This is a genomic window from Paraburkholderia sp. J67 (assembly GCF_905220265.1).
Lineage (GTDB): Bacteria > Pseudomonadota > Gammaproteobacteria > Burkholderiales > Burkholderiaceae > Paraburkholderia.
In genome coordinates this window covers 230,035-274,084 of the sequence record NZ_CAJMZK010000010.1, presented here as the reverse complement: position 1 = coordinate 274,084, position 44,050 = coordinate 230,035, and the positions used below count along the sequence as shown (strand labels likewise).

The window sequence follows — 44,050 nt, the reverse complement described above, 5'->3', positions numbered from 1 at the left end:
TAACCTGATCGCCGACGTGCTGGAGAGCCCGGAAGACGCAGCCACGATCGAGCGCGTCAAGGCGCAGGTTTCGGAGCTGACCAAGCGCTTCCCCGTGTATAGCTGAACGCCGGGTGCAGCAACGTGACGCGGGCGCGCTCGACAGCGCCCGCGTCACGTCGCATTGCGTCAATCACGCGTCATTCGTTAAAGGGGATGCTGTGCAAACGTATATCGGACCATGCGATGCCGTGGGCGGCCGCACGCTCGCCGTGTTCAAGGTCGGCACGCGCCAGGGGGATGTGTACATGAGCGTGGGCCGAACCGAATTCGGCAACGAAGAGCGCGCCGTGGTGGAAGTGCGGCGCGACGCGCTGGTCGGATTGTGGCGCAATGAAATGCCCGGTTCGATACGCGCGCCGCTCAGACGCAGCACACACGCCGACGCCATGAGACAGAAACTCGAACTCGCCGACGAAGGTTTCCAGTTCGGCGCGCACGACCCCGTGCCGCTCGTGGAGGTGCGCTGCCGCCTCAGACCTCACCTCGCGCCGCGCGTCGTCAACGGTACGGCCGCGATCAATTCGACGTCGCGGCCCTATGTCTCGATCGTCGACGGCGCGGCGCGCACCTTGTGGCTCGCGTCCCAGGGCGCAGCCTGCTTTCCTGTGGAGTGCTCCGTGGCCGAAGCGCCCCTGCTCGCGCGCCTGGCCGGCATGCCACAGAGTCCCTGGTTGCGCGTGTCGGAAATGCTGCCGCAATAGCTGGCGTTCTATCTCCCTGCCACGCTTCCTGCAATTGCCCTCCAACACCTCGACCGGTATGCACCGGTCGAGCGTCTCGCGCTAACGCATCGTCATCTGCATGGCGATTGCATCATTCCAGCCCCGCTCGGCCCGTCGCAATCGTACTGGTTTACCCGCTCCGGTTGGCAGAGAAAAAATGCCACCCAATCTCCGTTTTATACATGGACCCATTGGCGTGCGCGCAATTAACCTTGTCGCATGATCTTCAAGACGATTTCGACCGCAATGGATATCGACCAGACAAACGCGCTCAATCAAGTGAGCCTTGATTGAGCCGCGAAACATCTAGATCCGTTCTCTTGCCCGGCCGTTGCCGGGCTTCTGTCTGACGAGCGACCCACTCGCGGGCCGCGCAGACGTTCTTCCTCTTCGTCCTCAACGCCGTCGTCTGAACGGACGTATCGACACGTTCAATCGTTTTGCGAATTGCACGATCGTGCATTTAAGTTAGCTGTACCAAATACTCAATACCTATAAAGGCACCGGCACGCCGCTGCGTACAAGCATGGAGATACTGCATGAAAAAATTGATCACTCTCGCATCCGGCGCAGTCCTGTACAGCGCGTGCACGCCCTCCGCGTTCGCGCAGTCGACGGTCACGCTTTATGGCGTGCTCGACAATGGCTTTGTCTATCAGAGTTCGAGCGGCAGCAATTCAGCGGTCCGTGCCGTGCCCGGCGGACTCTTCGCAACACGCTACGGCTTCAAGGGCAGCGAGGATATCGGCGACGGCCTGCATGTCAATTTCCAGCTTGAGCAAGCGTTTTCCGGCCAGACGGGCGCGGCGACCAACGCGGCCGAAGCCTTCAATCGCCTGGCCTATGTCGGCCTGTCCGGCGGTTTCGGCGAAGTCCGCTTCGGCCTGCAAAACTCGCCGCAATACGACGTGCTCCAGGCGGCCATGGACCCGACCTGGGTCAAAAGCATCGCGTCGCCGATGAACAACTTCAACGGGCTGATCATCCGCGCGAACAATGCCATCTCCTGGTACACGCCCACATACGGCGGGCTGAACGCCAAATTCATGATCGCCTTGCGCGATTCGTCGAGCGGCGGGTCGGGCAACGGCATCGGCTTCTACAACGTGGTCGTCCAGTACATCAACGGGCCGTTGAACGTGGCGGCAGGCTATGAGCGCGGCGACGAGCCGGGCGAGGGAGCGGGCGGAAGCTATACGCTCGCGGGCGGCGCCGCGGCGGGACCGGGCGCGGTATTCAGCGTGTTCAATGCGGGGGCATCGTATGTGATCGGGTCCAACCGCATCTGGCTGGCTTATCACACGGAGAACCTGACCAACACGCCCAAGTACATGCAGCACGACGTCTACCAGATCTCGGACTCGTATCAGATCTCGCCGTTTTCGCTGCTTTCCGTGATGTACGGCTATCTGCACGACCGTACGGGCAAGGGCAACAATGCGCAGCAAGTGGGCCTGCTATTCGAGTACTACCTGTCCAAGGCGACCGAACTCTATACCGCAGCCGGCTTTATCCAGAACCGGAACCAGGCGCAATACACGCTCTCCGGTACGGCGTATTCGGGTCTGACGATCACCCCCGGCTCGGACACGCGCGGTATCGGCGTGGGCCTGGTGCACAAGTTCTGAGACAGGGGCCGCACGCGCTCATTTCGCGGCCGAGCGTCCCTTCGCCTTACCCGCGCCACCACGCACCGGTTCGACTTCCGCAACCGTCGCCCGTTGCTTGAAATACTGCGAACTCAGCGTGGCCGCGCCCATGTCCGACGCCGCCTCCAGCAAATGCGGCGCCAGTTCCTTCAGGCGCTCCTCCGGCAAGCGGCTGGTCGGCCCCGCGAGGCTGACGATGCCCACCACCTCGTCGGTCACGGGATTGCGCACGGCCGCCGCGATCGACGTCATACCGGGTTCGTACGTCTCGATCGCGACGCCATAGCCGCGTTGCCGCGCGCCGCTCAGATCCTTCAGGAACTGCTGGATCGTCTTCGGCGCGCGCGGCGCGTTGTGCGCTTTCGATCCGAGCCCGCCCTGCTTAGAGACCAGTTCGATCGCCCGCTCGTCCGGCAACGTGGCAAGCCACGCCTGACCGCTCGCGGTGCAATGCAGCGGCGGGTTGCTGCCCATGTCCGGGTCGTAGCGCAGCCCCGACTTCGCGCCCTGCGCCTTGCCGACAAAGGTGATGTGCTCGCCTTCCACCACCCCCAGCCGCGCCAGTTCGCCCGAAGCCTCGGCCAGCCGGTCGAGCACCGGCTGCGAGATGTCGAACACGCCGCTCGTCGATAGATAGATCAGCGCGAGCGACACCAGCTTCATGGCCAGCACGTATTCGCCATGCTCCTCGTCCTGGCGCACGAAGCCTTCGTCGATCAGCATCTGCAGCAGGCGGTGCGTGCCGCTGCGCGGGATATCCAGCGTGTCGGCGATGGTGGCCAGCGGCATGCGGCCACCGTTGCGGGCCAACAGTTCCAGCACGCCGAGCGCGCGCTCAAGATTCCCTGCCATAGCGTTTTCTCATCCGTTTCGTGATGATCAAATGAGAACACAATTCCACAGTGGAATTCAAGCAGATTCGCTGAGCGCGCCGACGATCAATGCCCCGGGTTCACGCCCACGGCCGTGAAGCTGCCGCGATGGCGCGCGCCTTTGAGCAGCACCGCCAGGCCGCCCACCGCAGCGGGCACGGCCAGCGCCGTGAAGACCGCGCCAAAGCTCCAGTTGGCGTGCAACATGGCCGCGCCCACCATTGCGCCGGTGATGCCGCCAAAGCGGCCCACGCCGAGCATCCAGCTCGTGCCGGTCGCACGCATTTCGGTGGGATAGGAGCCGGCGGCAAGCGCGCAGAAACCCGTGTTCGAACCATTCATGCAGTAGCCCATGCCGAAAGCGAGCACGCAGATGATGCTGAAGGGGTGCGCCGACGCGCCCATGTACCAGGCAAGCACGCCGCCCGCAAGCACGGTCACGCCCAGCGCGCGATGCGGGTTGAAACGGTCCATCTGCCAGCCGATCAACACCGATCCCATCGTGCCGCCCGCCTGGAACAGCGCGCCCACCACCGCCGCTTCGGCGAGCGTGAAGCCCAGACCGCGAATCAGCGTGGGCAGCCAGTTGCCGAGCAGATAGACCGTGAGCAGGCCCGCGAAATAGCAGATCCACAGCATCACCGTGCCGAACGCGTGTTCGCGCGAGAGGATCGCGCGCACGGGGCTGCCCGGCGCCTGCGCGGGTTCGTGCGAGACGAAGCGCGTGGCCTCATTGGCGGTGCCGGGCTTGAGGCGGTTGAGCACGCTCACGAGACGCGCGCGCCGGCGCTTTGCGAGCGCGAGATAGCGCGCCGATTCCGGCAGCCACTTGACGAGCACCGGCACGAACAGCACCGGCAGCACACCGCCGAGCAGCAGCACCGACTGCCAGCCCCACTTCGAAATCAGCCACGCGCTCACGAAGCCGCCGCCCGCCGCGCCGAACGTAAAGCCGCAGAACACCGCCGTCACCATCAACGCGCGGCGGCGCGGCGGCGCGTATTCGGCCATCAGCGTGGCCGCGTTCGGCATCGAAGCGCCCAAACCGATGCCTGTGAGAAAGCGCAGCACCGTAAGCGACGTCACGTCCACAGCGAATGCGGACGCCACGCTCCACACTCCGAAGAACAGCACGGCGACCGTCATGACCGTCTTGCGGCCCAGACGATCCGACAACGGCCCGGCGGTCAGCGCCCCGAACGCGAGACCCAGCAGGCCACCGCTCATCACCGGCCCGAGCGCGTCGCGCGGAATCCCCCACGCGCTGGAGAGCGACGGCGCGATGAAGCCGATCATGACGGTGTCGAGACCATCGAGCATCACGATCATCATGCACAGCAGCAGCACGAGCATCTGAAAGCGCCCGACCGGCTGGCTATCGAGAAACTGCTGGACGTCCAGCGCGTGTGCGCCCTTGTCCGTGGATTGACGTTGCTGCGAGAAAGCCATGTTTGTCTCCATGTCATTTTCTTCTTGTTCTGCTATGTCGATTCAGAACGCAGACCCGGACGGCGCTTCGACTGGCCACCTGTCCGGGCTGCTCGATACATCAATGCATCACCATCTCTCAGGTCGTTGCACGCGCCCGCTCGAGCACGGCGAGCGTCGCCTCGCGCAAGCGGCGCGCGCGCGCCACGGCAGGCGTGGTCTTGGCCCATTGTTCGGTCGGCACTTCGACGCTTACGGGCAAGTGGTCCGGCAACGCGCCCAGAATGCCCACGAGATCGAGCCCGCCCTCGCCCGGAATCATGCGTTCGCAGCGCGCCTGAAACAGCAGCGTGTCGAGGTCGGCAGGCCGCTCGGCGGGTGCGTCGCAGAACTGCACATAGCCGAAGTATTCGCGCGGCAGGGCGCGCAAATCGTCGAGCGACGAGCGCGCACGATCGAAGTGAATCGGGTCGATGATGAGGCCGGTGTTACGCCGCCCGCTCGCCTTCACGATGCGCGCGCCCGCCGTGATGTCCTTCACGTCGGTCCACGGCATGGGTTCGAGCGAAGGCGTGAGGCCAAGCGGCGCGGCGATATCGCAAAGCTGGCCCAGCCGTTCAACCGTGCGCGCCTCGTCGGGGTCGTTGCCCGCCACGAGCACGTAACGCGCGCCCAGCTCCGCGGCCGTTTCGAGCATGGGCCGATACGCGTTCACATCGGTATCCGGCTTCAGGCGCAGGATCTCGACGTCGAGCACGCGCATGCCGTTATCCTTCAGGACAGCCAGGGTTTCGCGCTTGAGCGGCGTATTGCCGACGATCTCGTGACGCACTTCGTGGTCCGTTGCGGGCAGCAGGCGCAAGCCCACGTAGTCGTAGCCCGCATCGACGGCGCATTGCACCATCTGCGGCGGGCTCAGTTCGAGCACGGTCAAGGCCGAAAGCGACAGCGCACGCGGTTGAGGCTGGGTCATGGCATTCCCCGGTTAGCGCAGCGGCGAGAACGGCGCGGGCACGCAGATGGTCGATTCCATCGTCGTGAGATGCGCGGGTCCGCCCTTCGGCGGCCAGATGCCGTCCTTCACCGCTTCGGCGCGAATGCGCGAGCGCTCGTCCACGCTCGCATACGGCCAGATGTTGAGAAAACGCGGCACGTCGCCGTCGAGCGAGTACATTGCGCCCACCAGCGGCGAGCGCTGCGTGCGCTCGGGCACCGCCTGTTCCCACACGTCGATCGTGTGTTGCAGGCTGCCGAGCTTCGTGCCATACACGCGCATCTCGTAGATGCCGCCGTGCACGGCCGGCTCGATCGGCGGCAGGAACGGGAAAAGCGCATAGCTTTCCGTCTTGACGTCGGTGATGAACTCGCCCACGCCGAACGGATTGCCTTCGAGCAGCAAGCGCTTGCGCTCGCCCACGAGCGCCGCCTCCGACTCGTAACCACGCAGCACCAGCACCTTGCCGAGCGAGCCGATATCGGAATACCAGCAACCGAGCAGCTTGCCGTCATGCGGATCGCCGCTCGCCTTGATGCCTTCGAAGACCTGCGCATTCGCGCCGATCTTCACCGTGAGCGTCACTACGTCATACAGTGTCATTGCATTGTCCTTGAGGATGAATGGAAATTTGTTTGGAGTCCGACACAGCTCCGTTAGCGGCGCGTGCACCGGCCAACGAGAGTCCGGCGAGATAACCAAAAGTCATCGCCGGGCCCAGCGTGATGCCGCCGCTCGGATAGCAGCCGCCCATCATGCTGGCGCTGTCGTTGCCGACGGCGTAGAGGCCTTCAATCGCGCGGCCGTCGCGATCGAGCGCGCGCGCCTGTGCGTCGGTCGCGAGCCCGGAGAACGTGCCGAGGCTGCCCGGCAGCAGTTTCACCGCGTAATACGGGCCGTTTTCAATCGCTTCGAGGCACGGGTTCGGCTGATGTTCGGCATCGCCCTGGATGCGGTTGTACGGCGTCGTGCCCTTGTGAAACTGCGGATCGAAGCCCTGTTTCGCATACTGGTTGTAAGTCGCGACCGTCTCGCCGAGCGCATTGGCGTCGATGCCGCATTGCGCCGCCAGTTCCGCGAGCGTCGCGCCGCGCTTCAGATAACCGGAGCGCCGATACGGCCCGGTCGGAAAGGGCAACGGCTTCGAAAAGCCCAGTCCATAGCGGCGCTGGAAGCGGTGATCGCAAACGAGCCAGGCGCACAGTTCCTCGCCGCGCGGCGTCGTGTCGATCAGCGCGCCAATGAAGTCGTGATACGACGAGGCCTCGTTCACGAAACGCTTACCGGCGCGCGTCACCGCGATGACGCCAGGCTTGGCGCGCTCGATCAAATGCGGAAAAACCACGTCCTTGACGCCGTCGTGCTCGGGCACGATCGAGACCGGCGCCCACGCGGCGGGCGTTTCCAGCGCGTTGTCGAAATGCGCGCCGATGGCTTCGCCAAGGCGTATGCCGTCGCCGGTATTGCTGCGCGGCGCCGCCGACCAGTGCTCGCGGCCCGAAGGCGTATAGGCGAAAGTTTGCGCGCGGCGGGCGAGATCGTGCGGGAAGCCGCCGCACGCGAGCACGACACCGCGCGCGGCCCGCACCTCGTGCACTACGCCGTCGATCTCGACGCGTGCGCCCGTCACACGCGTCCCCTCGCGCAAGAGTTCGATCGCCTTGGCGCGCGTGCGCAGATCGACCCCGCGATCGGCCGCCGATTTCAGCAGCCGCGCGGCGAGCGCATTGCCGTTCACGAGATGCATCGAGCGCCCGTAGCGCAGCGCGTGCCAGCCGAAGGCCGCGAGACGGCGGCTCGCATAGAGCGCCGAGCGCAGCGAACGCGTGGCGCGATAAAAGTGCGCCAGATCCTGACCCGAACCCAGCGCCATGCCCTTGATCGTCGCAACCGAAAGCGGTTTGCGCAGCTTCTCGATCAGCGGGCCGAGTTCGCGACCGTCGAACGGCATCGCGCATACCGAGCGCCCGCCTGTGCCCGCACCCGGCGTGGTGTGAAAGTCGGGAATGCGGTTGCCGTCGATAAAACGCACCGCCGTGTGGCGCTCGAAAAAATCGACCATTTCCGGCCCGCGTTCGAGCAGTGCATCGACCTTGGCGGCGTCGTACTGGCCGCCCAATTCGCTCTTCAGATACGTGCGCGGCGCTTCGATATCCTCACGAATGCCCGCGCGTGTCGCAAGCGGATTGCGCGGAATCCATAGCCATCCGCCGGACCAGGCGGTCGTGCCGCCCAACACGTCCTCTTTTTCCGCGACGATCACGCGCAAGCCCTGCGCCGCCGCCGTCACCGCCGCCGAGAGCCCGCCCGCGCCGGAGCCCAGCACCAGTACGTCGCATTCGAGTTTCGGTTCTCGCTTCATGTTCGGTATCGCCTTTCCTGTGTCTCCAGAGACCGCGTTGCGTAGTCTTTGTAGAATTACTTTTCGTTCTGGAATACTATTCCACAAAAGCAGGTTTGGCAAAGACTTTGTGACCGGACGAAAAACATGGAGGCAGGACAATGCAGGTACTGATTACAGGCGGCAGCGGCTTTTTGGGGGCATGGATCATGAAGCGGCTGCTCGCGCGCGGCATGGACTGCGTGGCGTTCGACCTGCGCGCGAATGCGCGGCTGATCGAGGCGCTCGCGCCCGAACGCGCGGCGTCGGTGCAATGGCGCACGGGCGACATCGCCAGCGCGGCCGATGTGGCGCGGGCGTTCGACGGCTGCGACGCCGTGATTCATCTCGCGGGCATCCTCACGCCCGACTGTGCGGCGAACCCGGTGCGCGGCGCGCAGATCAACCTGATCGGCACGCTGAACGTATTCGACGCCGCGCGCAACGCGGGCATCCGCCGCGTGCTCTACGCGAGCAGCGCGGGCGTGTTCGGCCCCGACGACGGCGCAACACCGCTGCCGCAAACGCACTACGGCGCGTTCAAGCTCGCCTGCGAAGGCTCCGCGCGCGCCTTCTGGCACGACCACGGTATCGCGAGCATCGGCTTCCGGCCGCTTGTGGTGTACGGTGCGGGGCGCGAATCAGGTTCGAGCGCGGGACCCAGCCTCGCCTGCCGGGCCGCGGCATGCGGCGAGCGCTATACGATCCCGTTCAGCGGATCGACGGGCCTCGTGTTCGCCGACGACGTCGCGGCAGCCTATGAAGCGGCCCTGCTGCGCGAATTCGAGGGCGCACATGCCTTCACGCTAGCCGGCGAAATGACGCCCGTCGGCACGCTGATCGACAAGATCGCGGCCATCGTGCCGGGCGCGCGGATCGATGCGAACGGGCCGCCGCTCCCCATCGCTACCGCGTTTCCCCACGACCCCGCGCTTGAGCGCCTGCTGCCAGGCTTGCCACACACCTCGCTCGAAGACGGCCTGCGCGAGACCGTGGCGTTCTATCGCCACAGTCTTCAGGCATCCTGATCGTTTTTTCTACGCTGCTTCAAAGGAAGCGGCCAGTTCAGGTGCGACTGGCGCCCGCGAGCTGGCCGCCCGATGCACCGCGAGCGTTGCCGCCAACGTGCGCGCGCCGTCATCGGCGGCGCACACCGGCGCTTCTTCACGCGCGATCACGGCCGAGAAGTGGCGCAACTGCTCGTGATACGGATCGGCCAGATGCGGCGTGCTGCGCTCCACGGTCAGCGGCTCATGCCAGCCCTTGGCGCTGCGGTACTCCCACACATCGAGTTGCGGCAGCGTGAGCGACGCATCCGTGCCAATCAGAAAGTGCGTGTTCTCCTGCTGGCGCGGGTAGTGCGCAGCCTCGCCCGCCGCGAGGTCCCAGTTCCACGGCGCAGCCGCCGTGTCGGACACCACGATCGTGCCGAGCGCGCCGCTTGCGAAACGCAGCAGCACGGCGGCCGTGTCTTCCACCGCGAAACCGCGCACTGCGTTCGACGTCTGCGCCTGCACCTCGACGATTTCGCCCAACAGAAAACGCATGATGTCGATGTCGTGAATCAGGTTGATGAGCACCGGACCACCACCCGCCTCGCGACGCCAGGGCACGTCGAAATACGCGTCGGGCTTGTAGAAGGTGGCGAGCGCATTGGCCGCCACCGGCTGGCCAAGCCGCCCCGACTGCACGATCTCGCGCGCGCGGCGCAGGATCGGATTGTGGCGTCGATGATGGCCCACCAGCAGCGGCACGCCCGCATCACGCGCGGCGCGATCGAGTTGCAGCGCGTCCTCCACGAGATCGGCCACCGGCTTCTCGATCAGCGCTGGCACGCCGCGCGCCACGCAGGCCAGCCCCACTTCAACATGCGTTGCGTTTGGTGTCGCGACGATCGCGCCTTCGGGACGCACCTCGTCGAGCATCGCCGCGTAGTCGGCGAACCAGCGCAGCCCTTCCTCTCGCGCGAACTGCTCGGCGGCGGGCGACGGGTCCGCGATCGCCACCACTTGCGCGTGCGGATGCAAACGCGCGCGCTCCACATGCATCCTGCCGATCGCGCCCGCACCGATCACCGCCAGACGTCTCCTTGCCATTGCGTATCTCCTCCTTGCTTCGGTTGAACAGCTTGGCGTCAGGGTGTCGCCTGGGTTTGGCTACGGGTGACGACCCTGATTCCCTGAAATTTTCTTTAATTGTTGAATGCTATTCCACTTTAGACTAAAGTTCATCAAAAATATCGGCGAGCGCACACCTCAGCAGGCAGCGCTCACGCAAACCCGACTGACCGGCCGCACGCACGACGAGGCCGGCTTCACCCAGGAGATGAAAACAGCATGGCTTCCCCCTCTTCCACGACCGTTGCGTCCGCACCTTTTTCACCCACCCCGCCTGTCTCGCTCGACGAGGGCCTGAGCGGCGCCACGCGCGTCTACTTCATCGTCGGCGATCCGATCGCTCAGGTGCGCTCGCCCAAGGGCGTGACGGCGGCACTGCGCGAAGCGGGACGCGACGCCCTCGTCGTGCCCGCGCACGTCGCCCCGGCCGATCTTGCCGCGTTCTTCGCGGGCATCGCGCCCATGCGCAATGTCGACGGCGTCATCATCACCGTGCCGCACAAGTTCAGCGCGGCGGGGTTCTGCGCGAGTCTGTCCGAAGAGGCGGCCTTTCTTGGCGCGGCCAATACCTTGCGCCGCCAGGCGGGCGGCGGCTGGCACGGCGGCATGTTCGACGGCACCGGCTTCGTCGCCGCGCTCGCCGACGAAGGCTGCGAACTGCGCGGCAAGCGTGCGCTGCTGGTCGGCGCGGGCGGTGCGGGATCGGCCATCGCCCAGGCGCTCGTCAATGCCGGCGTCGCCTCGCTCGACGTGCGCGATAACGATGCCGCGCGCGTCGGCTCGCTGGTCGAGCGGCTCGCCGCGCTCGGGCGCGGCGCGGTGCGCGTCGCGGCGCACGACGTCGCCGCCGAATCGTTCGACGTGGTCGTGAACGCCTCGCCGATGGGCATGCGCCCCGAAGACCCGTTGCCCATCGACGTCTCGCGCCTGGCTTCGACCACCTTCGTGGGTGACGTCGTGACGAAGCCGCCGCTGACGCCCTTCATCGAAGCGGCGCGCGCACGCGGCTGCAAAACCGTGACGGGCACGCAGATGTTCGCGCGCGTGTGCGACCGCATGGTCGACTTCCTTCTGGACTCCCAGGCATGAACGCGACCAGACAACCGGGTTGGGACGAGGAAGTCGATCTGCTGATCTTCGGCGCGGGTGCAGCGGGCATGACGGCAGCGCTCGTCGCCGATCACGAGCAGCTGAAGGTGCTGCTGTGCGAGAAGACCGGCATGGTGGGCGGCATCACGTCCACCTCGGGCGGCACCACCTGGGTGCCGGGCACAGCGCTGAGCGTGGAAGCGGGCGTGCCCGATAGCGTCGACGATGCGCGGCGCTTCCTGCGCTCGGTCGTCGGCGCACGCGGCGGCGACGAAGCGCGCGAAGCGTTCCTGCAAAGCGGCCCGCAAGCCATCGACGAACTGGCCCGTATCAGCGAGGTCAAGTTCGTCGCCGCCACGGCGCACCCCGACTATGTGAGCGGCCCAGGCGCCGCGTTTGGCGGCCGCGCGCTCGTGCCCGCGCCATTCGACGCACGCGTGCTCGGCCGCGCCTTCGCGCGCGTGCGCCCGCCGCGCAAGGAGTTCATGGGGCTCGGCGGCATGATGGTCGCGCGCAACGACCTGAACGCGCTGCTCGCGCCCTTCGCGACGTTTGCCAACTTCCGCCGCACGATCGCCGTGGTGGGCCGCTATGCGATGGACCGACTGCGCTACCCACGCGGCACGCAACTGGTGATGGGCAACGCGCTGGCCGCACGGCTCTATTACAGCCTGTGCAAGCGCAACGTCGAAGTCCGCTTCGACACGCCGCTCGTCGAACTCGTGCGCGAAGACGGCCGCGTGACCGGCGCCATCGTCGCCACGCCTGAAGGTGGACGACGCCGCATCGGCGCGCGTCGTGGCGTGGTGCTCGCCACGGGCGGCATCACGCGCCACCCGGCGCTGCGCAATCAGCTCTTTCCGGCGGGCGCGCGCGGCCTGTCGCTGGCCCCGCAAACACACACAGGCGATGGCGTGGACCGCGCCCAGCAAGTGGGGGCGAACGTCGAGAACGGCGGCGACAGTCCCGGCCTCTGGATGCCTTGCTCGATCCAGCGCGCGCGCAACGGCAACCCGGAACACGACAGCGTGTGGCCGCACATCATCCTCGACCGCGCTAAGCCTGGGCTCATTGCGGTGAATAGCCGGGGCGAGCGCTTCGTCAACGAATCGGCCTCGTATCACGACTTCGTAATGGGCATGCTGAGCGACGCGCAGAAGCACGGCGTCAACGGCCCGCGCGTGAGCGCGCATCTGATCGTGGACGCCGCGTTCATCCACGAATACGGCCTCGGCTTGCTGATGCCCGCGCGCAGCGCGGCGCGTATCGCCGCCTTCGAGCGCTCGGGTTATCTGGTGAAAGGCGACACGCTCGCCGAACTCGCCACGAAGCTCCAGGTGAACGCAGCAGGCCTCGCACGCACGGTGGACACCTACAACCGCGACGCCGCCGAGGGCCGCGACCCCGCGTTCGAGCGCGGCAGCACGCCGATGAATCGCTTCAACGGCGACGCGCGCCAGCAACCCAATCCGTGCGTGCGGCCCATCGGCGCGGGGCCGTACTACGCCGTCACGGTCTGGCCCGCCGATCTCGCCTGTAGCGCGGGCCTGAGCGGCAATGCCAACGGCGAAGTGCTCGACCACGCAGGCCACGTGATCGAAGGCCTTTTCGCGTGCGGCAACGACCTCGCGTCGATCTTTCGCGGCACCTACCCCGGTCCCGGGACGACGCTCGGGCCCGCCCTCGTGTTCGGCTGGCGCATCGCGAAGTACGTCGCGCAAGGCGGCGAGGAAAACCAGCGGCTCGTGAATCCGGAGTTTGCGCCGCAGTGGGATGCGGCGTGAGGCGAGGTGCCCGCCTCCCGCGTGTTCCGATGGACAGGCTGCCTGGCAGCCGGCAATGCTTGTGCTGCCAGGCCACCGCCTGTTAGAAATTATGCAGGATGCCCACCCGCGCATTGCCCTGCCAGCTCACCTGCGATGGCGCGAAGTCGTAAGCCGTAACCGGGTCCACGCCCGACGACGCCTTCAGAAAATCAACCGATGCGTAGAGCTGCGTGCGCTTCGACAGGCTGTAGTAGGCCCCCAGGCTTACCTGGTGCCACTTGTGTCCCTCGAACCGCGTGTGCTGATACGCAAGCGCCGTCAGCAACGAAGGCGTGGCCTGCCACGTCACGCCGCCCTCGTAGACCTGCATCACCGTCGCGTCGCCCTGATACTTGAGGCGCGTATTGGTCATGTTGGCGATCAGCGTCACGTTGCCGATGGCGTAGCTTGCGCCGACGCCCAGCGTGCCCAGCGAATCAAGCTCAAACGATTCCTGCACCGGCGTGACGTTGTCGCCGTCGCGCGTGACGACGGTGCGACCCATGAAGGTACGTAAGCCCATCGCCGCATAAGGGTCGAAAGTCGTACCCGCCAGATAGGTGTACGAAACACCTGCCGTGAAAGGACCGTGATCGTAGAACACCCCGCTGCTCCACGCGCTGCCCTTGTGGAATTCGCCGGCCGTATTGCTGAACGAATACATCGCGATCGCCGACAGACCGTAGAAATCCGGTGAACGATATTTCACCGAGTTGTCGAGCCGATCCCCCAGCGTGCGGTCGAGGTCGCCCTGGTGAAAGCCATAGCCCGATGCGATCGCGGCTACGTTATAGTCCCACGCAAAGTCCGTGGTCGCGTCGTACTGGCGCCCGAACGTAAGCGTGCCATAAGGCGAACTCAGGCCCACATAAGCTTGTCGCCCGAACATCAGACCGCCTTGCCCCAGCGAGCCGTTATCGAGGCTGAAGCCGTTCTCGAGCTTGAATACCGCCTTCGTGCCGCCGCCCAGATCCTCCGAGCCGTCCAGCCCCCAACGGCTGCCGCGATAGACCCCACTTTCCATGCGCACGTTGTGCGCCCCGCCCTCGTTATTGACGACGGTGATGCCCTCGTCGAGGATGCCGTACAACGTCACCGAGCCCTGCGCATGGACGAGCCCGGCCATCGACGCCGCTGCTGCGGCGACCGCGATCTTGCCTTTCATTGCCAACCCCTTGCTGTTGTGGAAAAAGTATCGTGTGCGCCTCAGGCCAGGCCACCGAGAAACGCGAGCAACGCGTCCCCGATCGCGCCAAGGTGATAGCCGCCTTCCTGGACGATCACGACGGGCAGCGCCTGCGCGCGCACGAGCCGCGCGATGCGCGCATAGGCGGCGCTCGTCACCTCGAAGCGTGAAAGCGGATCGTCGCCATGCGCATCCCAACCGGCCGCGATCACGAGTGCCTCGGCACCGAACGCGCGCGCACGCTCCAGAAGCGCGGCAACGGCGGCGGTGAACGCTTCGTCGTCCGCGCCCGCAGGCAGAGGAATGTTGAGATTCGCGCCAAGACCTTCACCTTCGCCGTATTCGTGCGCGGCGCCGCTGAAGAACGGAAACGTGTCGCGTGGATCGGCGTGCGTCGAAGCCGTGAGCACGTCGCCACACGTGTAGAAAATCGCCTGCGTGCCGTCGCCGTGATGCAAGTCGAAATCCACGATGGCTACACGCGCGTAACGCTCGCGCAAGCGCACCGCCGCAATCGCCGCGTTGTTGAAGAAGCAGTAGCCCGACGCGCGATCGCGCAGCGCGTGGTGGCCAGGCGGGCGGCATAACGCAAACGCCAGCGTCTCGCCCGCGAGCACGGCATTCGCCGCCGCAACTGCCGTTTGCGCCGACCAGTACGCGCCGTCGAACGTGCCCTCGCCAATCGGGCAACTCAGATCGCCCATATAGACACCGGCCTGGGCGAGCAGCGGCAACGTGGTGCGCTCGCGCACGCGCTCACGTGACGACGGGAACACGTTGGGGATGACCTCTGCGTTCGTGCTGTCGCCGCGCCAGTGCGACCACGCGTTGCGCACGAATTCGACGTAGTCCTTGTCGTGCACGGCGAGTATCGGTGCAAGACCCGCGTCCTCAGGCTCGCTTGAAACATATCCCCCACGCTCCAGCGCGCGCAGCAGGCACGCTATGCGCTCGGGACTTTCATGCGCTGGTGCGAAGCGACCTTGATAGAACGATCGGCTCGGCATATGGCGCGTTTGCTTCGACGAATAGAATATTTTCATTAGATTTGGATAACTAAATACTTCGTCGAAAAAATTTACGGCAGCGAGTCGAACTGCGTAATGAAACGTGTGGCGAGATAACCGTCGAACGTTTCGCTGCCGCCCTCACTGCCGTAACCGCTATCGTGCAGACCGCCGAACGGGGTCTCCGGCAAAGCGAGACCAAAGTGATTGACGCTGACCATCCCCGCCTTGAGCCGCCGCGCGGCATGATGCGCCTGCGCCGAGGAACGCGTGAACACATAGGAAGCCAGCCCGAACGGCAGCGCGTTCGCGGCTTCGATCACGCCATCGAAGGTATCGAACGGCACGATGGCGGCAAGCGGACCAAACGGCTCCTCGAACATCACCCGCGCCGCGCTCAGGTCGCCGCACAACACGGTTGGCGCGAAAAAATGGCCGCGTTCGTGCAGCCGCGTGCCACCCGTTGCGAGCGTGGCGCCGTGCGCGATGGCGTCGTCGACGAGCGTCTGCATCGCCTGAACGCGGCGCGCGTGACACAACGGCCCCATTTGCACGCCGGGCTCATCGCCCGCTCCCACGTGCGTGATGCGCATTGCCTCGGTGAAGCGCTCGACAAAGGAATCGTAGGCGGGCCGCTCGACATAGAAGCGCGTGGGCGCAATGCAAACCTGCCCCGCATTGCGTAACTTCTGCGTGGCGAGTGCCCGCGCGCAGGCGTCGATATCGGCGTCGGCGAATACCAGCACGGGCGCATGGCCGCCCAGTTCCATCGTCGTGCGTTTCATATGGCGCCCCGCCAGCGCGGCGAGTTGCTTGCCCACCTCGACCGAGCCGGTGAACGAGACCTTGCGCACGATATCGTCCGCGATCAGGCGCGCGGATAACACCGAAGGCTTACCCCACAGTAGATTCAGGCAGCCGTTGGGCAAGCCTGCCTCCTGAAGCGCGCGACCTAGCGCGACCACTGCGGACGGTGCTTCTTCCGGTCCCTTGAGCACAAGCGTGCAGCCCGCGCCCAGCGCCGCACACACTTTGCGCACCGCCTGGCTGAACGGAAAATTCCACGGCGTGAAGGCCACGCATACGCCTACGGGCTCGCGCACCACGCGTTGATGCACACGCACGTCGCGCGAGGGAATCTCGCGCCCGTAGATACGACGGCATTCTTCCGCGTGCCAGAAGATGTGATCGGCGGCAAAGCGCACTTCGGCAAGCGCCTCTTCGAGTGGCTTGCCCTGATCGCGCACGATGTTCGACGCGATCCCCTCTGCCGTTTCGAGCACCCGCTCGCCGAAGCGGCGCAGCACACGGGCACGCTCGAATGCCGACGTCTCGCGCCAGGACTCGAAGGCACGCTGCGCCGCGGCGAGCGCTGCGCTCACATCGGCATCGTCGGCATGCGGGAGCCAGCCTATCGCGCGTTCGGTCGCGGGATCGAAGACGGTTTCGCCTTCGCGGGCGTCCGTCTTCCAGCGCCCGTCGATCAACAGCGCGAGCGTTTCGTAGGAGGCGCGCTCAGCAGTCGACATGGCCGCGCTCGCGTGCATAGACCAACGCGTCGTCGAGCGCGCGTTCGATACGGTCGATCAGATCGTCGATCTGCGCTTCGTCGATGATCATCGCGGGGCACAGGCTCAACGTGTCGCCCAGCGCCCGCGTAATGACGCCGTGCGCACGCGCACGCTGGCCAGCGAACGCCGCCACGCCCGCCTCGGGCGCGAAGTTCTCGCGCGTGTCCTTGTTACGCACGAATTCGAGTCCCGCGACGAGCCCGCTCACACGCGCCTCGCCGATCAACGGATGCGCGCCGAGCCGCGCGATACCCTGTGCGAAGCGCGGCGCAACGCGCCGCACGTGGCCCACGATATCGCGCTCTTCGTAAATCCTGAGCGCCTCCAGCGCCACTGCGGCGGCGACAGGATGACCGCCATAGGTGAAACCATGCGAGAACGAGCCCAGCTTCGCGCTCTGCGCCACGAGCACGCGCTCGATTTTCTCGTTGATGAGCAGCGCCGAGATCGGCATATAGGCCGCGGAAAGCTGCTTGGCAACGCTGATCATGTCGGGCTGGATGCCGAAGGTCTGCGAGCCGAACCAGTCGCCGGTGCGGCCAAAGCCACAGATCACTTCGTCGGCGACGAACAGGATGTCGTACTTGCGCAGCACGGCCTGCACTTTCTCGAAGTAGGTCTTCGGCGGCACGATCACGCCGCCCGACACCATCACCGGCTCGGCAAAGAAGGCCGCGACGGTGTCCGGGCCTTCGCGCAGGATCAGCGCTTCGAGTTCATCCGCACAGCGGCTCGCGAAGGCCTCCTCGCTTTCGCCTGGCAGGCCGTTGCGGTAGTAGTGCGGGCACATCGTGTGCAGAATGCCCTGGATCGGCAGATCGAAGTCACGATGATTGAGCGGCAGACCCGTGAGACTCGCCGATGCCACTGTCACGCCGTGATACGCACGCAGCCGCGAGATGATCTTTTTCTTTTGCGGCCGCCCCAGCGCGTTGTTGTAATACCAGATCAGCTTCACGGCCGTGTCGTTGGCCTCGGACCCGGAGTTCGCGAAAAAGGCCTTCGCCATCGGTACGGGCGCGAGTGCGAGCAGCTTCTCGGCAAGCTCGATGGCGGGCGCCGTCGACTTGTGCGCGAACGAATGATAGAACGGCATCGCGCGCATCTGGCGCACGGCGGCGTCGACCAGGCGTTCCTCGCTGAAACCGAGTCCCGCGCAAAAGAGCCCGGCAAGCCCTTCGATATAACGATTGCCCTGTTCGTCGATAACGTGGATGCCGTCGCCGCCGGTGATGACGTGCGCGCCCACCGATTCGTGCAGGCTCAGGTTCGTGTACGGATGCAGCAGATGCGCCGCGTCGCTGCGTTGCAGCGCGCTCGGCGCGATGGCTTCATGAGGAGCATTCATGCGTCAATTCCTTTTTTTTCTTCGCTAATACAGGGGGTGTCGATCGGTATCACACCACTACGTGCAAATCCGACGACTTCCAGCCAACCGCGCAGCGCGCGCCGGGCGCCAATTCGCGTGCCTCCGGGCCGCGCACGCGCACGCGCAGGGACGTGTCGTCGCAACGGCCGCTCAGCAGTACGCTGTCGCCGTAATTGACCATCGCCTCGATCAGCAACTGGCGCTGCACGTCGCATTGATTGCGCGTCACGGCGTCGCCGCAATGAATCATTTCAGGGCGCAACAGGATGTCGACTTTCGCGCCGGGGGCAGCCTCGAAACGCTTGCGGCCCATGAAGTCGCCGCCCGCCAGCGTGAACCGCCCATCGCCAAGCGCGCGGCCTTCAAACAGATTGCTGTCGCCGACGAACGACGCGACAAAGCGCGTGGCCGGCTCGAAATACACCTCGTCGGGCGTGCCGATCTGCTCGATGCGCCCCGCGTTGAACACCGCAATGCGGTCGGACATCGTCATCGCCTCGGTCTGATCATGCGTCACGTAGATCATCGTCACGCCCAGGTCGCGGTGGATGCGCTTGAGTTCGATCTGCATGTGCTCGCGCATCGCCTTGTCGAGTGCGCCTAGCGGTTCGTCGAGCAGCACGACGTCGGGTTCGAACACGAGCGCGCGCGCCAGCGCCACGCGCTGCTGCTGGCCGCCGGAAAGCGCAGCAGGATGGCGCGACGCATAACCGCCCAGTCCCACCATGTCCAGTGCGGCGCTCACGCGGCGTTGCTTTTCAGCTTTCGCGACGCCGCGCATGCGCAGCGGAAACGCGACGTTATCGGCCACGCTCAGGTGCGGAAACAACGCGTAGTTCTGAAACACCATGCCGATGTTGCGGGCGTAGGCCGGCACGTTGTCGATGGCGCGGCCAGCGATGCGGATCGCGCCCGAGCTGACCTGTTCGAAGCCGGCGATCATCATGAGCGTAGTGGTCTTGCCGGAACCCGACGGGCCGAGAAAAGACACGAACTCGCCGGGCTGGATATCGAGCGATACGCGATCGACGGCGCGATGCTCGCCGTCGTAGGTCTTGCTGACCTGATCGAGCGTGAGGGAGCGGGCTTGCATGGGGACCTCAACGAATAGTGGGCAAACAGCTTGTCAGGCGCGCACGGGCGCAGCGGCCGATGCGCGGCGGCGCACGAGGCGCACCGCGAGCGGCGCGAGAATCGCGGCGAACACGAGCGCGAGCAGGAACGACGATGCGGCGGAAATCACCGGATCGGCTTCCATGCGAAAACTATTGAACATCTGGCGCGGTAACGTGCCGGTGTCGGGGCCGGCGAGAAACACGGCAATCACGGCCTCGTCGAACGACTGGATAAACGAGAACAGCGCGGCGACCAGCACGGCGGGACGCAAGACGGGCAGCGTCACGAGAAAGAACGTACGCAGCGGCCGCGCGCCCAGATTCATCGCCGCGCGTTCGAGATTGCGATCGAACGACTTGATGGCGGCGGTGAGAATCAGTGTCGCGACCGGCAGCGCAAGACAGGCGTGCGCGACGATCAACGCAGCGAAGCTCTGACTCATACGCAGGCGGCCGAAATACGCGTAATAGCCGAGCGCCATGACGATCTGCGGCACGATCATCGGCATCATCAGCAGCAGGTTGAATGCGCCGCGTCCGATGAACGTGTGGCGCACCAGCGCAAACGAAGCGGGAATCGCGAGCGCCAGCGCGATCAGCGTCGCACACGAAGCAATGAACACGCTATGCCACAGCGAGCCCATCCAGTCTGACGAGGCGAAGAAGCGTGCGTAACTGGCGACCGACCACCCTGGCGGCGGAAATTCGAGCGAGGCCTCCGAGCTGAACGACATCGGCACCACGACCGCAAGCGGTGCGATAAGCACGAACCCGATAAGGCCGGCGAGGAACTGCATGGGCTTTTTCATGACATCACTTCCAGAGCCGGTCGAGGCCGACAAAACGGTGATACAGCGCGAACACGGCGAGCGTGAGCACGAGCAGCACGATCGACATCGCCGACGCCATGCCGAAATCGAGCACCTGTTCGATCTGGTCGCCCACCACGCCTGAGATCATCTGGTCGTGCGGGCTGCCGAGCAGTGCCGGCATCACATAGAACCCCAGCGAAGTAATGAACACGAGCGTGCAGCCGTTGACGATGCCGGGCGCGCTCAGTGGCAGCCACACCTCGCGAAACGCGCGCCACGGCCGCGCACCCAGGCTTTCGGCGGCGCGCACGAGGCGCACGTCGATGCGCTTCATGACGGCATAGAGCGCCATCGCCATGAACGGCACGAGCGCGTGCGTCATCGCGAGCGTCGAGCTGAACGAAGTGAACAGCATGTGCGGCGCAGGCCGCCAGCCGAGCGCTTCGAGCAGCGCGGAGAGCGGCCCGCTCACGCCGAGAATCACCATCCACGCGTAGGTCTTGACGAGAAAGCTCGTCCAGAAGCTGAGCGCGAGCACGGTGAGCATGAGGCGCGAGACGAATGCCGAACCCGTCGCCGCGACATAGGCAAGCGGATACGCGCAGAACAGCGCGCACACCGTCACGAACGCAGACGTAAGAAACGTATGCAGGAGCACGCTGCGAAAATGCGCAGAGCCCAGCAGATCGACGAAATTGCCGAAGCCGAAACTCGGCTCGCTCACGCTCATGTAGATCACGTAGCCGAGCGGCACGACGAAGAACACCGCGAGAAACACGAGCGCCGGTACATACAAGAGCCACGGATTGGGTCGCCGGTCCGCATGCTCGCACGGCGCGTGGACACCGGCGGCCAGCGCCGCTTCGTCGACGATCGGCATGGTCGAAAGGGTCGAGTCAGCCAAGGTTGAACTCCAGGAGAAAGATTGCGCGCGCGGCCTGCGCCCCGCGCGCAAGTGACGGCCATGCCGGCTCAGAGCGTCATCCAGCGGTCGAAGCGCGACGCGATCTGGTCGAGTTGAGGCAGCAACTTCACGCCATCGAGCACGACGGCCTGCTGCATGTGCTCGGGCAGCGTCGGCGTGTTCTGCTTCGTCGCGGCGTCCATGTAGTCGAATGCCTTGGGATTGAGCGGGCCGGAGCCGTCCACTGCGTTGAAGCGCGCGAGCCCCTCGGGATTGTTGGCGATGTGCTGCACGAGCCGCCAGGCGTTCTTCGCGCGCGGCGTGCCCTTCGCCACCACCCAGCAACCCTTGTCGATCAGCGCCTGATTCCAGACGATTTCGATCGGCGTTTTGGAGGTGTCCTTGACCGACTTCGCGTAGTCGTTCCAGATGGCGATGGCCTTCACTTCGCCGTCGCGCAGCAGTTGCTGCGACTGCGGACCTTCGGTCCACCACACACGGATCGAGGGCTTGAGGCGATCGAGCGCACGAAACGCGCGGTCGAGATCGTAGGGAAAGAGGTGCTCGGGCGCGACGCCATCGGCGAGCAGCGCATAGGCGAGGACACGCGTGGGATAACGTTGCAGGCTGCGCGCGCCGGGATATTGCTTGAGGTTCCAGAAGTCGGACCAGTTGCGGATTGCACCGCCGCCGAACGCGTCCTTCTGATACGCGATCTGGTTTGCGAACGCATGCGTCGCGAGACCATTTTCGTAGATCGCGCCCGACCACAGCGCATGCTCGTCGAGATGGCCCTGCGCGGGCTCGATCAGTTGCGCGGCATTGGCGCGCGCGGTGTCGGTGACGCCCAGTGTCGTCACGTCGAACTGATACGTGCCGTTGCGCACCTGCGCCGCGAGCTTGGCGAAAGAAATCGGCGATACGGTGCGGATCTGTACGCCGCTGTCCTTCGTGAACGGATCGAACAGGAACTTGCGCGCGGCTTCTTCCCAGTTGCCGCCCCACGTGTTCACATAGAGCACGTTGTCGTCCGCGGCCGCAGCCCGACGCACCCACGGCGCGGCCACCACCGCCGTGCCTGCCGCCGCCGCGCGCAGAAAGCCGCGCCGCGAGAGGGTTGGACCGAACGTGTAATCGTCATCGCTCTTCATGCTGAAACCCCTTGCCTGGAAGTTGGAAATCGTGATGCGCCTAGCCGAACACGGCCTGATAAAGACGCAGCCAGTTACCTGCCGTGAGCTTGTGGACTTCCTCGGCGTTGAAGCCAACGCGACGCAGTCCGTCGTGCACCTTGTTCAGTTCGCCCGCGCTCTTGAGCCAGTCGGGCTTCGGCGTCTTGCCAGGATTCGCCGCCGAGCCCGCGCCGTACTGCACCGAGCGCGTCCAGCGCCCCTTGCGCATCCAGTCCAGATCGGGCTGGCCCGTGTTGTGGCTGTAGTCGGTGCCAATGCCAACGCTATCGATCGACGTGAGCTCCACCGTGCGCGCGACCATCTGGCACCAGGCGTCGACCGTCGTGCACGCGTCCTGCGGCGTGATGTTGCGATAGGCCACACAGCCGATCACACCACCGTTCTGCACCAGCGCACGCAGCACGTCATCGCTCTTGTTGCGCTTGTGATCGAAGATCGCGCGCGCGTTGGCATGAGTGATTGCGACCGGCTTTTCCGACCATTCGATCGCATCGAGCGTCGTGCGATCACCTACGTGCGAACAATCGATCACGATGCCCGCCCGGTTCATCTCGCGCACCACTTCACGGCCGAAGCGGGCAAGCCCGCTATCCTGCGCTTCGTAGCAACTGCCGCCGAGTTCGTTCTGGTTGTTGTAGGTGAGTTGCACGACACGCACGCCCATGTCGGCGAACAACTCGATATAGGCGAGGCGGTCCTCGAACAGATTGCTGTTCTGATACCCGAGCACCACCGCGAGCTTGCCCTCTTCATCGGCGCGGCGAATATCCGCGCTCTTGCGCGCGATGACGATGAGGTCCGAACATTCACGTTCGAAGTCGCGCCAGCGCCCGAGCGAGTCCATCGATTCGAGCGTGCCTTCCCAGAAACCCAGCGTGGGCGTCACACAGGTATAGCCGTTGGCGCGCAGGTCCTCGAACACTTCGCGCGTGAAGTGGCCGCATTGCAGGGCATCGATCAGCATGAGATTTCCTTGTTTTCCTGAGTAGACGGGACGTCCGATCCGGCCTGCGCCGCCCCGGTGTAAAGCATTGAGAGATCGGTTTCGTCTTCGTCCGTGCGGCCGATTACGCGGCCTTGCGCATCGACGATGATCGGCCCCGCGTGGCGGCGCGATTCGTACGAGTCCGGCGCGAGCGCGTCGTTGGCGCGATGGAACAGCGTCCACCAGTACGCACGCTCCACGCGCAGGCCCTCCCGCACGATGCGCGCGAGCGTGCTTTCCCCCTGCTCGCCGGCGAAGCGAAACGTGACGCGCTGCGTGTTGCCGTGCGCTTCGAGCGTCGCTTCGAGACCGTGCGGTTGCGCGAGCGCCGTCACCACGCACAGTTCCTGCGCTTCGCTCACGTCCTCCACGACGAAGCTCGCGCCCCGCCCCGCCTGCAGGGCATCGGCGGCGAGGTCGACAAGCGTGAGTGCGACCAGCCATGCATGCTGCCCCGCACATCGCACACGCGGCGCAGCATCATCCGTGGTGTCGATCAATACGGCTTGCGGCTTTCTCTCTTGAAGTTGTCCTAAATTATTTGTCAAATGAATAAAACCGTCGGCGCCAAGTGCGGTAGAGTACAGCGCGCAGTCGCGCAGCGCGGGCACGAGGCCTTCGTCCACGCGCGCCACCTGCATGAGGCGTTCGAGCACCATGCGGCTTTCGCGCAGGCTGACAGTGATGAGGTCGGTTTGCATCGGTTCGCTGCTCACAGGATCGGTTCGCCGGGATAGAACCAGTGCGGATCGGCATGGCCGGACTGGAGATCTTCTGGCGTCGGCGCACCGTGAAAGAGCACGCCGCGCAGGTTGCGGTTGAGGAAGTCGCGTGTCTTGTCGATGCCGTGCACACCCACGTTCAGCAGACGCGTGATATGGGCCGGGACGAAACCTTCGCTCATGATGTCGGCGTGCGGCGAGTGGAAATGCGTGCCGTGCAGCGCCTGCACTCGCGTGACGATCGCACGGTGCCACGGCTGCTGCGCGAGGAACGAAGCCGTGCTCGCAGAGGCATCAAGGCGTGCGAGTTCAGCGTCGAGGCGCACCACCTGGCGCGGCAGATCGAGCGCGAGATTGATCGCGTCGCCCACTTCCTCGCGCGGGCCGCGGCGCGGCTCTTCCGCCGTCACGGACTTGTACCAGACGTAGCGCGCGGCTTCGTCGTCGAGATCCATTGCGAATGCCCACGCATAGTCGTGGCGCAGGATCTCGCGCAGGCGGCCTACGCGCATGGCCGGCTCGTGCCTCAGTTCCTCGTCGATCACGAGTGTTTGCGCGAGCGCATCCGCTTCGTCGGGCACGAGTTCGATGAGCAACGAGTGCAGCGTTTCGAGCCCTTCCTGGTGCACGCGGCCCGCCAGCGACGCACACAGCACGGCAAATGGCATCGTGCCGATCGGTACACCGGCGCGCGCGCGATCGAGCAGCGACTGCACCTCGGCGCGGATCGTCACGAGCGCTTCGGCCACCACGTCGCTCGACGCAACCTGCTCATATGCCGCACGATCCTCGCGGCGGAACACGATCGCCTTGTCGAGCAAGCGCAGCAGCGTTTCGATCTGCGCAACGTCCGGCTGGAGCACGCGGGCGCGGGCCAGGGCTTCTTCGCGAATCCACAGCCAGCGGTCGATCAAGCGCGGGTGGTTGTTCACGAACAGCATCAGACCCAGCGCCGAACCGTTACCCACACCCAGGAAGCGGCGCAGCGGCGCGGCCAGTTCGACGGCGCGCGACGACGCCGCGCGGGCGAGATGGCCCAGCAGATCCTGCGCAAAAACACGCATCATGTAGGCGCAAAGCATCTGCGCGGCCAACGACGGCCGCAGCGGATGGTCGGCCTCCAGCGAGAGGAACGAGCGCGTGCCAAAGGTCCCGTTGCCGTCGAGGCCCGTGTTGCGCATGAGATAGCAGGTCTGGGCGAGCTCGGCGACATCGGGTTGACGGCCTGCCGCAAGCGCTTGCAGCGCGTGATCGAAGAAGCGGCCGCTGCGGTTCGAACGGCACCAGATCAGCGTGCCGGGCGTGGCGCGTCCCTCGTAGAGCTTCGGCATCTCCTGCTGCGTGGCCGCGAGTTCGGCGTCGCTCATGTCGCCTTCGACGAGTGCGCCCAGCATGTCCCACGAGCGGCCGATGATGCGGCCCGTGCGGCCCTGCGGCGACGGCTCCTTCGAGAAGACCGGGAACGTGAAGCGCCAGCTGCCGATATCGATGCGATAGCGTGCCACGCCATTGCCGCGTGCATCGATATCAAAGCGCGTGCAGACGATCGACCAGCGTTCGCGGATGGCGCGCGTCATCAGCGAGCGCGAGGCGCTCACACGCGATGGCTGGATCGCGGCGAGCCGCTCCGGCAACATTATTTCGGCGGGTGCGCGCATTTGCCTGACGAGGTCTTGCAGCCCGGTCGGCGCGGGCAGGTCGAGCACGAGGCTCATTGAGCATCTCCTTTCAAACGTGCGTTGATCTGTTGCGCCGCGGTCTTCACGAGCGCGGCGCAGTCGTCCATTTCGAAACCGGCGGTGGGGCCCGAGAGCGCGACAGTCGCCACACAAACGCCGCGCTCGTCGAACACCGGCGCCGCGACCGCTGATACACTGCGCGGGCCGGTCATGCCGTTGATCGCGTAGCCGTCGGCACGGATCTTTTCCATCATGGCTTCGTCGGGCAGCGCGGTGCCCGCCTCGCGCCAGCGTTCACGCTGCGCGGGCGATGCATAGGTCGCCAGAATGCGCCCCATGGCCGTCAGTTCCAGATTGAGGTGCGAGCCCACACGCAGGTCGGCACGCAGTACGCCGCGCGACTCCACCCGCCGCACGATCACGGCTTCCGGGCCGTCGAGCACCGCGAGTGAAGCCGTTTCGTTGCTTTCCGAAACGAGTTCCTGGAGCACGTCGGCAACGCGCGCGCCGAGATTGGCTTGCTCCATCGCGGCATTCGCGTAGCGGACCATGCGCAGCGTGAGCCGGTATCCGCCCGCTTCGGTCTGTTCGACGAGACCGCCTTCGGCCAGCGTGACGAGCCGCTGCAACGTTGCGCCACGCGCTTCGCCAACGACACGCGCGATCTCGGACAACGACATGGGACGCGCAGCGGCCGCAACCGCATCGAGCACGTTCAGGGACTTCAGCACCGACGACAACGCACGGACTGCCATGCTTGCTTTCTCCTTTTGTCTTCTATTAGAAGACGCTGTCTTCTATGAAATACATGCTATAGGTCAAAGAAATGCGTGTCAAAGCTTTCAATAATCGGGTTTACCTGTGTCGATTTGTTGGTGGAAAGTTGGCCGCCCATCAAGCGCCAAGGCCTGGGCACAACGATCTGCGGCTTTCGGGGGGAAGGGGCGTGTCGCGATCGCGGGCCCTATTGCGTGTCGAGGGGACGATCGACACCATCGAATGAATGTGGCCGTCTAACGTGGCGGCTACATGGGGAAATTCGGGCTGGCAATACCATTCGGCATGCTAATCGATATGCCTCACTGCGGCCCGTCACTAATCGACCAGCTCACGGCCGAGACATAGGGCGCAAGCGCCACTTCACCAACCAGCGCCTTCAGTTGACTATCCTGCTGCCTCTGCGCGTACACCACGGCGTTGACCTCGACCTGGCCGCCGGTTTTCTGCGCGTGGCTTTCCAGACTCTGTAGCGAAAGGCCATTGGCATCGAGACGCTGTAGCAACTTGGCCCGTATCAGGGCTTCCATGCCATCGCGCTCCAGTTGCCCCAGGCGCGATGGCGCGAAGGGCTTGCAATACGCTGTGAGACCGCTGGATAAAACCCATTCCAGAAGAAGCGTATCAACCGATCATTGCGAAGCTGCGTTCGATGTCCGCTTTCGCGGCCACCAAAAAAAATCGCCTAGCAAGCTGCCAGGCGATGCGTTCTCACGACACCCTCATTTCGCGCCGATTTCCTGTTCGGCAAGATCCAGTTGCTGTTCACGTTCTTGCGAACTCTCGGCAATCGGCGGCCCGGCAAAGCGATTGCGCACGCCGCCGACATACCAGATCGCCAGCAACACGAGCAGCAGGCCGCTAATCAGATACAGCACTTTCTCGTTCGGCGGTTGAATGCCGACATAGGCGAGAATCAGCGCGCCAGCCACGGCGGCTACCGCAAACGGCTTCGAGAGTTTGCCCAGCTGGAACGGGCCTTTTTCGGTCCACGTGCGGCCTTCCGCAAAAATGCCGGCTGCGATCGGCATCGCATAGGAAACGAACAGGAACACCGCGCTGCCCGCGCTGAGCACCGTGAAGGCATCGCCGTAGAGCGTCGCGGCGATGGCGAGCACGGCTGCGGTCCAGATCGCGATGGCCGGGGTACGGGTAGCGGGGTTGACCTTGCGAAGCCATTTCGAACCCGGCAGGCCGCCATCACGCGCAAAAGCGAACATCATGCGCGAGGTCGACGTCACCGCTGCAAGACCACACACGTAGTTGATGAAGAACATCAGCAACTCGATGGTGATGCGCAAAGGCGTGGGAATCGGTGCGAGGATCGCCTCGAAGAATCCCGTGCCCTGCTTGACCGCTGCACCCAGATCCGGCATCACGAGCACGAACGCACAGACCATCACGTAGCCGAAGATCGTCGACCAGAATACCGAGCCGACGATCCCGCGCGGCACGTTACGCGCGGCCTGCTGCGTTTCTTCCGAAGTGTGTGCGGACGCATCGAAGCCGGTAATCGTATAGGCGGTCAGCAGCAGGCCGGAGAGAAACGCCATCGCCATGGTCTGCTTCGGCCATGCGCCGCCATCGGCGCCCGTGAAGTTCGTGAACGTGTAGAGGCGCGAGAGGTCGATTTTCACCGGCGAATACGCCAGCAAGGACACGACCAGCACCACCGTCACAACGAAAATCAGGTAGCCGGAAAGGTCGGTGATCTTGCTCGTGATGCGAATGCCGCGATGATTCAGGAATGCCTGGGATGCGGTAATCAGCGTGAGGAAGATCGTTTGATCCCACCAGCCTAGCGAGTCGGGATTGACGCCGAACATCGGCGCGATCAGCGTGCGAAAGAACGGATCGTACGTGCCATAGTTGATAGCCGCGACCACGAATACCAGCCCCAGCAGATTCAGCCAGGCGGTGAGCCAACCCCAGGTCTTGCCGCCGAGAATCGATCCCCAGTGATAGAGGCCGCCCGCCGTCGGATAGGACGAGGCGATCTGCGCCATCGCCGCCGCCACGACCAGCGCGAACAGCGATCCGAGCGGCCAGCCCAGCCCAATCGACGCGCCGCCCGCCGCGGAAAAGCCCATCTGGAACGAGGTAATGCCGCCGGACAAAATGCAGATCAGCGAGAACGACACCGCGAAATTGGAGAACGCGCCCATGCGGCGCGAGAGCTCCTGCGCGTAGCCCATCTTGTGTAATAGCGAGACATCATGGTCGGCATTTTCGGCCGCCGGTTCGAGTGTATTCGCGTCCATGTGACGATCCTTCAAGCGAGGTGGTTGAAGCGTCGAACTCGTTATCCCTGTTCAGGATTCCGTATCACGCAGCCGTAAAGCAGTTATCGACAAAGAGATGCGCGCCGTTGATGAAACTTGCGTCGTCGCTAGCGAGGAAAAGCGCGGCCTGCGCCACTTCTTCAGGCTTGCACAGGCGTCCCTGCTGAAGCGACAGCGCAGCCTCGCTGGCATCGAAACCATATTTGGCGAGCGCGCTGATTTCGCGCTGCCCGTGCGGTGTGTTGATGAAGCCAGGACACACGGCATTGCAGCGGATGCCGCGATCGCGATACTCCACGGCGATGGCGCGCGCGAACATCGCGCACGCGCCCTTGGTCGTGCAATAGAGCACTTCCAGCGGCGTAGCGGCGACCGACGAAATCGAGGCCGTGCACACGATCGAGCCGCGTCCCGCTTCGAGCATGTGCGGCAGGACCGCGCGCGTCATCATGAACATGCTCTTCACGTTGACGTTCATGAGCCAGTCGTACTCTTCGTCGCTGGTCTCCAGAAACGGCTTCACCACGATGCTGCCCGCGTGGTTGAACAGGGTGTCGATACGGCCGAAGCGCTCGACGATGGCCGCGACGGCACTGTCCACGGCGGCGCGTTGCGAAACGTCCGCCACGAACAACTCCGCCACGCCGCCCTCGGCGCGGATACGCGCCACGATTTCCTCGCCCGCGCCCCGATTGACGTCGACCACGGCCACCTGGGCGCCTTCACGGTGAAACAGCAGCGACGCCGCGCCGCCCGCCCCCGTCGCCCCACCCGACACGATTGCGATCTTGCCTTCCAGCTTTCTTGCCCTTTCAGTCATGCCCGGCTCCTATGTGCCTCCACGGTATGCACAAGTTAGGTGCGCCAAAAAACGCCAACTATCCAAATTTGGCAAAAAAATAAAATTGCCGTAAAAATCAGGAATCGCGAGGCCGCAACACTTCGCCTGTTCGCGCTCGTTCAGGGAGACCCAATGGAAGCGGGCCACTGGCCAGATGAGGCCATCCAGTTTCGGAACTGTCACAGCGTCGACGAGCAGGCGGCGCTGCTCGACGCATGGAACCAGACGTATTGCCAGCTTTCGCGCGGCCCGTTTGCAGGCTCGGTGACGTCGTTCGTGGCGGGCGGCGTGAAGGTGCTCGTCGAGCGACTGAACCGCACCGTCTATCAGCGCGGCGATGTCTCGCGCCATAAATTCGCGCTGGGCATTCCGTTTCAGCTTGAAGGGCACGCGCTGCTGTCCGGGCAGACGAGCCATCTGGACGCGCTGCATGTGTTTTCCGGCAAGGACGGCTTCGAGTTCCTTTCGCCGGACCGGCACGTCTTCGTCAACCTCGAAATCGAGCCAGGGGCCGTGACCGATCCGCTCACGCGCGCGCAACTGGAGTCGATCGTCGCGCGCATCGGCGCGAAGGCCGGCGTGGTGAATCTCCCGGCGGCTCGCATGGAGCAATTTCGCGAGGTGCTACGCGTCTTGCTCGACACGGTGAACGGGACGCCGGGGTTGTTGAGGGACCGCGCCAGCGCGATGGCGTTCGAGAAGGCCATTGTCTTCGGTCTCAGTGAAGCGCTTCATGACTTTCCCGATATCGCCCAACCCGAACGCGGCGAAGCACGTATCGCCAGAAACTGGCAACTGGTGCGCAGCGTGCGCGATATCGTCGAAGGTTCGCCCGATTGCCCGCTGTCCGTCGCGGAACTCTGCGTGCGCATGCATGCGAGCCGGCGAACCTTGCAATACGCCTTCGAAGAGATAACAGGGATCAGCCCACTGGCCTACATGCGCGCGGTAAGGCTCGCCAGAGTCCGCAAGGAACTCGTGCATGCGGCCAGCGTGACCGAGGTCGCGACGCGCTGGGGCTTCTGGCACTTCGGCAACTTTGCGGGCGAATACCGCGAGCAGTTTGGCGAGTTGCCCAGCGAAACGTGGCGCAAGAGCCGCAGCTAGACATTGGGAACGGGAATCGCGCGTTGTCCCGCGCGATTCCCTGCCCTTTCAACGCATTTTCAATTCACTCGCTTCTCCCAGACTTCTTCGCCCTTGAGCGTGGATGCCTCGCCCACGACTTCAGCAGACGAGAGCGCTTCGAGCGACAGGCCCTTCGTTTCGATGCCGAGCACCCACACGGCGAGCGCGGCTACGACGAACGACAGCGCGCCCAGCATGAACACCCCACCCTGACCGAAGAGCGGCAACACGACACCCACTGCGTACGGTCCAATCAACGAACCCACCCGGCCGATCGCCGAGGCGAAGCCCGAACCCGTCGCACGCGCGCCGGTGCCATAGAGTTCGGGCGTGTAGGTGTAGAGCGCCGCCCACATCGCGAACAGGAAGAACTGCATGACGAGCCCCGTGCCCAGCAGCATCGCAACGCTGGCGCCGTGCAGGGCCGTTTGTCCGTATGCATAGGCCATCACGCCGCCGCCCAGAAGGGACACCACGCAAGTCGGCTTGCGGCCCCAGACCTCGACCAGCCAGGCCGCGCACAAAAATCCCGGCACACCGCCGAGCGAGATCAGCACCGTGTAGAAGACCGACTGCGTCACCGCGAAACCAGCCTGCTGCAAGAGCGCGCCGAGCCACGACGTGAGTCCGTAGAAACCGAGCAGCGCGAAGAACCACAGCGACCACGCCATCACGGTACGGCGTCGATAAACAGGACTCCAGATTTCCTTGAATGCACTGCCTCCGCGCGTTGGTGTGGATTCCGCGAGCCGCGCCGGCGCGGGCAGGCTTGAAACCCCGGCAGACTGCATCACCCGGGCCTCGATTGTGGCGACGACGCGGTCGGCTTCGGCAAGCTGACCGCGATGCTCCAGCCAACGCGGCGATTCCGGCACGATCCTGCGCACGACCAGCACGAATACAGCGGGAATGGCGAGCAGTGCAAACACCGTGCGCCAGCCGAACGCCGGCAACACGAAGTACGAAACGATGCCGGCCGTGATGAAACCCAGCGGCCAGAAGCCGTCCATCAACGCTACCAGACGGCCGCGCTTCGCAGCGGGAACGAATTCGGAAAGAAGCGCCTGGGCGATCGGAAACTCCATACCCATGCCGAAACCGAGCAGGATCCGATAAACGATCAGCGCGTTCACGTCATGCGCCGTCGAGCAGAGATACGAGGCGACGCCCCACAGCACCATGCTCCATTGAAAGACGGGCCGGCGGCCGAAGCGATCGGCAAGAAGGCCGGCCACCGCGGCCCCGATCGTCATGCCGAAGAAGCTCGAACTCGCGACCAGCCCGGCCTGTGCGCTGGAGAGGCCGAACTCTTTTTTTATCGAGCCGAGCACGAAGGTCATCGTGCCCAGGTCAACAGAGTCGAAGAAGAACGCGAGCGCGATGATTGTGAAGATCAGCTTGTGATAGCCGGAGAACGGCAGTCTCTCAAGCCGCGCAGCCGCGCTCGCACGCGGCTGCGTTGATGGGGAAGCAGTACGCATGTCGTCCTCTGGGAGAGAACGGCCGCCCCACGGGAACGAGGGCAGCCGACCGCCTCAGTAGACGTGACCATTAATGCCCGCCATAGAAGAAGAACGGCATGGAGCATGAACGTACGCGTCATTGTCGCGAATTGACAAGTCGTTTGGCGCGGATTGAATCATCGTGATGAAAGCGATCGAGGCGAGATCTGGCAGTGCGTGTTCTCGAACGAGTTGACCCGGACGATGGCGCATCGCTCGATGCGCGCTTGCTCGAGCACGCCACACTTGCACATAGGGCCACGAGCCTTTGCGCGAATGTGCGCCGAGCCGACCTCAGGCTACCCGTGAACGTGCGAGCGGATGCACAGCATGCAAGGCGCGTGCGGGCCTGCTGGGCGACTATGGAAAGTCCGCGAAGCGTGCAATGACGCGCGGCTATCGTGGCCCGTGCGCGAGTGACGGGCCATCGCGCTGCGCTGCAGACTGGCGTAGGCGCGCTATTCGTCTTTACGGGTTAGTTCTTTGGCGTGGTCTTGCGTCATTGTCGCCATACAGTGCCAGAAATCGATGTACTTTAACGACGCCTCACCTATTTCATAGGCGCCGCTATAGCATGTGTTGTCACGGTACTGACGCCACGCCGTCTCCGCCTTAAGGAAGTAAGGTAATGCTTCCGGTTGATTATCGCGCGCCAGTTCGATATCGTTTTTCTTAATGCCCGCGGTGATGGAAGCGATGATCTTGTTTAACTTCCTCGTGGCGCGTTCGAAATCCCTGTGTCCGCATTCCTCCATATCCTCAGTCCCGGCATGTTCGCCGGTCTTGCATAAATGATCGACTTGCGCCGCAGTTCGCCCCTGGAAATACTCAGCGGACGGTTGGAATTTTTGATAATCAAACGTACCGGACCAGCGCGTCTCCGCTGACGTGGCAAGCGATACCGCGAGCAAGAGCGGTGCAAGTGCAAGAACCTTGTGTTTCATGTTCGACCATGTGGAAAAAGCCCCGCTGAAGCGGGGGCGTAGGGTTTGCAATGTCTCGCATATCTTCTAGCCACCGTTTATTGTCGCGCGTAGACCCTTCAAAAATTCATTCTCCTGTTTTCGGATCGTATAGCGGCAATTCGCGGCTAAAACGTCATACATATCGATGTGAGTATGGGCGGCGAGTTCTTCTTGAGAGGAGGAAACGAAATTGACTATAAGATCACATGCACTAACTATGTCGTCCTGTGCGCGCATGTACTTCGTCAACTGCTTTCTGCTCCCCGCCGTGGTGTGTCGCGCCGATCTTAATGATTTGGCGAGTTTTTTATTTTCATCATTCAATTTCGTTGCGTGCATTCCGTAGCACAGATAGTCACCATAGCCACCGCCCAGGTGCTGCATACAGTTTTCATAGATGAACTTTTCATCCGCGCGCGCTACGTTGTAGTGAGCGGTGAGTGCCACGAAGGAAAGTAGAAAAGCAAATGGAAATCGCGATTTCTTCATGTTGATAATTATCGTGGGTATCCCCGCCGCAGCGGGGCTCAAGACGCCAGGTAATCCTCATTACTTGACTGCTTTGCTATTGGGTATAACTCGCGGGTCATTGCAAAGACGTTCGCATCCGCCGTCACATATAGGCACAAGGCTTACCGAAATCTGATCGAGCGTAGCGATGCCCTTGTCATCTACATCAGGTTCCTTGATGATTCGCGTATCGACCCAAATATTTGTTTCCTTCACTCCAAGCTGGACTAGATACGTTTTCATCGCTGCCGCTCGTTCGGACGCTACAGCCTTCGGATTTTTCTCTTTAACGTACCCTCCAGCATAGACGATTCCCCTGATTTCTACATTTGGCCATTGTCTGGCGGATAACATCATGTCCGCAATTTTGATACGATCAGAATTCGGAATTTTCGTTGAATTTAGCGGAAAATTACTTGTCATATCTTCGGATATCGTACATGCGCTTACATTGCTCATGTTCGCGACACATGAAAGCGATAGAATACAAAGCGCGAAAAACGAAGCGAAATTTCTTCTTAGCATGAGTTATCTATTAGACGGTGTCAGGCACTCCTAGTCACTGATGCCAACATAGCACCGAGGCTATCCGCATTTTGAATCGCCTCAGCGCCCCGCCGAAGTGGGGCCGCTATGATACATAGTAGCTTACTTGATTGCCTTACTCGTCGGCGTTACATTGGGATCATTGCAAAGGCGTTCGCATCCACCATTACAAATAGGAACTAATTGAATTACAATTTGATGAAATGTAAAATTTCCATTCTCATCATGCGCCATATCTTCAGTAAATGTTAACTTGTCAATCCATATATTATTTTTTGATATGCCAAGCACCATTAGATACTTCTTAATATCTTTTGCGCGATATTCTTTCAGTTAATCAAGGCTCCTCTCCTTCACATATGCGCCAGCAGTAACGTTCGCTCCGATTTGGACACCTGGCCATTTCTTTGCCTCAACCACCAAATCAGCAATTTTTATTCGATCATCATTAGTGAGTGATTTTGAATTCAGTTGCATGTACGTTTGCATGAATTCCATGACCGTGCATGCAAAAGTGGAGTTCGCTAGCTGCATCAAAATTACCGGCAATGCAACAGCGACGGCTAGCTTTAGTTTTCTCATTGCGTTACCAAAGTTTCTTATCAAAATGAGCAACGTATGCGGCAATGATATCCGCGTTCCTGATTGCTTTGTCGCTGTTGTCTATCGCCCAATATTTAAGCCCAACGCCTTGCCCGTATCGCAGCATGCAGGGCGCGTGCGGGCCAGCTAGGTGCTTATGGGAAGTACGCGAAGCGTGCAATGAAGCGCGACCATCGTGACCCGGGCGCGCGTGGCGTGCGACCGCACTGTGCTGCGGATGGGCGTAGGCGCGCAGATGAAAGCCCCGCCGAAGCGGGGTAGCTAGCTACTGCGTTATATCTGGCTTTGTTAGCTCTCCAATTCTCGCTTTCGTAATGGCTTCCATACAGGCCCAAAAATCAATAAAACGTATAGATGCTTGACCGATCTCGTACACGTTCGCGTAGCATTGATTGTCTCTGTAGCTTTGCCAATTTCTTTGTGCTTGCTTGAAATACGGTAAAGCAATTGGATTATGGTTTTTTCGAAGCTCTACATCGTTTTTCTCGATATCCCTTTCGGTAGCTTCGATAGTCTTAGCTAGCATTGCTTTAGCAGACTCGAACTTGAACTGGGCGCATGTAGACAGTTCCATCGTTCCTAGGTTTTCGCTTTTGCAATGTTCGGCGATCTGTTGGGGAGTTTTTCCAGGGTACTGGCTGCTTGCTGGTTCCGCCTTTCTGTAGTCGAATGTGGTTCCATAGATTGACGCTGAATTTGCAATGGGAACGCCGACCATGTAGAGAGAAGCGCCGAACACGCACACACGGAAAAATTTAGTGAGTCGCATCGTAGACTCCTGTTTCGAATAGACGCGCCTCGCGTCGCCGACGGCCCGCAACGATATGAGCGACGAAGCTGCGAATCACGTCGCGCATGCGATCGTACTCACCGTGATTCAGAAAATTGGCCAAATATTGCGACCGTGTACTAGGCCAAGGGTCATGTGGTTTATGGTAGATGCCAGAGTTAAAAAGGACAGAGACTAGTGCATCGTATTCGTATTGATACAGTGCTACGTGAACATCGTGATTGATTGCCTTTTCTGTGGCGTCTCGATTGACTCGAAACAATTCCTTCGCCCGATTCAGCGAAATAACGTCACCAATATGCAGGTGATCTTGAGGTAAGACCTGATGTCCTAAACCTACTGTTGGAATGCCGGTCCCATCGTCGTACACCTGCAATATAAAGCCCTCGGATACGGGTAGGTTCGTTTTATGGCCGTGTATCACTTGATGATACGTACCGTTAAGAACTCCACTCTCAAGGATAGCCATGAACGTGATGCCTTGCGGTGAGAGCGTCCAAGGTTTGCAAAGACGCCCTGTTTGAGCGAATACGCATGAATTAGGATCAGTGTTTGTTACCGATGTTGCGAGTGCATCAGGCATTTAAGCCCCCTATCTATGACCAAGGTAAATTTGAATGGATTGCGCGCCATCGGTTTGATAGCGCTTCGTGCGGCCCTGTGAATCCGTTACGCCGTGGCGCAGTTCACCGGAAGGCAAACGAGCGGTGTAGTACGTATTGGCGAGCGGTGTCCCTCGCGCGTCGGTAAGCGCATATTGTTCATCGTAGGTTTTCACCTCGATCGGCTTCGCGGGTGTAGCGGCCTGCACTGCCACCTGCTTTTCCGAATAGAACGCGTTTGACCCGCCATACGCAAAGACGACGTTATTCCCGCATGGACATAGAACGCGATCACCGTCCTTTACCATCGGATAGCCTTCATCCATCCAGCCGCCAGCGGTGCCGTAAATCTCCCATGCTCCCTTGCAGGTTCCGCACGTCGCTTTGTTGCCCTTGCGGGCGTACATCTTGCCCCGCTCGTCGTACATGCCGCTACGGCCAATGACTTCACCGCCCGTTGAGGTGCGGTCTCCGTCTGTGACTAATCGATCAAACATGACTACTGCCTCCGATGGCCAAGGTAAACCGCGATGGTTCGCGCGTCGCGCGTCGGGTGTCGCGCGGTGTGGCCGCTCGCATCCGTACTCCCGTGGATCAACGAGCCATCGGATAGGCATAACGTGTAGTACGTATCGATCAACGCGCGGCCATCGCCGCCATGCAACACGAATTGTTCGTCAAACTGATCGGCATCCGATGCGGAATGCTCAGAGCTGTACGGCGCTATATCAAACGTAATGGTATGTGCTTCATCTTCGCGGCGATGGTAGAAGCATGAAACGTCTTCGCCTGCTATCACACGATTCTTCCCACAAGGGCACAGAACCCTATCCCCTTGCAACACAACGGGAACGCCACCATTACACATATGCTTTGCCGTGCCGACGATCGGCCACGTACCCGGACAGTTACCGCAAGTTGCTTTTTCGCCGTGCAGTGCAATCTTTTTCCCGTCGTCGTGAATTTTTGCTTTGAGTGCAAAGACCTTGCCGCCCGTCGTAGTCGGATCGCCGAATCTCACTACAGGGATTCGCATCACGCCTCCCTGTGTCCGAGATAGACCGCGATTCGTTCCGCGGCGTCGGTACGATGTCGCAACGTGCGGCCCGAGTCGTCGGTTTCACCGTGTGAAGTAGAGCCGTCCGCATAGCGCACCGTGTAATAGGTATTCGACAAGGGACGCCCCATTCCATCGGTCAGCGCGAATTGCTCATCGTGGATAAGTATTTGCGAATCAGTAACGCTAGCCGATCGTGCGCACTCCGCAATGACCGATGTGCCGCTTTTCACCTCGCACCAAGATTCACCCGCGAGTTTCGCCGTAATGCGGGGCGGCGTGGGACAATGGCAGAGAACGATATCGCCATCCAGAGCGTTCTCCGTTCCGTCGATATTCCATCGATACGCCTCGCCGTTCTTCACAATCCGGCCCGCGTTTCTGCAAGTTTCGCAAAACGCTTCCTTTCCGAGCAGCGCGGTTTTATGACCGTGATACGTGCATGCGTATCTTTGTTCGTAATCTAAAATCCGTCCGCCGCCGCTCAACTCGTCGCCCACAACCGCAATCCGCCGCATCATGTTGTTTCCCTTACTGGCGCGTCAAGACGTTGCCGTGTTGGTCGACCGGAACAAGGCTCGTGCAAGTGGTTAAATCGCGATGCGGGCTATCGTTGATGGTGTCGCCGTTATCCAGAAGGCTGCCTACGGCCCCAAACGCATAGTCTGGTTTTCCGGGTAGGCCAATCCCGGTTATGATTCGCGCCCGCGAGCCGTCTGCATATTCCACGAAGTCACCGATACGCGCGGCGGTGTGTCGATCTCCGACACGATAGTTACCCGTAATTGATTTGAGTACGCCGCCGCGCAGCGTAGTCGCACCTTTAACGGCGAATCGATGTCGCAATTCGCGCGGCGGTGGTGGGACGTAATCCGCGTCGAATAGCCCTTCGATCGTTTCGCCATCGGCCACGAAAATACCTTCCGCTTCCCAGATCGTCGAAATAATGCGATCGCCGTTGCTTATCGAACTGCCGACGAGGGCGACGGGACGGTTATTGACCGTCATGGCAAACCCGGCGCCGTCCATAATCACCGCTTCGCTTCCGTCGCTGTATGTCACGACGTCACCGACGCGCGCAATTGCCAGGCCGCAATAGGCGCTTGGGGAACCCGTCGTTACGCATCCGCCGCGCTCCGTGCGAGCACCGATCGTTGCGAATGCATGCATCTTGCCTTTGCGTTTCTGCTGATCCGACATTGTTCAAGCTCCTTGAGTCAATGAACACGGCCGGTCCGACACTGCAACCGGCCACGCGCAGCGTGTTCACGCTGCTAACTTCTCAGTGAACTGCGAACGGGATTTAGGCGGTATCAGATTTAACTGAATTTATGGGTTCAAACGTAAGCGACTGGCCGGAAAGATTTCCCATCAAATCATTTCGCATCGCAGACAAGCCCGGCAGCGGACCTGCTCGACGCGCTACGGCGTGCCGTCGAACGCGGCGGTATGTCGTCGCTGGGCGTGCTGCATCCGCGTGCCGTCTGGATCGACGTTGACGGGCACCGATGCCACGGCACAGGCGGGGCGGCGCCAGCTCGATCGCCTCACGCCGCGCACGCTCAAATGCTCATGCGGTGCGCGCTGCTGCGCGGGTAGTTATCCCAATCCAGAAATTGAAATGGCGATCGGCGAAGCGCTCGCGCACCTCGCGCCGCTGCTCGCGGGCTATGCAGCGAATGAACGCCTGCACTGTGCGATCGTCGCCAATACCTTGAAACGCACGCAAGAAAAGCGCGGTTAGCCTTGCGGCACGTTGCGCAGTGAACGGCCATACCGTCGCGGCCCACGTCACGATTATCGAAAATGATCTGATCGGCAACCCGCGCGTAGCGGGCCGCCTTGATCGCGCGAGCGCGCGCATTGATGCCCTTTTGCGTGAGGCGGGCATCGTGGCGGATGATCCGCGCGCGGATGGCACTACGCCCACCGCGAATGGCTCACACGCCGCCGATGAAGCGCTCCAGCAATGCCATGCGCGCGCGTTAGCGGGCCTGGATTGGTCGTTGCAGGGCGAGGCCGAAACGAAGGCGTTATCGGCCCTGTTGTCGCGGCACGAGGCGCAATTGACGCGCCACGAGGCGATCTATCACGAGACCGCGAGACTGGCCGCACGCGATGCGGCAGCGGCCGATTGGAATGTGCCGCCCGATCCAGCGCCATATTGCGGATCTGCGGCGGCACAGGCGCATCAAAAGTCCGTCGTGACCGAGAACCAGGCCGTGCGCGGTTCGGCTTGCGTCAGATAACCGCCCAGCGCGGACGACCAGTACGAACGATTCGCGAGGTTCGTCACCATCACGTTGAAGCTCGTATCGTGCTTGAGGACCTGCGTCTTGTAGCGCGCGCCCACGTCAAAGCGCGTCCACGACGGGATTTTCTGCGTATTCGCCGTGTTCAGATACTGCGAGCTGGTCCAGATCGCGCGGCCCATCAGCGTGAGGCCGTGCACCTGCGGCACGTCGTATTCGAGGTTCGCGTTGAGCGTCCATGCCGGCACGCCAACCGGGCGATTGCCGTCCTGCGAACTGTCGCCGGTATCCATGAGCTTCGCATCGATATACGATGCGCCGCCGATCAGACGCAGGCCCTTGACGGGTTCGCCATACATCGAGAACTCGACGCCACGGTGACGCTGCACGCCGTCCGTCTCGTATATATTCGTGACGCTATTCGTATAGGCAACCTGCTGCTTGATCTGGTAGACCGCGAGCGCTGCGCCGTAATGGTTCGCGTCGTATTTGACGCCGGCTTCGTACTGCTTTGCGCGGAACGGCGCCATCACCTGGCCGGCATTGGCTGCGGTGTCGGGCGCGGTGCCGCCTTCGACCAGACTTTCCGCGCGGTTCGCGTAGATCGACAGGTTTGGCTGAAGCTTGTAGACGAGGCCCAGAATCGGCGTCGTGGCCGACTCGTTGTACGGCGAGTACTCCGATTCGGTCCCGTAGTTGTAGTTGTTTTCGACAATGTTCTGATGGCGCGCGCCGACCGTAAACAGCAGGCGGTTCTGGAAGAAGCCGAGCGTGTCCGAGACAACGAAGCTGCGCATCAGGGTCGAACTCGTCAGGCCCGGATCGTCGAAGCTGCCGCCGCTATACGAGGCGGAAGGGAACGCAACCACCTGCGTATTGGTCAGGGTCGTCGGGAAATAGCCGCTCATGTCATACGCGCCATACTCCGCGACGCGATTGATCTGCCAGCCCGCGTTGACCTGATTCGAAACTGGACCCAGGTCGAACTTGCCGCGCACGCCCAGTTGCGCCGAGATCGCGTTTTCCTTGAGCGTGTCGCCCATGCGATACGCTTCGGCGGCGCCCTCATCGTAGGTGATCGTCGAGTACTCGCCGAGTTCGGTCGTGTGGCGCGAGCCCACGCCCGCGTAAGCGGTCCAGTTCGGCGCGAGATCGTACTCGCCGCGCAGCATGCCCACCGTGTCTTCCTGCTTCGAATACGTCCACGGTTGCGCGTAGTTGTAGCTCGCCGACGGCGTCGACGGCATGTCGTCGCCATCCACGAACACGCCCGAACGCCCGCCCGTGATGTTGTTCTTTTGATAAAGAAAGTCTGCGTAAAGACGCAGCTTGTCGCCGCGATAGTCGAGCGAAATCGCGGTCTGCTGCGAATGGTTGTCCTGGTTCTGAACCGCCGTGCTGCCGCCCACCACGGTTTGATTCACGCGAATGCCGAACTGGTCGTTCTCGCCAAAGCGGCGGCCCACATCCACATGCGTGCCGAGTTCGCCCGACGCGCTGCCTTCGACCGTCACACGTGCGATGGGTTTATCGTCGGCAACCTTGGTCTGCACGTTGATCGTGCCGCCCACGCCCGTACCGCCGGGTGCCGCGCCATTCACGAACGCGCTGGCGCCCTTGAAGATATCCACGCGCTCGATCGCACCGGTGTCCACCATCTGACGCGGCGTGAGGCCATAGAAGCCATCGAGGCCCACGTCGTCGGAATAGACCTGGAAGCCGCGAATGATGTACGTCTGCGAGAAGTTGGCATAGCCGAGCGCCGTGCGCACGGCCGGATCGTTCTGCACGACGTCGGCGATGGTCTGGGCCTGCTGGTCCTGGATCAGTTTCGACGTATAGCTCGTGACCGAGAACGGCACGTCGATCATCTTCTGCTTGCCAAGCACGCCGATCGACGCGCCGCTCGCCACCTGCCCGCCCGCATAGGCCGGGGCGAGATCGCCTGGCAGTGCTTCACGCTGCGCCTTCACGCTCACGGTGGGCAGCACCGACTGCGGTTTGGTGGTGTCCGTGGCGGTGGTGTCGCTCGTGGCGTCCGCGGCGCTTGCCTGCACGGAAAAGCCCGCGAGCGCGAGGGCCGCAGCGGCGAGCGGCGCAAGGCGGAAAGCCTGTGCCGGTGAGAGAGTGGTTCGGTTCATTGATCGGTATCCGCGGCGTGATGGCGGGTCGGTTGACCCAATATGCATCGAAGGCCGCGATGATATCCGTAAATGCGAATGATTCCACTTCCCATTCACAAAGTTCCGGGGAACAAGTAACAGCGAGTAAGGATTCGGCACGCCACGACCGTCTCCTGAGGCGATGCGTTACAACGCTCTCGCCTTGCCGGATAAGGCGCCGCGCAAATTCGTGCCCGTGCCTGGCTGTAAACCGGCGTAAAAAAAGCCGTCGAAATGACGATGTTGTGTGTTGCGTCTCGTTCACACCACACGCCGCAACATCGCCAGATTTCTTTCATTCACCTTTAATTGCGCACGCAACTTGCAAGCACCGGTTCGGCTCGAATGAACTCGTCTTGATTGTCGAAATCACTCCATTACGCTACCGAAAATTTCCGATTCTTAATAACGCGCATTTCCTCTCTCTATTTCCAATCTGATCATCGAGTGTTTCTCTAAATTACGAATTTCACATGCGAAACAGGATCAATTTCTTATTCGATCCACGCTCACAACGCCCCTTCTTTTACGGCACATTTCCATCAACCGCGAACATTCCGTAATAAGACAGATTAGGAAATATATTCAACCGCATGATTCGTCGCGCTGATGCCACAAGCGCGAAAAATCATTGCCGATATCGCGCTATGCTCCGCCTCGCTCGCATCGAGCGAATAAAAAACTAATGGAGTAACGATGAAAAAGATTTCCCTTTGCGCTCTCGCTATCGCCGCAGCGTCGTTTGCCAGCGCCGCGCAAGCACAGAGCACGGTCACGCTGTACGGTTTGATCGACGCGGGTGTCGCCTATAGCAGCAACGCAGGCGGCGCACACCAGTTCGCCGCCATGAGCGGCGCGCTTAACGGCAGCCGCTGGGGCCTGAAAGGTGAGGAAGACCTGGGCGGCGGTCTCAAGGCGATCTTCGTGCTCGAAAGCGGCTTCAGCGTCATGACGGGCGCACTCGGGCAGAACACCCGCGAATTCGGCCGTCAGGCCTTCGTCGGCCTGTCTAGCAACCAGTACGGCTCGTTCACGCTTGGCCGCCAGTACGACAGCGTGGTCGACTATCTCGGCCCGCTCGCACTCAACGGCACGCAATACGGCGGCACGATCGCCTCGCACCCGTACGACAACGACAACCTGAACAACTCTTTCCGTATCAGCAACTCGGTCAAGTTCCAGAGCGTCGATTACAACGGCTTCAAGTTCGGCGGCCTCTATGGCTTTTCGAACGAAGCCGGCGGCTTCTCCGACAACCGCGCTTATAGCCTCGGCGCATCGTACGCATTCGGCGGCCTGAAGTTCGCAGCGGGTTACCTCCAACTCAACGGCGAAGGTTCGAGCAACACGAGCGGCGCGGTCAGCACTGATTCGACCTTCACGGCGGGCCGTCAGCGCACGTATGGCGCGGGCGTGAACTACGCGTTCGGCGCGGCCAACCTCGGCTTTGTCTTCACGCAGACACAACTGAGCGACGCCTCGATGATCAGCACGTCCAGGTCGGGCACGTCCAGTGGCATTGCACTCGACGGCAGCGCACGCTTCACCAACTTCGAAGTCAATGCGCGTTACAACCTGACGCCGGCGCTCACGGTTTCGGGCGCGTACACCTACACGGATGCGAGCCTCAAGGGCGTGAAGCCGAAGTACAACCAGCTCACGCTGCAGACGGATTACCTGCTCTCGAAGCGCACCGACGTGTACGCCGAAGCCGCGTATCAGCACGTCAGCGACACGGGCAATTCGGGCATCGGCGCGGATATCTCGGGCTTCTCGGCGTCGTCGTCGAGCTCGCAGGTCGTCGGCACGGTTGGCATTCGCCACCGTTTCTGATCGGCTCGGGTCGAGTCGTGAATAAAGCCCATGCGAACGGTGGCGCCACCGTCCATCGGGCTTGAGGAAGTGGCCGCTTCACGTGGCACGATGTGACGTGACGGCTGCGATTGACCGCTCTGGTTGCGAACGCAACCAGAGCGTGCTGGATGCAAGAGACGGAATGCTAGCGGGATGCAAGCGGAAAAGGATGTAAACGGATACCACGTCGTGCTCATCCCACACGACGACAAGGCGGTCATCGGCACGCGCGCACGCGAACGACGTCTGCGCTTGAAGCAAACGCCAACCGAGACGGCGCGCAGGCTCGGCGTAGCGCCGCAAACGCTCAGACGCTGGGAGAACGGTGGCGTATCGGCAAAGATGTGGCAGCACAAGCTGAACGCCTGGGCGGCTGCCTTGAATACCTCACCGGCCTGGCTGCTGGACGGCGTCACGACCGTGGTTCAGCAAGCGACGCATCGTGCGCCACCCTACGCGGCCGATCGCTCGCCCGATAGCGTCGCGCTGACACCGCAACAGCGCATTGAAATCGGCGAACACGCGGCCGCACGACGAC

At 62.5% G+C, this 44,050-nt stretch carries 43 protein-coding genes (1 of these 43 cut by a window edge); 11 read left to right on the top strand and 32 right to left on the bottom strand.

Features of this window, described 5'->3' with window-relative positions:
- The first annotated feature begins 200 nt into the window (after positions 1 to 200).
- Both U5782_RS20475 and U5782_RS20470 read left to right on the top strand, forming a co-directional pair.
- Entirely contained in the window at positions 201 to 743 is a 543-nt protein-coding gene (locus tag U5782_RS20475) for a plasmid fertility inhibition factor family protein (RefSeq protein ID WP_322045701.1), read from the top strand.
- A gap of 560 nt (positions 744 to 1,303) precedes the next feature.
- Positions 1,304 to 2,392: a porin gene (locus tag U5782_RS20470; protein ID WP_322045700.1), complete on the top strand. Its 1,089-nt coding sequence runs from the start codon at positions 1,304 to 1,306 to the stop codon at positions 2,390 to 2,392.
- Positions 2,393 to 2,410: 18 nt separating this feature from the next.
- On the opposite strand, the gene U5782_RS20465 is transcribed toward U5782_RS20470, so the two are convergent.
- The 5 genes from U5782_RS20465 to U5782_RS20445 form a co-directional block, all read right to left on the bottom strand.
- Positions 2,411 to 3,265, bottom strand: a complete 855-nt coding sequence (locus U5782_RS20465; RefSeq protein ID WP_322045699.1) for an IclR family transcriptional regulator — start codon at positions 3,263 to 3,265, stop codon at positions 2,411 to 2,413.
- A gap of 86 nt (positions 3,266 to 3,351) precedes the next feature.
- On the bottom strand, positions 3,352 to 4,734 hold the full coding sequence (locus U5782_RS20460; protein ID WP_322045698.1) for an MFS transporter: 1,383 nt from the start codon (positions 4,732 to 4,734) through the stop codon (positions 3,352 to 3,354).
- 118 nt (positions 4,735 to 4,852) lie between these two features.
- A complete protein-coding gene (locus tag U5782_RS20455; RefSeq protein ID WP_322045697.1) occupies positions 4,853 to 5,686 on the bottom strand; it encodes a sugar phosphate isomerase/epimerase in 834 nt (277 codons plus the stop codon).
- A 12-nt stretch (positions 5,687 to 5,698) separates the two neighbouring features.
- On the bottom strand, positions 5,699 to 6,310 hold the full coding sequence (locus U5782_RS20450) for an NIPSNAP family protein (RefSeq protein ID WP_322045696.1): 612 nt from the start codon (positions 6,308 to 6,310) through the stop codon (positions 5,699 to 5,701).
- Complete coding sequence (locus U5782_RS20445) at positions 6,297 to 8,069, bottom strand: FAD-dependent oxidoreductase (protein WP_322045695.1); 1,773 nt, start codon at positions 8,067 to 8,069, stop codon at positions 6,297 to 6,299. The genes U5782_RS20450 and U5782_RS20445 overlap by 14 nt, the downstream gene beginning before the upstream one ends.
- Positions 8,070 to 8,209: 140 nt before the next feature.
- Here U5782_RS20445 and U5782_RS20440 point away from each other — a divergent pair, with 140 nt between their 5' ends.
- Positions 8,210 to 9,115: an NAD(P)-dependent oxidoreductase gene (locus U5782_RS20440; protein WP_322045694.1), complete on the top strand. Its 906-nt coding sequence runs from the start codon at positions 8,210 to 8,212 to the stop codon at positions 9,113 to 9,115.
- Between the two features lie 9 nt (positions 9,116 to 9,124).
- Here the strand turns inward: U5782_RS20440 and U5782_RS20435 are convergent, their stop codons facing one another.
- Positions 9,125 to 10,183: a Gfo/Idh/MocA family oxidoreductase gene (locus U5782_RS20435; protein ID WP_322045693.1), complete on the bottom strand. Its 1,059-nt coding sequence runs from the start codon at positions 10,181 to 10,183 to the stop codon at positions 9,125 to 9,127.
- A 240-nt stretch (positions 10,184 to 10,423) separates the two neighbouring features.
- Here U5782_RS20435 and U5782_RS20430 point away from each other — a divergent pair, with 240 nt between their 5' ends.
- The gene (locus tag U5782_RS20430; RefSeq protein WP_322045692.1) at positions 10,424 to 11,293 is read left to right on the top strand and encodes a shikimate dehydrogenase family protein; all 870 of its coding nucleotides are present in this window, start codon (positions 10,424 to 10,426) and stop codon (positions 11,291 to 11,293) included.
- On the top strand, positions 11,290 to 13,077 hold the full coding sequence (locus tag U5782_RS20425) for an FAD-binding protein (protein ID WP_322045691.1): 1,788 nt from the start codon (positions 11,290 to 11,292) through the stop codon (positions 13,075 to 13,077). Before U5782_RS20430 ends, U5782_RS20425 begins: the two co-directional genes overlap by 4 nt.
- Before the next feature lie 82 nt (positions 13,078 to 13,159).
- Here U5782_RS20425 and U5782_RS20420 read toward each other — a convergent pair whose 3' ends face one another.
- The 15 genes from U5782_RS20420 to U5782_RS20350 form a co-directional block, all read right to left on the bottom strand.
- Positions 13,160 to 14,263: a porin gene (locus U5782_RS20420; protein ID WP_322045690.1), complete on the bottom strand. Its 1,104-nt coding sequence runs from the start codon at positions 14,261 to 14,263 to the stop codon at positions 13,160 to 13,162.
- A 41-nt stretch (positions 14,264 to 14,304) separates the two neighbouring features.
- Positions 14,305 to 15,327, bottom strand: coding sequence for a histone deacetylase family protein (locus tag U5782_RS20415; protein WP_322045689.1), 1,023 nt, complete (start codon positions 15,325 to 15,327; stop codon positions 14,305 to 14,307).
- Between the two features lie 35 nt (positions 15,328 to 15,362).
- Positions 15,363 to 16,820, bottom strand: coding sequence for an NAD-dependent succinate-semialdehyde dehydrogenase (locus U5782_RS20410; protein ID WP_322045688.1), 1,458 nt, complete (start codon positions 16,818 to 16,820; stop codon positions 15,363 to 15,365).
- Positions 16,807 to 18,210 carry an aspartate aminotransferase family protein gene (locus tag U5782_RS20405; RefSeq protein WP_322045687.1) on the bottom strand — a complete coding sequence of 468 codons (1,404 nt, stop codon included), beginning with the start codon at positions 18,208 to 18,210 and terminating at the stop codon, positions 16,807 to 16,809. The genes U5782_RS20410 and U5782_RS20405 overlap by 14 nt, the downstream gene beginning before the upstream one ends.
- A 49-nt stretch (positions 18,211 to 18,259) precedes the next feature.
- Complete coding sequence (locus U5782_RS20400; RefSeq protein WP_322045686.1) at positions 18,260 to 19,324, bottom strand: ABC transporter ATP-binding protein; 1,065 nt, start codon at positions 19,322 to 19,324, stop codon at positions 18,260 to 18,262.
- Positions 19,325 to 19,357: 33 nt separating this feature from the next.
- Positions 19,358 to 20,155, bottom strand: coding sequence for an ABC transporter permease (locus U5782_RS20395; RefSeq protein WP_322045685.1), 798 nt, complete (start codon positions 20,153 to 20,155; stop codon positions 19,358 to 19,360).
- A 4-nt stretch (positions 20,156 to 20,159) separates the two neighbouring features.
- Positions 20,160 to 21,062, bottom strand: coding sequence for an ABC transporter permease (locus U5782_RS20390; protein WP_322045684.1), 903 nt, complete (start codon positions 21,060 to 21,062; stop codon positions 20,160 to 20,162).
- Between the two features lie 68 nt (positions 21,063 to 21,130).
- The gene (locus U5782_RS20385) at positions 21,131 to 22,213 is read right to left on the bottom strand and encodes an extracellular solute-binding protein (RefSeq protein WP_322045683.1); all 1,083 of its coding nucleotides are present in this window, start codon (positions 22,211 to 22,213) and stop codon (positions 21,131 to 21,133) included.
- A 40-nt stretch (positions 22,214 to 22,253) separates the two neighbouring features.
- Positions 22,254 to 23,219, bottom strand: a complete 966-nt coding sequence (locus tag U5782_RS20380) for a dipeptidase (RefSeq protein WP_322045682.1) — start codon at positions 23,217 to 23,219, stop codon at positions 22,254 to 22,256.
- Positions 23,213 to 23,941 carry a hypothetical protein gene (locus tag U5782_RS20375; protein WP_322045681.1) on the bottom strand — a complete coding sequence of 243 codons (729 nt, stop codon included), beginning with the start codon at positions 23,939 to 23,941 and terminating at the stop codon, positions 23,213 to 23,215. The genes U5782_RS20380 and U5782_RS20375 overlap by 7 nt, the downstream gene beginning before the upstream one ends.
- An 11-nt stretch (positions 23,942 to 23,952) precedes the next feature.
- Positions 23,953 to 25,677: a hypothetical protein gene (locus U5782_RS20370; protein WP_322045680.1), complete on the bottom strand. Its 1,725-nt coding sequence runs from the start codon at positions 25,675 to 25,677 to the stop codon at positions 23,953 to 23,955.
- Positions 25,674 to 26,396 (bottom strand): IclR family transcriptional regulator, encoded by a 723-nt coding sequence (locus U5782_RS20365; protein WP_322045679.1) that lies wholly within the window; start codon positions 26,394 to 26,396, stop codon positions 25,674 to 25,676. Before U5782_RS20365 ends, U5782_RS20370 begins: the two co-directional genes overlap by 4 nt.
- A gap of 324 nt (positions 26,397 to 26,720) precedes the next feature.
- A complete protein-coding gene (locus U5782_RS20360) occupies positions 26,721 to 26,948 on the bottom strand; it encodes a hypothetical protein (RefSeq protein ID WP_322045678.1) in 228 nt (75 codons plus the stop codon).
- Between the two features lie 192 nt (positions 26,949 to 27,140).
- Complete coding sequence (locus U5782_RS20355; protein ID WP_322045677.1) at positions 27,141 to 28,679, bottom strand: amino acid permease; 1,539 nt, start codon at positions 28,677 to 28,679, stop codon at positions 27,141 to 27,143.
- Between the two features lie 64 nt (positions 28,680 to 28,743).
- Entirely contained in the window at positions 28,744 to 29,520 is a 777-nt protein-coding gene (locus U5782_RS20350) for an SDR family oxidoreductase (protein ID WP_322045676.1), read from the bottom strand.
- A 153-nt stretch (positions 29,521 to 29,673) separates the two neighbouring features.
- On the opposite strand from U5782_RS20350, the gene U5782_RS20345 reads away from it, so the two are divergent.
- Entirely contained in the window at positions 29,674 to 30,648 is a 975-nt protein-coding gene (locus tag U5782_RS20345; RefSeq protein WP_322045675.1) for a helix-turn-helix domain-containing protein, read from the top strand.
- Positions 30,649 to 30,707: 59 nt separating this feature from the next.
- On the opposite strand, the gene U5782_RS20340 is transcribed toward U5782_RS20345, so the two are convergent.
- The 4 genes from U5782_RS20340 to U5782_RS20325 form a co-directional block, all read right to left on the bottom strand.
- Positions 30,708 to 32,150: an MFS transporter gene (locus U5782_RS20340; protein WP_322045674.1), complete on the bottom strand. Its 1,443-nt coding sequence runs from the start codon at positions 32,148 to 32,150 to the stop codon at positions 30,708 to 30,710.
- A gap of 479 nt (positions 32,151 to 32,629) precedes the next feature.
- Positions 32,630 to 33,115 (bottom strand): lysozyme inhibitor LprI family protein, encoded by a 486-nt coding sequence (locus U5782_RS20335; protein WP_322045673.1) that lies wholly within the window; start codon positions 33,113 to 33,115, stop codon positions 32,630 to 32,632.
- A 66-nt stretch (positions 33,116 to 33,181) separates the two neighbouring features.
- Positions 33,182 to 33,625 carry a hypothetical protein gene (locus tag U5782_RS20330; protein WP_322045672.1) on the bottom strand — a complete coding sequence of 148 codons (444 nt, stop codon included), beginning with the start codon at positions 33,623 to 33,625 and terminating at the stop codon, positions 33,182 to 33,184.
- A gap of 60 nt (positions 33,626 to 33,685) precedes the next feature.
- Positions 33,686 to 34,105: a hypothetical protein gene (locus U5782_RS20325; RefSeq protein ID WP_322045671.1), complete on the bottom strand. Its 420-nt coding sequence runs from the start codon at positions 34,103 to 34,105 to the stop codon at positions 33,686 to 33,688.
- 574 nt (positions 34,106 to 34,679) lie between these two features.
- Here U5782_RS20325 and U5782_RS20320 point away from each other — a divergent pair.
- Positions 34,680 to 34,925 carry a hypothetical protein gene (locus tag U5782_RS20320; RefSeq protein WP_322045670.1) on the top strand — a complete coding sequence of 82 codons (246 nt, stop codon included), beginning with the start codon at positions 34,680 to 34,682 and terminating at the stop codon, positions 34,923 to 34,925.
- Between the two features lie 135 nt (positions 34,926 to 35,060).
- Here the strand turns inward: U5782_RS20320 and U5782_RS20315 are convergent, their stop codons facing one another.
- The 6 genes from U5782_RS20315 to U5782_RS20290 are packed head-to-tail and all read right to left on the bottom strand — an operon-like array spanning position 35,061 to position 38,444.
- Positions 35,061 to 35,564 carry a lysozyme inhibitor LprI family protein gene (locus U5782_RS20315; protein WP_322045669.1) on the bottom strand — a complete coding sequence of 168 codons (504 nt, stop codon included), beginning with the start codon at positions 35,562 to 35,564 and terminating at the stop codon, positions 35,061 to 35,063.
- Positions 35,551 to 36,168 (bottom strand): lysozyme, encoded by a 618-nt coding sequence (locus tag U5782_RS20310; RefSeq protein WP_322045668.1) that lies wholly within the window; start codon positions 36,166 to 36,168, stop codon positions 35,551 to 35,553. Before U5782_RS20310 ends, U5782_RS20315 begins: the two co-directional genes overlap by 14 nt.
- Positions 36,169 to 36,177: 9 nt before the next feature.
- Positions 36,178 to 36,684: a PAAR domain-containing protein gene (locus U5782_RS20305; RefSeq protein ID WP_322045667.1), complete on the bottom strand. Its 507-nt coding sequence runs from the start codon at positions 36,682 to 36,684 to the stop codon at positions 36,178 to 36,180.
- 2 nt (positions 36,685 to 36,686) lie between these two features.
- On the bottom strand, positions 36,687 to 37,223 hold the full coding sequence (locus tag U5782_RS20300) for a PAAR domain-containing protein (RefSeq protein ID WP_322045666.1): 537 nt from the start codon (positions 37,221 to 37,223) through the stop codon (positions 36,687 to 36,689).
- Positions 37,223 to 37,765 carry a PAAR domain-containing protein gene (locus U5782_RS20295; protein ID WP_322045665.1) on the bottom strand — a complete coding sequence of 181 codons (543 nt, stop codon included), beginning with the start codon at positions 37,763 to 37,765 and terminating at the stop codon, positions 37,223 to 37,225. The genes U5782_RS20300 and U5782_RS20295 overlap by 1 nt, the downstream gene beginning before the upstream one ends.
- A gap of 10 nt (positions 37,766 to 37,775) precedes the next feature.
- Positions 37,776 to 38,444, bottom strand: coding sequence for a PAAR domain-containing protein (locus U5782_RS20290; RefSeq protein ID WP_322045664.1), 669 nt, complete (start codon positions 38,442 to 38,444; stop codon positions 37,776 to 37,778).
- A 295-nt stretch (positions 38,445 to 38,739) separates the two neighbouring features.
- Between U5782_RS20290 and U5782_RS20285 the strand changes: the two genes are divergently transcribed.
- Together U5782_RS20285 and U5782_RS20280 are read left to right on the top strand one after the other, a co-directional pair.
- Positions 38,740 to 38,988, top strand: a complete 249-nt coding sequence (locus tag U5782_RS20285; RefSeq protein ID WP_322045663.1) for a hypothetical protein — start codon at positions 38,740 to 38,742, stop codon at positions 38,986 to 38,988.
- Positions 38,989 to 39,007: 19 nt separating this feature from the next.
- A complete protein-coding gene (locus U5782_RS20280) occupies positions 39,008 to 39,493 on the top strand; it encodes a hypothetical protein (RefSeq protein ID WP_322045662.1) in 486 nt (161 codons plus the stop codon).
- Here the strand turns inward: U5782_RS20280 and U5782_RS20275 are convergent.
- Positions 39,436 to 41,637, bottom strand: a complete 2,202-nt coding sequence (locus U5782_RS20275) for a TonB-dependent receptor (RefSeq protein ID WP_322045661.1) — start codon at positions 41,635 to 41,637, stop codon at positions 39,436 to 39,438. The two genes, U5782_RS20280 and U5782_RS20275, sit on opposite strands and share 58 nt — an antisense overlap.
- Before the next feature lie 717 nt (positions 41,638 to 42,354).
- On the opposite strand from U5782_RS20275, the gene U5782_RS20270 reads away from it, so the two are divergent.
- Both U5782_RS20270 and U5782_RS20265 read left to right on the top strand, forming a co-directional pair.
- A complete protein-coding gene (locus U5782_RS20270; RefSeq protein WP_322045660.1) occupies positions 42,355 to 43,491 on the top strand; it encodes a porin in 1,137 nt (378 codons plus the stop codon).
- Between the two features lie 174 nt (positions 43,492 to 43,665).
- Positions 43,666 to 44,050: the 5' end (the start) of a helix-turn-helix transcriptional regulator gene (locus U5782_RS20265; RefSeq protein WP_322045710.1), read on the top strand. 575 nt of this gene lie beyond the right edge of the window; only the first 385 of its 960 coding nucleotides appear in the window; the start codon lies at positions 43,666 to 43,668; the stop codon falls past the right edge of the window.

Excerpts from the sequence above, each read along its gene's own strand:
- U5782_RS20470 (WP_322045700.1), top strand. The coding sequence starts at position 1,304 with ATGAAAAAATTGATCACTCTCGCATCCGGCGCAGTCCTGTACAGCGCG.
- U5782_RS20465 (WP_322045699.1), bottom strand. The coding sequence starts at position 3,265 with ATGGCAGGGAATCTTGAGCGCGCGCTCGGCGTGCTGGAACTGTTGGCC.
- U5782_RS20460 (WP_322045698.1), bottom strand. The coding sequence starts at position 4,734 with ATGGCTTTCTCGCAGCAACGTCAATCCACGGACAAGGGCGCACACGCG.
- U5782_RS20455 (WP_322045697.1), bottom strand. The coding sequence starts at position 5,686 with ATGACCCAGCCTCAACCGCGTGCGCTGTCGCTTTCGGCCTTGACCGTG.
- U5782_RS20450 (WP_322045696.1), bottom strand. The coding sequence starts at position 6,310 with ATGACACTGTATGACGTAGTGACGCTCACGGTGAAGATCGGCGCGAAT.
- U5782_RS20445 (WP_322045695.1), bottom strand. The coding sequence starts at position 8,069 with ATGAAGCGAGAACCGAAACTCGAATGCGACGTACTGGTGCTGGGCTCC.
- U5782_RS20440 (WP_322045694.1), top strand. The coding sequence starts at position 8,210 with ATGCAGGTACTGATTACAGGCGGCAGCGGCTTTTTGGGGGCATGGATC.
- U5782_RS20435 (WP_322045693.1), bottom strand. The coding sequence starts at position 10,183 with ATGGCAAGGAGACGTCTGGCGGTGATCGGTGCGGGCGCGATCGGCAGG.
- U5782_RS20430 (WP_322045692.1), top strand. The coding sequence starts at position 10,424 with ATGGCTTCCCCCTCTTCCACGACCGTTGCGTCCGCACCTTTTTCACCC.
- U5782_RS20425 (WP_322045691.1), top strand. The coding sequence starts at position 11,290 with ATGAACGCGACCAGACAACCGGGTTGGGACGAGGAAGTCGATCTGCTG.
- U5782_RS20420 (WP_322045690.1), bottom strand. The coding sequence starts at position 14,263 with ATGAAAGGCAAGATCGCGGTCGCCGCAGCAGCGGCGTCGATGGCCGGG.
- U5782_RS20415 (WP_322045689.1), bottom strand. The coding sequence starts at position 15,327 with ATGAAAATATTCTATTCGTCGAAGCAAACGCGCCATATGCCGAGCCGA.
- U5782_RS20410 (WP_322045688.1), bottom strand. The coding sequence starts at position 16,820 with ATGTCGACTGCTGAGCGCGCCTCCTACGAAACGCTCGCGCTGTTGATC.
- U5782_RS20405 (WP_322045687.1), bottom strand. The coding sequence starts at position 18,210 with ATGAATGCTCCTCATGAAGCCATCGCGCCGAGCGCGCTGCAACGCAGC.
- U5782_RS20400 (WP_322045686.1), bottom strand. The coding sequence starts at position 19,324 with ATGCAAGCCCGCTCCCTCACGCTCGATCAGGTCAGCAAGACCTACGAC.
- U5782_RS20395 (WP_322045685.1), bottom strand. The coding sequence starts at position 20,155 with ATGAAAAAGCCCATGCAGTTCCTCGCCGGCCTTATCGGGTTCGTGCTT.
- U5782_RS20385 (WP_322045683.1), bottom strand. The coding sequence starts at position 22,213 with ATGAAGAGCGATGACGATTACACGTTCGGTCCAACCCTCTCGCGGCGC.
- U5782_RS20380 (WP_322045682.1), bottom strand. The coding sequence starts at position 23,219 with ATGCTGATCGATGCCCTGCAATGCGGCCACTTCACGCGCGAAGTGTTC.
- U5782_RS20375 (WP_322045681.1), bottom strand. The coding sequence starts at position 23,941 with ATGCAAACCGACCTCATCACTGTCAGCCTGCGCGAAAGCCGCATGGTG.
- U5782_RS20370 (WP_322045680.1), bottom strand. The coding sequence starts at position 25,677 with ATGAGCCTCGTGCTCGACCTGCCCGCGCCGACCGGGCTGCAAGACCTC.
- U5782_RS20365 (WP_322045679.1), bottom strand. The coding sequence starts at position 26,396 with ATGGCAGTCCGTGCGTTGTCGTCGGTGCTGAAGTCCCTGAACGTGCTC.
- U5782_RS20360 (WP_322045678.1), bottom strand. The coding sequence starts at position 26,948 with ATGGAAGCCCTGATACGGGCCAAGTTGCTACAGCGTCTCGATGCCAAT.
- U5782_RS20355 (WP_322045677.1), bottom strand. The coding sequence starts at position 28,679 with ATGGACGCGAATACACTCGAACCGGCGGCCGAAAATGCCGACCATGAT.
- U5782_RS20350 (WP_322045676.1), bottom strand. The coding sequence starts at position 29,520 with ATGACTGAAAGGGCAAGAAAGCTGGAAGGCAAGATCGCAATCGTGTCG.
- U5782_RS20345 (WP_322045675.1), top strand. The coding sequence starts at position 29,674 with ATGGAAGCGGGCCACTGGCCAGATGAGGCCATCCAGTTTCGGAACTGT.
- U5782_RS20340 (WP_322045674.1), bottom strand. The coding sequence starts at position 32,150 with ATGCGTACTGCTTCCCCATCAACGCAGCCGCGTGCGAGCGCGGCTGCG.
- U5782_RS20335 (WP_322045673.1), bottom strand. The coding sequence starts at position 33,115 with ATGAAACACAAGGTTCTTGCACTTGCACCGCTCTTGCTCGCGGTATCG.
- U5782_RS20330 (WP_322045672.1), bottom strand. The coding sequence starts at position 33,625 with ATGAAGAAATCGCGATTTCCATTTGCTTTTCTACTTTCCTTCGTGGCA.
- U5782_RS20325 (WP_322045671.1), bottom strand. The coding sequence starts at position 34,105 with ATGAGCAATGTAAGCGCATGTACGATATCCGAAGATATGACAAGTAAT.
- U5782_RS20320 (WP_322045670.1), top strand. The coding sequence starts at position 34,680 with ATGAATTCCATGACCGTGCATGCAAAAGTGGAGTTCGCTAGCTGCATC.
- U5782_RS20315 (WP_322045669.1), bottom strand. The coding sequence starts at position 35,564 with ATGCGACTCACTAAATTTTTCCGTGTGTGCGTGTTCGGCGCTTCTCTC.
- U5782_RS20310 (WP_322045668.1), bottom strand. The coding sequence starts at position 36,168 with ATGCCTGATGCACTCGCAACATCGGTAACAAACACTGATCCTAATTCA.
- U5782_RS20305 (WP_322045667.1), bottom strand. The coding sequence starts at position 36,684 with ATGTTTGATCGATTAGTCACAGACGGAGACCGCACCTCAACGGGCGGT.
- U5782_RS20300 (WP_322045666.1), bottom strand. The coding sequence starts at position 37,223 with ATGCGAATCCCTGTAGTGAGATTCGGCGATCCGACTACGACGGGCGGC.
- U5782_RS20295 (WP_322045665.1), bottom strand. The coding sequence starts at position 37,765 with ATGATGCGGCGGATTGCGGTTGTGGGCGACGAGTTGAGCGGCGGCGGA.
- U5782_RS20290 (WP_322045664.1), bottom strand. The coding sequence starts at position 38,444 with ATGTCGGATCAGCAGAAACGCAAAGGCAAGATGCATGCATTCGCAACG.
- U5782_RS20275 (WP_322045661.1), bottom strand. The coding sequence starts at position 41,637 with ATGAACCGAACCACTCTCTCACCGGCACAGGCTTTCCGCCTTGCGCCG.
- U5782_RS20270 (WP_322045660.1), top strand. The coding sequence starts at position 42,355 with ATGAAAAAGATTTCCCTTTGCGCTCTCGCTATCGCCGCAGCGTCGTTT.